Annotated in this window: 47 protein-coding genes and 1 tRNA gene (1 of these 48 cut by a window edge); 23 read left to right on the plus strand and 25 right to left on the minus strand. The window is 72.7% G+C overall.

The genetic code is table 11. From position 1 onward, the window contains the following. Window positions 1-152: 152 nt before the first annotated feature. Window positions 153-1,553 carry an APC family permease gene (locus ACFWE1_RS02470; RefSeq protein ID WP_376931957.1) on the minus strand — a complete coding sequence of 467 codons (1,401 nt, stop codon included), beginning with the start codon at window positions 1,551-1,553 and terminating at the stop codon, window positions 153-155. A gap of 207 nt (window positions 1,554-1,760) precedes the next feature. On the opposite strand from ACFWE1_RS02470, the gene ACFWE1_RS02475 reads away from it, so the two are divergent. Continuing rightward, window positions 1,761-2,300, plus strand: a complete 540-nt coding sequence (locus tag ACFWE1_RS02475; protein WP_376931958.1) for a hypothetical protein — start codon at window positions 1,761-1,763, stop codon at window positions 2,298-2,300. 197 nt (window positions 2,301-2,497) lie between these two features. Here the strand turns inward: ACFWE1_RS02475 and ACFWE1_RS02480 are convergent, their stop codons facing one another. After that, entirely contained in the window at window positions 2,498-3,427 is a 930-nt protein-coding gene (locus ACFWE1_RS02480) for a LysR family transcriptional regulator (protein WP_376931959.1), read from the minus strand. Window positions 3,428-3,504: 77 nt separating this feature from the next. Between ACFWE1_RS02480 and ACFWE1_RS02485 the strand changes: the two genes are divergently transcribed. Further along, complete coding sequence (locus ACFWE1_RS02485) at window positions 3,505-5,241, plus strand: L-aspartate oxidase (protein ID WP_376931960.1); 1,737 nt, start codon at window positions 3,505-3,507, stop codon at window positions 5,239-5,241. Between the two features lie 12 nt (window positions 5,242-5,253). Here the strand turns inward: ACFWE1_RS02485 and ACFWE1_RS02490 are convergent, their stop codons facing one another. Genes ACFWE1_RS02490 through ACFWE1_RS02505 form a run of 4 tightly spaced genes read right to left on the minus strand, consistent with a single transcriptional unit; the run spans window position 5,254 to window position 9,128 of the window. After that, complete coding sequence (locus ACFWE1_RS02490; protein WP_376931961.1) at window positions 5,254-5,685, minus strand: ATP-binding protein; 432 nt, start codon at window positions 5,683-5,685, stop codon at window positions 5,254-5,256. Next, a complete protein-coding gene (locus tag ACFWE1_RS02495) occupies window positions 5,675-5,995 on the minus strand; it encodes an STAS domain-containing protein (protein WP_376931962.1) in 321 nt (106 codons plus the stop codon). Before ACFWE1_RS02495 ends, ACFWE1_RS02490 begins: the two co-directional genes overlap by 11 nt. Window positions 5,996-6,003: 8 nt before the next feature. Beyond that, a complete protein-coding gene (locus ACFWE1_RS02500) occupies window positions 6,004-7,956 on the minus strand; it encodes a glycosyltransferase family 2 protein (protein ID WP_376931963.1) in 1,953 nt (650 codons plus the stop codon). Next, a complete protein-coding gene (locus ACFWE1_RS02505; protein ID WP_376931964.1) occupies window positions 7,956-9,128 on the minus strand; it encodes a PP2C family protein-serine/threonine phosphatase in 1,173 nt (390 codons plus the stop codon). Before ACFWE1_RS02505 ends, ACFWE1_RS02500 begins: the two co-directional genes overlap by 1 nt. Before the next feature lie 107 nt (window positions 9,129-9,235). Between ACFWE1_RS02505 and ACFWE1_RS02510 the strand changes: the two genes are divergently transcribed. From ACFWE1_RS02510 to ACFWE1_RS02530, 5 genes are all read left to right on the plus strand, one after another. Further along, complete coding sequence (locus ACFWE1_RS02510; protein WP_376931965.1) at window positions 9,236-9,781, plus strand: RNA polymerase sigma factor; 546 nt, start codon at window positions 9,236-9,238, stop codon at window positions 9,779-9,781. Next, window positions 9,769-10,713: a hypothetical protein gene (locus tag ACFWE1_RS02515; RefSeq protein ID WP_376931966.1), complete on the plus strand. Its 945-nt coding sequence runs from the start codon at window positions 9,769-9,771 to the stop codon at window positions 10,711-10,713. Before ACFWE1_RS02510 ends, ACFWE1_RS02515 begins: the two co-directional genes overlap by 13 nt. A 40-nt stretch (window positions 10,714-10,753) precedes the next feature. Then, entirely contained in the window at window positions 10,754-11,233 is a 480-nt protein-coding gene (locus ACFWE1_RS02520; RefSeq protein ID WP_376931967.1) for a hypothetical protein, read from the plus strand. A gap of 99 nt (window positions 11,234-11,332) precedes the next feature. Continuing rightward, window positions 11,333-11,953 carry a ClpP family protease gene (locus tag ACFWE1_RS02525; RefSeq protein WP_376931968.1) on the plus strand — a complete coding sequence of 207 codons (621 nt, stop codon included), beginning with the start codon at window positions 11,333-11,335 and terminating at the stop codon, window positions 11,951-11,953. Beyond that, window positions 11,950-12,579 carry a ClpP family protease gene (locus ACFWE1_RS02530; RefSeq protein ID WP_376931969.1) on the plus strand — a complete coding sequence of 210 codons (630 nt, stop codon included), beginning with the start codon at window positions 11,950-11,952 and terminating at the stop codon, window positions 12,577-12,579. The genes ACFWE1_RS02525 and ACFWE1_RS02530 overlap by 4 nt, the downstream gene beginning before the upstream one ends. On the opposite strand, the gene ACFWE1_RS02535 is transcribed toward ACFWE1_RS02530, so the two are convergent. The 3 genes from ACFWE1_RS02535 to ACFWE1_RS02545 form a co-directional block, all read right to left on the minus strand. Then, on the minus strand, window positions 12,561-12,962 hold the full coding sequence (locus tag ACFWE1_RS02535; protein ID WP_376931970.1) for a helix-turn-helix domain-containing protein: 402 nt from the start codon (window positions 12,960-12,962) through the stop codon (window positions 12,561-12,563). The genes ACFWE1_RS02530 and ACFWE1_RS02535 overlap by 19 nt on opposite strands. Before the next feature lie 89 nt (window positions 12,963-13,051). Beyond that, window positions 13,052-13,504, minus strand: coding sequence for a pyridoxamine 5'-phosphate oxidase family protein (locus tag ACFWE1_RS02540; protein WP_376931971.1), 453 nt, complete (start codon window positions 13,502-13,504; stop codon window positions 13,052-13,054). A gap of 152 nt (window positions 13,505-13,656) precedes the next feature. Next, a tRNA-Met gene (locus ACFWE1_RS02545) sits at window positions 13,657-13,733 on the minus strand. Window positions 13,734-14,091: 358 nt separating this feature from the next. On the opposite strand from ACFWE1_RS02545, the gene ACFWE1_RS02550 reads away from it, so the two are divergent. Beyond that, entirely contained in the window at window positions 14,092-15,456 is a 1,365-nt protein-coding gene (locus ACFWE1_RS02550; RefSeq protein WP_376931972.1) for a glycoside hydrolase family 18 protein, read from the plus strand. Between the two features lie 67 nt (window positions 15,457-15,523). Here ACFWE1_RS02550 and ACFWE1_RS02555 read toward each other — a convergent pair whose 3' ends face one another. From ACFWE1_RS02555 to ACFWE1_RS02565, 3 genes are all read right to left on the minus strand, one after another. Next, window positions 15,524-16,375 carry a class I SAM-dependent methyltransferase gene (locus ACFWE1_RS02555; RefSeq protein ID WP_376931973.1) on the minus strand — a complete coding sequence of 284 codons (852 nt, stop codon included), beginning with the start codon at window positions 16,373-16,375 and terminating at the stop codon, window positions 15,524-15,526. Further along, window positions 16,372-19,296: a UPF0182 family protein gene (locus ACFWE1_RS02560; protein WP_376931974.1), complete on the minus strand. Its 2,925-nt coding sequence runs from the start codon at window positions 19,294-19,296 to the stop codon at window positions 16,372-16,374. The genes ACFWE1_RS02555 and ACFWE1_RS02560 overlap by 4 nt, the downstream gene beginning before the upstream one ends. A gap of 132 nt (window positions 19,297-19,428) precedes the next feature. Next, complete coding sequence (locus ACFWE1_RS02565) at window positions 19,429-20,556, minus strand: PDZ domain-containing protein (RefSeq protein WP_376931975.1); 1,128 nt, start codon at window positions 20,554-20,556, stop codon at window positions 19,429-19,431. A 207-nt stretch (window positions 20,557-20,763) separates the two neighbouring features. On the opposite strand from ACFWE1_RS02565, the gene ACFWE1_RS02570 reads away from it, so the two are divergent. After that, window positions 20,764-22,083, plus strand: coding sequence for a zinc-dependent metalloprotease (locus ACFWE1_RS02570; protein WP_376933057.1), 1,320 nt, complete (start codon window positions 20,764-20,766; stop codon window positions 22,081-22,083). Window positions 22,084-22,921: 838 nt separating this feature from the next. Here the strand turns inward: ACFWE1_RS02570 and ACFWE1_RS02575 are convergent. Both ACFWE1_RS02575 and nudC read right to left on the minus strand, forming a co-directional pair. Next, window positions 22,922-24,691 (minus strand): ATP-dependent helicase, encoded by a 1,770-nt coding sequence (locus tag ACFWE1_RS02575; RefSeq protein ID WP_376931976.1) that lies wholly within the window; start codon window positions 24,689-24,691, stop codon window positions 22,922-22,924. After that, a complete protein-coding gene (gene nudC / locus ACFWE1_RS02580; RefSeq protein WP_376931977.1) occupies window positions 24,676-25,629 on the minus strand; it encodes an NAD(+) diphosphatase in 954 nt (317 codons plus the stop codon). The genes ACFWE1_RS02575 and nudC overlap by 16 nt, the downstream gene beginning before the upstream one ends. 87 nt (window positions 25,630-25,716) lie before the next feature. Here nudC and ACFWE1_RS02585 point away from each other — a divergent pair, with 87 nt between their 5' ends. Beyond that, entirely contained in the window at window positions 25,717-27,051 is a 1,335-nt protein-coding gene (locus ACFWE1_RS02585; RefSeq protein WP_376931978.1) for a phosphotransferase, read from the plus strand. Here the strand turns inward: ACFWE1_RS02585 and ACFWE1_RS02590 are convergent. Together ACFWE1_RS02590 and ACFWE1_RS02595 are read right to left on the minus strand one after the other, a co-directional pair. Beyond that, a complete protein-coding gene (locus ACFWE1_RS02590; protein ID WP_376931979.1) occupies window positions 26,940-30,407 on the minus strand; it encodes an ATP-dependent DNA helicase in 3,468 nt (1,155 codons plus the stop codon). The two genes, ACFWE1_RS02585 and ACFWE1_RS02590, sit on opposite strands and share 112 nt — an antisense overlap. Beyond that, the gene (locus ACFWE1_RS02595) at window positions 30,404-33,529 is read right to left on the minus strand and encodes a PD-(D/E)XK nuclease family protein (protein WP_376931980.1); all 3,126 of its coding nucleotides are present in this window, start codon (window positions 33,527-33,529) and stop codon (window positions 30,404-30,406) included. Before ACFWE1_RS02595 ends, ACFWE1_RS02590 begins: the two co-directional genes overlap by 4 nt. Before the next feature lie 92 nt (window positions 33,530-33,621). Here ACFWE1_RS02595 and ACFWE1_RS02600 point away from each other — a divergent pair, with 92 nt between their 5' ends. Then, a complete protein-coding gene (locus ACFWE1_RS02600; RefSeq protein WP_376931981.1) occupies window positions 33,622-33,846 on the plus strand; it encodes a DUF3107 domain-containing protein in 225 nt (74 codons plus the stop codon). Between the two features lies 1 nt (window position 33,847). Then, window positions 33,848-34,156: a hypothetical protein gene (locus tag ACFWE1_RS02605; RefSeq protein WP_376931982.1), complete on the plus strand. Its 309-nt coding sequence runs from the start codon at window positions 33,848-33,850 to the stop codon at window positions 34,154-34,156. 53 nt (window positions 34,157-34,209) lie between these two features. Here ACFWE1_RS02605 and ACFWE1_RS02610 read toward each other — a convergent pair whose 3' ends face one another. Then, window positions 34,210-34,926, minus strand: a complete 717-nt coding sequence (locus tag ACFWE1_RS02610; RefSeq protein ID WP_376931983.1) for a ferritin-like fold-containing protein — start codon at window positions 34,924-34,926, stop codon at window positions 34,210-34,212. Between the two features lie 157 nt (window positions 34,927-35,083). Between ACFWE1_RS02610 and ACFWE1_RS02615 the strand changes: the two genes are divergently transcribed. After that, window positions 35,084-36,583 (plus strand): DEAD/DEAH box helicase, encoded by a 1,500-nt coding sequence (locus tag ACFWE1_RS02615; RefSeq protein WP_376931984.1) that lies wholly within the window; start codon window positions 35,084-35,086, stop codon window positions 36,581-36,583. A gap of 87 nt (window positions 36,584-36,670) precedes the next feature. Here ACFWE1_RS02615 and ACFWE1_RS02620 read toward each other — a convergent pair whose 3' ends face one another. Further along, complete coding sequence (locus ACFWE1_RS02620; protein ID WP_376931985.1) at window positions 36,671-37,540, minus strand: PHP domain-containing protein; 870 nt, start codon at window positions 37,538-37,540, stop codon at window positions 36,671-36,673. 152 nt (window positions 37,541-37,692) lie between these two features. On the opposite strand from ACFWE1_RS02620, the gene ACFWE1_RS02625 reads away from it, so the two are divergent. The 3 genes from ACFWE1_RS02625 (at window position 37,693) to ACFWE1_RS02635 (ending at window position 41,092) form a co-directional block, all read left to right on the plus strand. Further along, a complete protein-coding gene (locus ACFWE1_RS02625; RefSeq protein ID WP_376931986.1) occupies window positions 37,693-38,712 on the plus strand; it encodes an endonuclease/exonuclease/phosphatase family protein in 1,020 nt (339 codons plus the stop codon). Between the two features lie 82 nt (window positions 38,713-38,794). After that, entirely contained in the window at window positions 38,795-40,369 is a 1,575-nt protein-coding gene (locus ACFWE1_RS02630) for an aminopeptidase P family protein (RefSeq protein WP_376931987.1), read from the plus strand. A 111-nt stretch (window positions 40,370-40,480) separates the two neighbouring features. Beyond that, window positions 40,481-41,092, plus strand: coding sequence for a hypothetical protein (locus ACFWE1_RS02635; protein ID WP_376931988.1), 612 nt, complete (start codon window positions 40,481-40,483; stop codon window positions 41,090-41,092). 75 nt (window positions 41,093-41,167) lie between these two features. Here the strand turns inward: ACFWE1_RS02635 and ACFWE1_RS02640 are convergent, their stop codons facing one another. Beyond that, window positions 41,168-42,010 (minus strand): general stress protein, encoded by an 843-nt coding sequence (locus tag ACFWE1_RS02640; protein WP_376931989.1) that lies wholly within the window; start codon window positions 42,008-42,010, stop codon window positions 41,168-41,170. Between the two features lie 337 nt (window positions 42,011-42,347). Between ACFWE1_RS02640 and ACFWE1_RS02645 the strand changes: the two genes are divergently transcribed. From ACFWE1_RS02645 to ACFWE1_RS02655, 3 genes are read left to right on the plus strand one after another with little or no spacing between them, the layout of a single operon-like run. After that, on the plus strand, window positions 42,348-43,679 hold the full coding sequence (locus ACFWE1_RS02645; RefSeq protein ID WP_376931990.1) for a magnesium transporter MgtE N-terminal domain-containing protein: 1,332 nt from the start codon (window positions 42,348-42,350) through the stop codon (window positions 43,677-43,679). Next, window positions 43,666-44,184 carry a DUF1003 domain-containing protein gene (locus tag ACFWE1_RS02650; RefSeq protein ID WP_376931991.1) on the plus strand — a complete coding sequence of 173 codons (519 nt, stop codon included), beginning with the start codon at window positions 43,666-43,668 and terminating at the stop codon, window positions 44,182-44,184. The genes ACFWE1_RS02645 and ACFWE1_RS02650 overlap by 14 nt, the downstream gene beginning before the upstream one ends. After that, the gene (locus ACFWE1_RS02655; RefSeq protein ID WP_376931992.1) at window positions 44,171-45,391 is read left to right on the plus strand and encodes an Mrp/NBP35 family ATP-binding protein; all 1,221 of its coding nucleotides are present in this window, start codon (window positions 44,171-44,173) and stop codon (window positions 45,389-45,391) included. The genes ACFWE1_RS02650 and ACFWE1_RS02655 overlap by 14 nt, the downstream gene beginning before the upstream one ends. A gap of 110 nt (window positions 45,392-45,501) precedes the next feature. Here ACFWE1_RS02655 and ACFWE1_RS02660 read toward each other — a convergent pair whose 3' ends face one another. Together ACFWE1_RS02660 and ACFWE1_RS02665 are read right to left on the minus strand one after the other, a co-directional pair. Further along, window positions 45,502-47,028, minus strand: coding sequence for a pyridoxal phosphate-dependent decarboxylase family protein (locus ACFWE1_RS02660; RefSeq protein ID WP_376931993.1), 1,527 nt, complete (start codon window positions 47,026-47,028; stop codon window positions 45,502-45,504). Beyond that, complete coding sequence (locus tag ACFWE1_RS02665; RefSeq protein ID WP_376931994.1) at window positions 47,025-48,440, minus strand: MFS transporter; 1,416 nt, start codon at window positions 48,438-48,440, stop codon at window positions 47,025-47,027. The genes ACFWE1_RS02660 and ACFWE1_RS02665 overlap by 4 nt, the downstream gene beginning before the upstream one ends. 56 nt (window positions 48,441-48,496) lie before the next feature. Between ACFWE1_RS02665 and ACFWE1_RS02670 the strand changes: the two genes are divergently transcribed. Then, window positions 48,497-50,047: a succinic semialdehyde dehydrogenase gene (locus tag ACFWE1_RS02670; protein WP_376931995.1), complete on the plus strand. Its 1,551-nt coding sequence runs from the start codon at window positions 48,497-48,499 to the stop codon at window positions 50,045-50,047. 57 nt (window positions 50,048-50,104) lie between these two features. On the opposite strand, the gene ACFWE1_RS02675 is transcribed toward ACFWE1_RS02670, so the two are convergent. Next, the gene (locus tag ACFWE1_RS02675; RefSeq protein WP_376931996.1) at window positions 50,105-50,497 is read right to left on the minus strand and encodes a twin-arginine translocase TatA/TatE family subunit; all 393 of its coding nucleotides are present in this window, start codon (window positions 50,495-50,497) and stop codon (window positions 50,105-50,107) included. Window positions 50,498-50,583: 86 nt separating this feature from the next. Here ACFWE1_RS02675 and ACFWE1_RS02680 point away from each other — a divergent pair, with 86 nt between their 5' ends. Beyond that, a complete protein-coding gene (locus ACFWE1_RS02680) occupies window positions 50,584-51,216 on the plus strand; it encodes an O-methyltransferase (RefSeq protein ID WP_376931997.1) in 633 nt (210 codons plus the stop codon). 107 nt (window positions 51,217-51,323) lie between these two features. Here ACFWE1_RS02680 and ACFWE1_RS02685 read toward each other — a convergent pair whose 3' ends face one another. From ACFWE1_RS02685 to dapE, 3 genes are all read right to left on the minus strand, one after another. Then, the gene (locus ACFWE1_RS02685; RefSeq protein ID WP_189084574.1) at window positions 51,324-51,494 is read right to left on the minus strand and encodes a DUF3117 domain-containing protein; all 171 of its coding nucleotides are present in this window, start codon (window positions 51,492-51,494) and stop codon (window positions 51,324-51,326) included. Between the two features lie 95 nt (window positions 51,495-51,589). Beyond that, complete coding sequence (locus ACFWE1_RS02690) at window positions 51,590-52,831, minus strand: hypothetical protein (protein ID WP_376931998.1); 1,242 nt, start codon at window positions 52,829-52,831, stop codon at window positions 51,590-51,592. Window positions 52,832-52,839: 8 nt separating this feature from the next. Next, entirely contained in the window at window positions 52,840-53,940 is a 1,101-nt protein-coding gene (gene dapE, locus ACFWE1_RS02695) for a succinyl-diaminopimelate desuccinylase (protein ID WP_376931999.1), read from the minus strand. 117 nt (window positions 53,941-54,057) lie between these two features. On the opposite strand from dapE, the gene dapD reads away from it, so the two are divergent. Further along, window positions 54,058-55,020, plus strand: a complete 963-nt coding sequence (gene dapD, locus ACFWE1_RS02700) for a 2,3,4,5-tetrahydropyridine-2,6-dicarboxylate N-succinyltransferase (protein ID WP_376932000.1) — start codon at window positions 54,058-54,060, stop codon at window positions 55,018-55,020. A gap of 90 nt (window positions 55,021-55,110) precedes the next feature. Beyond that, window positions 55,111-56,672 carry the 5' portion of a penicillin acylase family protein gene (locus ACFWE1_RS02705; RefSeq protein ID WP_376932001.1) on the plus strand. Its footprint extends 1,006 nt past the window's final position, so the window shows 1,562 of its 2,568 coding nt (coding positions 1-1,562); it begins with the start codon at window positions 55,111-55,113; its stop codon lies beyond the right edge, outside the window.

Below are 56,672 nucleotides of genomic sequence, written 5' to 3' on the forward strand. Positions count from 1 at the left end.
GTTACTTTGTCGGTTTGGGGGCTCCCTCCGTCTCCACAACCGGGAGGGGGAACGGCGGAGGGGAAAGGGGGAGAGGAGAAAAACCCTGAGCGGCCCGGGGTCGGCGACCCCGGGCCCGTCCGCGTCGAGCGGTGCGACCGCCGCTGCGGCGGCTACTCGTCGATGACCTTGTTGAAGCCGGTCACCGGCTGCGCCTCGTCGAACGCCGCGACCTTGCGGCGGAAGCCGCGCGTCAGCACGAGCAGGTAGACGAAGCCGATCACGGCCCAGGCCATGCCGCCGATGAGCGCGTCGGCGTGCAGGTTCGCCCAGAGCACCCCGGTCAGCACCATGCCGATGCCCGGCAGCACGATGAACGTGAAGATGTCCTTCGGCGTGCGGCGCCGGCCCTTGCGGATCGCGAACCAGGCGATCACCGAGACGTTCACGAAGGTGAAGGCGATGAGCGCGCCGAAGTTGATGAACGCGGCGATCAGCTCGAGGGTGAAGGCCGCGGCGAGCAGGCTGATCACGCCGACGAGCACGATGTTGAAGGTCGGCGTGTGGGTCTTCGGGTTGATGTACCCGAAGAAGCGCTTCGGCAGCACGTTGTTGCGGCCCATCACGAGCAGCATGCGCGAGACGGAGGCGTGCGAGGCGAGCCCGGAGGCGAGCGTCGCGGCGAAGCCCGCGGCGGTGAGGATGGCCTGGAACACCGGCCCGCCGACCTGGAGCCCGATCTCGGGGAGGGTGCTGTCCTCGATCGCCTCGACCGGGAACGCGTCCGAGGAGGGGAAGCGGAGCTGGGTGAAGTACGCGGCGACGAGGAAGATCGCCCCGCCGATGATGACCGTCAGCAGGATCGCCTTCGGCATGATCTTCGGCGTCTTCGCCTCTTCGGCGTACATCGTGACCGCGTCGAAGCCGATGAACGAGAAGCAGACGATCGTCGCCCCCATCAGCACCGCGCCGAGGGTCACCCCGTCGTGGAGGAACGGCTGCATCGAGGCGACGGTGCCCTGACCCTCGCCGCGCATCAGCTGCGCGAACACCATCACGACGAAGACGGCCATCACGACGATCGAGAAGACCAGCAGCAGCATGTTCATGTTCGAGGTGCCGCGCATCGTGAGGTAGATCACCGTGGTGACGAGCGCGCAGTAGATCACGACCCAGATCCAGCCCGGGACCTCGGGGAACAGCGCCTCGAGGTAGCTGCGGATGATCAGGCAGTTCACCATCGGCAGCAGCACGTAGTCGATGAGCGAGGTCCAGCCGACCATGAACCCAACGTTGGGGTGAATCGACTCCCGCGCGTAGGTGTACGCGGATCCGGCGCTCGGGATGGCGCCGGCCATCTTGCCGTAGCTGATCGCAGTGAACATCATCACCACGAGCGCCACGAGGTACGCGGCCGGGACGACGTTGTCCGTGTCCCGAGCGACCATGCCGAAGGTGTCGAACACCACGGTCGGGGTCATGTACCCGAGACCGAGGCCGACGATGGCCCACAGTCCGAGGTTCCGCTTGAGGCTGGCGCCCTTGCTCGGGGCGGTCACCGACGTTGAAGCCATGCTCTCTCCTTCATGAGCCGTGCGCGGCACCAGGAGGCGAGAACCAACGGTGTTCGGCGCCGGACAAGCATGCCATAGATGCACGGCCCGGATGCGCACCGTCGAGGACGGACGTGTCGGGTCGTCGCCCCCTGAACTGGGGAGGATTCCTCAGAGCCGGTAGGCCATACTGCTACGAGTGCCTGCAACCGACCCGAGGAGCGGACGATGGAGTTCCATCTGCCTGCCAACCGGTTGCTGCTCCCCTTGATCGGGGCCTCGATGATCGCGACCGCGGCGATCGCCGCGACCATCACACTCTGGGCCACGAGCGAAGCGCGGACCGCCCAGCTCGAGGTGCAGCTGCAGTTGGACCGCGATCGAGCCGACCGGCTCGTCGAGCAGCTCGCCGAGTACGAGGACCAGGATGCCGGGCTGCGGGCCCGCGAGCAGGCGCTCGCCGCCCGGGAGGCCGAAGTGCAGGCACGGGAGCAGGCCGTGGCCGCGGCGGAGGCCGCCCTGCCGGTCACGACGCTCGAGGACGATCGCTGGTACACGGCCGGCACGTCCATGATGCCGGGCATGTACGAGGCGGCGTCGAGCGAGGCGTCGTGCACCTGGTCGATCTCGGTCGCCGACCCCGACGAGCCGGGTGCCGGAGCGCTGATCGAGACCGGGCGCGGCGCGGGCTGGCCGGTGTCGGTCGTCGTCGAAGCCGGGCAGGACTTCGCTTCGACGGGCTGCGTCGGCTGGAGCCGGGTCGGCTGACGCGCTGCTCAGGGGCCGCCTCGACTGCTGATCCACGCTTCGAGTTCGGGTCAGGAAGCGGTGAGCTGCGGTGTTCCGGGCGGCCCCTGCGAGCACACGTTCAGCCTGACGCAGCCACCTCAGGATCAGCTCAAGTCCAGCTCAAGAAGCCGTTCGGATCGACGCAGCACACTCCGCTCGGCGAGCCGACGGCCGGTTCAGGACCCGACCAGGCGCATCGTGTCGCCCGCTCGGGCGGCGAACGCCGTGGCCGTCGCGGCGATCGTGCGCTGCATCACGCCGACGGCGATCGTGGGGGCGACGTCGGCCGGTCGGGCAAGGCTGATCGTCCGCGTGAGCGTCTCGCCGCGCAGTCGGACCGAACGAAGCCCCGGACGGTCGATGAGCACCATCGCCGGCACGATCGCGACGCCGAGCCCGCGCTCGGCGAAGCGCAGCACGGCATCCATCTCGGCCCCCTCGAGCACGACGTCCGGCGCGAGCCCGGCGGCCCGGAAGGCACCGTCGGTCGCGCTGCGCAGATCGTAGCTCGAGCTGAACACGATCTGCGGCAGTGCGGCGAGCTCCGCGAGCGAGATGCGCTCCCCCGCGATCACGGGCGGCGCGGCGGCGGAGGAGACCACGACGAGTTCCTCTTCCACCAGGGGAACGACCGAGAAGCGGTCGGCCGCCGTGGCGTCGGAGGTCGTGATGAGCGCGAGGTCGAGTTCTCCGCCGGCCAGCTCGTCGAGCAGGCGCCGGGAGCCCTGCTCCGACAGGTGCAGCTCGATCGCGGGGTGAGCCGTGTGGAAGACGCTGAGCACCTCGGCGACGAGGCTGATGCACAGCGTGGGCGTCGCGCCGAGCCGCACCCGCCCGCGCTCGAGCCCGGCGAGCTCGGCGAGCTCCCGCCGCACCGACTCGGCGTCGGCGAGCATGCGCCGGGCCAGCGGCAGCAGGGACTCGCCGGCGACGGTGAGCGTCGCCCCCGTACGTGCACGGTGGAAGAGCTCGGCGCCGAGATCCTGCTCCAGTGCCGCGATCTGCCGGCTGAGCGAGGGCTGCGCGAGATGGAGCTCCGCCGCGGCCCGCGTGAAGTTGCCGAGGCGCGCGACCGCCACGAAGCCGCGCAACTGCTCGAGATTCACATCGATAGCCTATCCGCATCGCCGTGACTCCTTAAATGCATTGGAGTAATCAAAGAACTCGACCTAGCCTCGGGCCCATGCACACCTCAGAACGGCAGATCTCCACCAGCGTGCTCGTCATCGGCACCGGCGGCTCCGGCCTCCGCGCGGCCATCGAGCTCGCCGAAGCCGGCGTCGACGTGCTCGCGCTCGGCAAGCGACCCAAGTCGGACGCGCACACCTCGCTTGCGGCCGGCGGCATCAACGCCGCGCTCGCGACCATGGACGCCGAGGACAGCTGGCAGCAGCACGCCGCCGACACCCTCAAGGAGAGCTACCTGCTCGCCGACCCGCACACCGTCGAGACCGTCACCAAGCACGCCGCCCAGGGCATCGACGATCTCGAACGCTACGGCATGCCCTTCGCCCGCGAAGCGGACGGCCGGATCTCCCAGCGCTTCTTCGGTGCCCACACCTACCGTCGCACGGCCTTCGCCGGCGACTACACGGGACTCGAGATCCAGCGCACGCTCATCAACCGCGCCGTCCAGCTCGACATTCCGGTCCTCGACACCGTCTACGTGACCCGGATCCTCGTGAACGACGACGGCGCGGTCTTCGGCGCCTACGGCTTCGACCTCGAGACCGGCACCCGCTTCCTCATCCACGCCGACGCCGTCATCCTCGCCGCCGGTGGGCACAACCGGATCTGGCGGCGCACCTCCTCGCGTCGTGACGAGAACACGGGCGACTCGTTCCGTCTCGCCGTCGAGGCCGGCGGACGGATCCGCGACCCCGAGCTCGTGCAGTTCCACCCCTCCGGCATCCTCGAGCCGGAGAGCGCGGCCGGCACCCTCGTCTCGGAGGCGGCCCGCGGGGAGGGCGGCATCCTGCGCAACGGACTCGGCGAGCGCTTCATGCCGAAGTACGACCCCGAGCGCGCCGAGCTCTCCACCCGCGACCGGGTCGCGCTCGCCTGCTACACGGAGATCGCGGAGGGCCGCGGCACCTCGAACGGCGGCGTCTGGCTCGACGTCTCGCACCTCCCCCGCGAGACGATCATGACCCGACTCCCCCGCGTCTACCAGACGATGCTCGAGCTGCAGATGCTCGACATCACGAAAGAGCCGATCGAGATCGCCCCGACCGCGCACTACTCGATGGGCGGCGTCTGGGTGCGTTCGGAGGACCACTCCACGGACGTGCCGGGCCTCTACGCGATCGGCGAGGCGGCGAGCGGCCTGCACGGTGCGAACCGGCTCGGCGGGAACTCGCTCATCGAGCTGCTCGTGTACGGCCGGATCGTCGGCCAGGCCGCCGCGGCGTACTCCGCCGGACTGCCCGTGCAGTCCCGCTCCGCGGAGGCGGTCGCGATCGCGCGCGCGGAGATCGCCGCGCTGCTCGACGCCGACGGGCCCGAGAACGTGCGGGCGCTGCAGCGCGCCATCCGCGACACCATGACCGAGCACGCGGGCGTCGTCCGCTCCGAGGAGGGCCTGCGTGCCGGGCTCGCGGAGCTCGACGCGATCGAGTCCCGGATCGCGCAGGTCGGCGTGCACCCCGACATCGCCGGCTTCCAGGACCTCGCGCACGCCTTCGACCTGAAGTCCGCGGCCCTCGCCGCCCGCGCCACGTTGGAGGCGGCGCTCGAGCGGCGGGAGACCCGCGGCTGCCACAACCGCAGCGACTATCCGGAGCTCGACCCGGCCCTGCAGGTGAACCTGGTCTGGTCGCCCTCGACCGGCGTCGTGCGCGAGGCGATCCCGGAGATCCCCGCGGAGATCGCCGAGCTCATGGGCGGGGAGATCTCGCTGGCCGGCAAGCTCGTCGAATAGCGGCGGCGCGACTCAGCCGCGGCGCCGCCGGAGGCGGAGCGTCCAGCGGTTGCCGCCGCCCTCGCGCTCCTCGTGGGAGAAGCCGTTCAGCACGGCGAGCGCGAGGGCGAGGCCCCGGCCGGATTCCGCGTCCTCGGCGGGCATCGAGACGGCCGCGAGATCGACGGCCGCGACCGTCGCGCGGTCCTCGACGGTCACGAGGACGGCGTCCGGGCTCGCCGAGAGCGTGAGATCGACCGCGACCCCCTCCGCGTCCCCGACGGGGCGAGCGTGGGCGACGACGTTCGCGAGCACCTCGCCGAGTGCGAGGTCGAGGCGGGCGAGCTCGTCGTCGGCGAGCCGTTCCTCGGCCGCGAAGGCGGCGAGCTCGCGCGCCGCCCGCTCGAGCATCGCCGGATCGGCCCGGGCGGCGATCCGGCGAGACCTCGGCGGCTCACTCGGCATCGAACGCGGTCTCCGCCGAAGGATGGTTGCGCAGCACGCGGTCGAGGTTCGTCAACCGGAGCACGGTGCGCACCTGCTCCGGCGCCGCCGCGATGCGCAGATCGCCTCCGGCGAGCCTGGTCGCCTTCAGCGCGCCGATCAACGACCCGAGGCCGGACGAGTCGATGAACTCCGTCGCCGCGAGATCCACGACGACTCGCGGCGTGCCCTGGCCCACGAGGTCGTCGACCGCGTGTCGGAGCTGCGGCGCCGACACCATCGTGAGGCGTCCGGTGGGGCGGATGACGGCGAAGCCGTCGTGGGCGGTCACGGTCACGTTCATTCGGTCTCCAGTTCTCGGGACGTCTGCAGGCCCGGGCCGCGATACCGCGCCACCCGGATGATGATCGAGAGCACGACGAGGTCGTAGACGACCCAGGCCGTGTTGACGAGGGTGCCGGTCCCGTCCGCGGTGCCGACGGCCAGCCGGGCGAGACCGATGACGAGCGCGATCGCGAGGACCACGATCGCGGTGAGCTGCGGCCAGACGGCGGTCCACGGCGAGCGGGCGTCGCGCGAGCCGTCCTTCGCCGTGACGACGAAGGCGAGCGGGCGCCGGAACACGACGTTCGCGACCGCGCTCGTGCACGCCTGGATCCAGACCGGGAAGAGCGCCAGGGCGTACTGCTGCCCGCGCCAGGTCCGCACGCCTCTGGAGACGACGAAGAACAGCGCCTGGTTCAGCACGAAGTAGGGCAGGAAGCGCGCGAAGAAGTCCACGCTCCACGCGGTGACGGGCATCACGCCGAAGACGAGGTACACGACCGGGGCGGCGAGGTACACGAGCGCGGCGAAGCCCGAGAGATAGCTCCACATCGTCGCGAAGTACATCAGCCGCTGGCCGACCCGGAGCCCGCGCTTGACGAGCGGGTTGTCCCGCAGCATGACCTGCAGGGTGCCCTGCGCCCAGCGCAGGCGCTGCTGGAGCATGGTGCGGAGGTCCTCCGGGGCGAGCCCCCTGGCGAGAATCTCGTGGTGGTAGACGCTCCGCCAGCCGAGCGCGTGGAGCTGCATCGCCGTCGCCATGTCCTCGGTGACCGAGATCGTCGCCATCGGCATGAGCGGCTGCGCCTCCTGGGGCCGGTCGATGCGCACCGCGGCGAGCACGGCGCGCACCGAGTCGATCGCGCCGAGCGGGGTCCAGTCCCGAGCCGCGAGGCGGTCGAGGGCGACGTCGTCGATGACGATGCCCTGCAGCTCGGCGTCGGCCTCGATCGGCAGGGTGGCGAGCACAGCGAGGTCCCGCTGGAGCGCCTCGGCATCCCGGTCGACCAGGCGCCGGGACGCCCGGTCGAGCGCCGTCTCGACCCGGTACGTCGCCTCGGCGACGGGCTCGCCCTCGGCGAGCGCGCGTCGCGCGGCCGACACGGCCGTGTGCAGCTCGCGCAGCGTCTCCCTCGTCGCGTCGTCGTGCTCCCGGCCGCGCAGGCTCTTGGCGAGCAGGGCCTCGGCGGCCCGCAGCGCACGCTGCGTCGAACGCTCGACATCGCGCACGTAGCCGACGACGCCGAGCTGCATGAGCGCCTCTCTGCGCAGCACCGCGTTGGAACCGCAGAAGAACGCGGCGTTCCAGCCGTCCTTGCCCTGCTGGATCGGCCCGTAGAACAGCGGCGCCTGGCTGCCGAGGGGATCGGCCTCGTCCACGTTCACGAACCACTGAGGCGTCTGCACGAGGGCGACCTGCGGATCGTCGGCGAAGTAGCCGAGCGTGCGGTGCAGGATGAGCGGATCCGGGATCTGATCGGCGTCCAGGATGAGCAGGAACTCGCCCTCGGTGGCGAAGAGCGCGTTGTTGAGGTTGCCGGCCTTCGCGTGCCTGGGCTTGCCGTCCCACTCGCTCGACCGGGCGAGGTAGCCGATCCCCTCTGCGGCCGCGGCGGCCTCGAACTCGGGCCGGGCGCCGTCGTCGAGGATCCACGTCGTGTGCGGGTACGCGATCGATTTCGCCGCGCGCGCCGTCGCGAGCACGAGCTCGAGCGGCTCGTCGTAACTCGTGATGAACACGTCGACCGTCCCCGTGGGGGCGGCGACCGGCCCCGGCCGCTCCTTCAACCGCCACACGGTGAGCGCGAAGAAGGCGGTGTCGATGAGGCTGTACGTCTCGGCCACGACGAGCGGCACCGCGATCCACCAGGCGGACCAGTTCACCGAGTCGAGCCACCGCCAGACGACGTAGTTCGTGCCGAGCACGATCGACAGCACGGCCAGCCCCCGGGTCAGCACGAGGCGCATCAGTCGCCTCCGTGCCGGCGGATGATCACGGCCGTGATGTCGTCGGGGACCGGCCGCGAGCCGGCGATGCCGCGCAGCACGTCGAGCGCGCCCTCGGCGTCCGTCGTCCGGGCGACGGCGAGGATCTGCTGCATCGGTGTCGGGCCGAGCAGATCGAGCAGCCCGTCGCTACAGCAGAGCACGGCATCTCCGCGGCCGAGCTCGACGCGGGACTCCGCGACGGCGCCTCCGAAGGACATGCCGAGCGGCAGTCCGTCGGAGGCGAGGTGCTCCCAACTGCCGTCCGCTCTGAGCACTCCGACGAGGTTGTGCCCGGCATCGATGTAGCTGAGCCGGCCCGTCTCGGCCTCGAGCTCCGCGTGGAAGGCGGTCACGAACGAGGCGGACGGCCCGGCCAGGTCCTCGTCGAGGAGGCGCGTGGTCATCTCGGCCGACTCGGCGAGGGAGCGATCGGCGGCCACCCGCAGGGCGGCGCGCACCTCAGCGGCGATGATCGCCGCACCGAGCCCCTTGCCCATGACGTCGGCCACGGTGAAGCGGATGCCGCCGGGCACCGGGTACCAGTCGTAGAAGTCGCCCCCGAGATACCCGGCAGGGATGCAGAGCGCCGCCATCTCGTAGCCGTCGAGCGCCGGCGTGCGCCGTGGCAGGAGGCCCCGTTGCACGATCGAGGCGCGATCGAGCTCGTCGTCGTGCGAGATCTCGGACTGCACCCAGCCGGCCAGGTCGCGCAGCAGCGCCGCCTCCCGTTCGGAGAGCCGGCGCGGCTCGGTGTCGATGATGCAGAGCGTGCCGACCTGTTCGCCGCCGGGCGCCTGCAGCGGATGCCCCGCGTAGAAGCGCAGGTGCGGGTCGCCGATGACGAACGGGTTCGCGGCGAACCGGTCGTCGAGCGCGGCGTCCTCGACGATGAGCGTGCCGGGCTGACGGATGGTGGCATCGCAGAACGCCTGTTCGCGCGGCGCCTCGTGACCGGGGAGCCCGATAAAGGACTTGCGCCACTGGCGGTCGCGGTCGATGAAGCTGACGCTCACCATCGGCACCCCGAAGAGCTCCTGCGCGAGCCGCGTGACCCGGTCGAAGCGCTCCTCGCGGGGCGTGTCCAGAATCCCCAGCCGGTCGAGCGCCCGTTGGCGCGCGTCGTCGTCGAACACCCCGATCTGATCCCCCATGGCCCCACCATATCGATCAGTGCGCCTCAGGGCGGCCGTCCTCGCGCGCGAACCGGTTCCCAGGTGCCGGTAACGAAACACGTCCGGCCGGAAACAGGGATGATGTGATGGTGTCCCGTTCCCGAGCTCAGCGCCCCGCCGACGGCGAGCGCGAGTTCGAGGAGCTCTTCCGCACCTATCACGCGGTGATCGTCGCTGCGGCGTTCAACCGATTGAGCGACCGGACCGATGCCGAGGATGCCGCGGCTGAGGTCTTCGCACTGGCGTGGCGGCGCCGCGATGACGCATCGCAGGTGTTCACCCTCGCCTGGCTCTACGCGACGCTGCGCAATGTCGTCGGCAACACCTATCGCGGCCGCACCCGCCGCCAGCGACGCGCCGAGCGCGTGGAGCTGGAGCTCGAGGGCGCGCCCGAGCTCGCCTCCGAGGAGGTGCTCGAGGTGCGCCTCGCGGTCAATCGGCTCGACGAGGCCGACCGCGAGGTGATCTGGATGGCGTACTGGGAGGACCTCAGCCGCGAGGAGATGGCCGAGATCCTCGGCTGCTCCGCGGCCACGCTCCGAGTCCGCCTGCACCGCGCACGACGACGTCTCGAGCAGCTGCTCGCCCTCGATCCGGCATCGACGGTGAAGGAGGACGCATGGACGAGCTGACCCGCAGACTGGATGCCGCGCGCCCGGCGCTGCCGCGTCGCGACGCCCCTCTCTCGGCCACGGCCGAGACCCTGATGCTGGAGATCACGCACCCCGCCCGGCCGGGCTTCCGGCGACCGCTGTACTTCTCAGTGGCCGCCGCCGTGGTCGTCTTCCTCGCGGCGACCATCGGGATCGTGGCCCTCGGCAAGCCGAGCACGAGCTACGCCGCGGTCACCCCGCCGCTGCTCGACCCCACCCCCGTCGACGGCGCACCGAAGGATCTGCTGATGCAGCTGAGCGAGAACATCGCGCCGCCAGGCGCGAACGGAACCCTGCAGTTCCAGTCCTGGTCGCTGGCGCTCGTGATCGGCGACGGCGGGGGGATCGAGCAGTCGAGCATGGAACCGGAGGTGCGAACGGTCGAGCATCGGGACGACGGCTCCCGCATCGAGGTCCGGCGCGGCCAGCCCTACGACTCCGACGGCGCACCGGTCGAGGTCGACGGCTACGACGTCGGCTCGCTGATCTGGGAAGAGGAGTTCGCAGCCGGCGAGTACCCCTTCGTGTTCGGCATCCCGCCCGTCGATCCCGCCGCGTTCGGGGCGTTCCTCGAGCAGCCGCTAGGTCGCACCGGGCTCACGACGGGCGAGTACGTGCTGCAGCTCGGCAACGCACTGAGCGAGCGGCGCTTCGAGCCGGAGCAGCTTCGCGCAGCGATGCAGTTCCTCGCGACCCGGGGCGACCTTCGGGTGGAGGGCGCGGTCGAAGACCGGCTCGGACGCCCCGGCATCTCCTTCACGACGGACAGTCGTGCTCCCGGCGAGTACGCTGAGCGAATCGTCATCTCCGACGAGGGTCTCGGCATCCTCTCCATCGAGACCACCTACATCGGGCACGACCGCACGGATATCCCGAGTCCCGCGGTCATCAACTACACCGCCTGGGAGTAGTCGAGCCCGCTTCGACCTCGGGAACGAAAGGACCCGAGCAGTGAAGCTCCCCCGCATCGCCATCGCCGCCCTCCTCGCCGCCGCCGCCGTCCTGGCGCCCGTCTCCGCCGCGACCGCCGCCACCGCGGACTCCGGCTCCGACGGCCTCCAGCAGCGGATCGACGCGGTGCTCGCCGAGTTCCCCGGCGGCGTGCAGACCGGCCCCGACGAGGTCAGCTGGCAGGACGGCGCCGTCGTGCTGAACCTCGAGCCCGAGGGCCAGCTCGCCGCCCGCTCGGTCGGCTCCTGCGCGACCGGAGCGCACTGCGTCTACAGCGGTGTCGGCCTCTCGGGCTCGAAGCTCACCTTCTCGACCTGCTCGACCCAGTCGGTCGCGCCGCTCGGCGCCCCGGTGGCCTCGATGGCGAACGCCCGCTCGGTCGTGGTGCGCGCGTACAACAACGTCGGCGTGGTGGGCTCCGTCTCCGCCAACAGCTGGGCGAGCACGAGCTCCTGGGGCGTGACGAAGGTCGGCTGCTGAGCTCGGCCGCGGCGCCGCTCACCGCAGCGCTGCCCTGCGCAGCTCTGCTGTGAGCGGCATCGCGGGCGGTGGCGGCCCGCGGGCGCGCACGCTGGAGGCATGAGCGAAGCCACTCCCACCATCCAGCCGATCGACGCCGAGCTGACCGCTCGGCTGTTCCACGAACGCATCATCGTGCTCGGCGACGAACTCGACCAGCAGGGCGGCAACCGGCTCTGCGCGCAGCTCATCGCCCTCGCCGGCGACGATCCGCGCCGAGACATCCGCTTCTGGATCAACTCGCCCGGCGGCTCGGTCTCGGCGATGCTCGCCATCGCCGACCTCATGCGCTCGATCCCGAACGACGTCGCCACGATCGCGTACGGCATCGCGGCGAGCGCCGGACAGTTCCTGCTGACCGCCGGCACCCCGGGCAAGCGCTTCGCACTGCCGCACACCCGGATCCTCATGCACCAGGGGTCGGCCGGCATCGGCGGCACGGCGGTGGACATCGAGCTGCAGGCCGACGATCTGCGGCACATGCGCGACACGGTGCTCGGCATCACGGCGGCCAACACCGGGCAGCCGATCGAGCGGATCGCCGAGGACTCGCTCCGCGACCGCTGGTACACGGCCGAGCAGGCCGTCGACTACGGATTCATCGACCGCGTCGTCGACGGCTTCGACGAGATGTTCCCGCGGGCCGAACGGCCCCTGACCGGACTGCAGGTGACGGCATGACGAGCTACACGATCCCCTACGTCGTCGAGCGGCGCGGCAGCACCGAGCGCTCCCTCGACGTCTACAGCCGGCTGCTCTCGGAGCGCATCGTCTATCTCGGCACCGAGATCGACGACGGCGTCGCGAACGTGCTCATCGCGCAGTTCCTGCACCTCGCCTCGGAGTCCAGCGAGACCCCGATCAGCCTGTATCTGAACTCTCCCGGCGGCTCGCCGGGCGCGGCGCTGGCCGTCTACGACACGATGCAGCACATCCGGCCCGACGTCGCGACGACCTGCGTCGGCCAGGCCGCCGGTCCCGCCGCGGTGCTGCTCGCGGGTGGCGCGAAGGGGCAGCGCGCGATCCTGCCGCACGGCCGCGTCGTGCTGCACCAGCCCTCCTCGCAGGGCCGCGGCACGATCCCCGACCTTATTTTGCACGCCGACGAAGTGGTGCGCGTGCGCGCCGAGCTCGAGGCGGCCCTCGCCGCCGACACCGGGCGCGACGTGGCGGCGCTGCGCCGCGACACCGACCGCGACCTCATCCTGCCGGCGGACGCCGCGGTCGAGTACGGCCTCGCCGATCGGGTGCTGAGCGCGCGCCTCGCGGCCGAGACCGGGGCGCCCGACTACGCCGCGAGCAGGTAGACGCCGCCCTGCGGCGGGGCGAGCTCCGTGCCGCCGCGGGGCGTCGACGAGGTCGAACGCGCGAGCTCGACGCGCTCGCGACGTTCCGCCTCGCGCCGTTCGGCCGTGCGCCGGGCCTCGAGGCCGGCCCCCACTCGCCGCACGACGTCGTGGAGCTCGAGCCCGAGGGCCTCGGTGACGGCGCCCAGGATCTCGCTCGAGGGCTCCTTGCGGCCGCGCTCGATCTCGGAGAGGTACTGCGGCGAGACGCCGGCCTCGGCGGCGACCTCGGTGAGGATGCGGTCCTGGTCGAGCCGTTCGGTTCGGAGGACCTCGCCGAGCGCCTCGCGCCAGAGCGGCTTCGGCCGGCGACGGATCGGCTGGAATTCGACGAGCTCACCCATGCCCCGAGGCTACGCACTGCGGCAGCCGAGCGATACGCCGATCCGCTGAGAGCAGAACGGTCGGTCCGTCGCTCACGACCCCCCGCGGTTCACGTCGGCGAGCCGGTCCCCTCGCGCGCGGCGGTCACCGCCGCCGGCAGCGTGAACGCACGGCCCTGGATGTCCCGCGGTGTGACCCGCACCCACCGGTCCTTCCGGCCCGGGGCCCAGGTGACGAGGCCGAGCCGCTCCGCCTCCTCGATCTCCCGTTCCCGCTCGACGCGGGTGGCGCGCCCCTTCATCACGATGCTGAAGACCTCGTCGCCGTCGATGCCGTCGACCTGGAACAGCACGTCCTGGTTCACGGTCAGGGCGAGCAGCTTCGTGCCCGGTGCCGTCCGGAAGACGACGCTGAAGCGATCCACTCCGTGGTTCACCGGGAAGAGGTCCATCTCGCCGCCGGCGTAGGTTCCCAGGCGGCCGTACGGGGCTTCCGCGACGCGCTGCCAGCACTCGGCGGAGGGCATCTCCCGCATGGGTGGGCGTTCGTCTGCATCCGTCACGGTCGGCTCCTCCCCCGAAGCGGTCCGGTGCGGCCTGTCTACTCCGGCCGGGATGCGACGTCAAGGCGGGCACGGGCGGCGCACTCGAGGATGCCGGGGCTCGTGCGGGCAAAAAAATCGAGGCCCGGAATCTGACGATTCCGGGCCTCGTTTGGTTGCGGGGGCAGGATTTGAACCTACGACCTCTGGGTTATGAGCCCAGCGAGCTACCGAACTGCTCCACCCCGCGGCACAAGAGATAACACTAGCACGGGTTTCGGAGGCCGTCCAATCGAGCGCGTCGCGGGGGCGGCGGACGTTCCGCGCGGAGCCCGAGCGACGGGCGCCCCACGGCTCTCGGAGACGAGCGGACCGCCTCGGGGCTCAGCCGCGAACGGTGCAGCATGTGCACACTTCGGGGGACAATACTGTGGACGCGCGACAGCCGATCACAGAGTTCACGCGAGGCATCCACCATCGTTTGTCAGGACTCTTTCCAAACCCGAGCGGCCTTGCTAGCTTCCTGCGGAACGTCGCCCCGCACCGCCGCAACCACGGCAAGAGGGTGACGGACCACGCCAGCGCCCGTTCCGATCGATGAGGATCCCATGACACGACGCAGACTGCTCCGCCCGCTCGCCGCCCTCGGCGCCGCCCTCGGCGCCGCCACCGCGATGGTCGCGGTCGCCGCGGCCTCACCGGCCGCCGCCAAGCCGCACCACCAGCCGACCGGGCCGGAGGAGATCAACGGCTACCGCGCGGTCGGCTACCTGATGGCCGACTCCCCCGTGACCCGGGACGTGCAGATCAAGGACCTGTTCACCACCGGCGCGATCGAGGACGTCACCCACCTGAACTACGCCTTCGGCAACGTCACCGCGAACCTGAAGTGCGAGATCACGAACGTGCCCGGCGAGGGCGACGCCTACAACGACTACCTGCGCCTCGTCGGGCCGCAGGACTCCGTCGACGGCAAGAACGACAAGACCAACAAGCACCAGCGCCTCGCCGGCAACTTCAACCAGCTCCGCAAGCTCAAGGAGCGCAGCCCCGACACGAAGGTGCTCATCTCGCTCGGCGGCTGGACCTGGTCCGACCACTTCTCGGAGGCCGCCGCGACCCCCGAGCGGCGCACCGCGCTCGTCTCCTCCTGCATCGACGTGTACCTGAAGGGCAACCTGCCCAAGGTGGGCACCTTCGGGGGCCCGGGCGCGGCGGCGGGCATCTTCGACGGCATCGACCTCGACTGGGAGTGGCCGGTGAACGGCGGCGAGACGAGCAACGCCTCCCCCGCCGACCGCGAGAACTTCCTCGCGCTGATTGAGGAGTTCCGCGCCCAGCTCGACGCCTACGGCGAGCAGACCGGTGAGGACTACCTGCTCACCGCCTTCGCCCCGGCGGGCGGCTACAACACGAACGCTGGCGGCTGGACCGACCCGCGGCTCTTCGAGGTCGTCGACTGGCTCAACATCCAGGGCTACGACTACGCGGGCGGATGGACCGGCAACACCGGGCACCAGGGCAACCTGCACCCCGACGGAACGAACAACTGGGGGCTCGCCCTCGACAACGCCGTCGGCCTCTACACCGCGGCCGGTGCCGACCCCGCACAGCTGAACATCGGCCTCGCCGCGTACGGGCAGGGCTGGAGCGGCGTCACGGTCGGCGACCGCGCCTGCTGGACCCCCGACCCGGCGGTGACGGCGATCGGCACGAAGCCGTACTACGAGATCCGCTCGCTCGGCCGCGGCTACTTCGACCCCGCGATCGGCGCCTCCTGGCGCTACGACGCGAAGCGTGGCGAATGGTGGAGCCTCGACGACGCGAACTCCGTCCGCGCGAAGGCGGCCTGGCTCGCCGAGCAGGGCCTCGGCGGCGCGATGTGGTGGGATCTCTCGGGCGACTACCGGAACGAGCTCGGCGGGGCGCTGGGCGACGCGCTGCGGGATGCCGAAGAGGGCCCGCTCGACTGACGCCGTACGCACGGAGGGGTCGTGACGAGGTCGCGGCCCCTCCAGCCGTGCCGCCCCGGCGGCCGGGTCACGGCGCCAGCGCGACGAGCTCCATGCTGAGCGGCGCCCACCGGGTGCCCGGCCAGCCGTAGAGGCCGTGCCCCTGCGGCACTGTCGCCGGGAAGATGCGCCACGGCACCTGGTAGAGCTCGGCGAACTCCTCGACCGTGAGCCCGGCATCGCGGAGACCGCCGAGCACCTCGCTCAGCGGATGCATCCACTCCCAGGTGCGCGTGTGCTGCAGGCGCGCCTCGGGATCGGCGTAGTCCTCGCCGCTGTCGACGACGTCGGGCTCGCCGCCCGCGTAGGCGTAGCGCAGGCTCGGCAGACCGTCCGGGCCGTCGTCGCCGTCGAGCATGTAGGCGGCAGGATGCCCGTCGGCGAAGTAGAGCCGGCCGCCGGGCTTCAAATACCAGGCGACGATGCGCGCCCACTCCGCCACGTCGGGCAGCCACCCGATCGTGCCCCACGTCGTGAAGACGAGGTCGAACGACTCGGGCTCGGGCAGCATGTGCCGGGCGTCGTAGACGTTCGCCTCGATGAAGCGGGCGCGTTCGGCGAGACCGAGCTCGACGGCCATCCGCCTGGCCTCCTCGACCGCCGGCTGCGAGAAGTCGATGCCGACCACCGTCGCCCCGAGCTGCGCGAGCGACAGCGAATCTGAGCCGAAGTGGCACTGCAGGTGCAGCACGCGCACGCCCTCGAGCCCGTCGGGGAACAGCCGGTCGATGCCGGCGGCCGCGATGGGGTCGAGCAGGCTGCCGCCCGCGCGCAGGGCGCTCCGATCGTAGAACTCGGACGCGACGTGCACGGGCACGCGCTCGTCCCAGTTCGCCCGATTCTGTTCGAGCCACTCCCCCGCGCGCGGGTCGACGGTCACTGCGCGGCCGACTTCTCGGACTCCGCCAGCGCGACCATCTTCGAGACCAGGTCGGCCAGCTTCGCATCCGCCGCGCCGTAGGCCGTCCAGTCGCCGGCGGCGAGGGCCGCCTGCTTGTCGGAGATGGCCTGCTTCGCCTGGTTCAGGAGCGACTGCATCTCGCTGCTCGGCGCGGTCGGCGTCGTGCCGTCGCCGGGATCGGTGCTCGGCTCGTCGGGGTTGCCGCCCTCCTGGCCGGTGCCGGGCTCGACCTGCTCGTCACCGGCCGAGGCACCCGAGTCGCCGCCGAACAGCACGTTCAGCGCCTGATCGAGGGTGTCCTGGAAGGCGATCTGATCGCCGAAGGCGACGAGCACCTTCTGCAGGAGCGGGTAGCTCGTGCCACCCGTCGACTTGACGTACACCGGCTGGACGTAGAGCAGGCCGCCGCCCACCGGCACCGTGAGCAGGTTGCCGTTGATCACGTCGGACTGGCCCTGCTTCAGCAGGTTCAGCGACTGGGAGACGGTCGGGTCGGAGTTGAACTTCGCCTGCACCTGACCCGGGCCCGGCACGTTGTCGTCCTCGGGCAGCGTCAGCAGCCGCAGCTTGCCGTAGCCCTCCGCGCGTTCGCCGTCGCTCGAGCCCGCATCGGAATCGACCGCGAGATAGCCGCGCAGCACGTTGCGACTGTTCTCGCCGCGCGCGTCCGGGATGAACGTCGAGTACAGCGAGTACGCGGGCGAGTCCTGGCCCGGCATCTGCATCGTCAGGTAGTACGGCGGCTGCAGTGCGTTGCTCTGCGCCGAGGCCGTCGGCTCCTTCGGCGTCGTCCAGGCGTCCTCACGCGAGTAGAACGGGTCGGCGTCGGTGACGTGGTAGCGACCGAGCACAGCGCGCTGCACCTTGAACAGGTCGGACGGGTAGCGCACGTGGCTCATGAGCTCGCCCGACATCTTGCTGATCGGCTCGAGCGTCAACGGGAAGATCTTCTGCCAGGTCTGCAGGATCGGGTCGGACTCGTCCCACGCGTACAGCGTGACCTTGCCGTCGTACGCGTCGACGGTCGCCTTCACCGAATTGCGGATGTAGTTGATCTCGTCGAACGCGAGCGACGGCGCCGCGCCCTCGCTGTCGGCGATCGCCTCGCTGAGGCTGACCTTGTTCGAGTACGGGTACTGATCGGTCATCGTGTAGCCGTCGACGATCCAGACCAGCCGGCCGTCCACCACCGAGGGGTAGGTGTCGGAGTCGAGCTCCAGGTAGGGGGCGACCTTCTTCACCCGGTCGATCGGGTCGCGGTCGTACAGGATCTGCGACTCCTCGTTCACCGCGTCGGAGAGGAAGATCTGCTCCGACTGGAACTTCAGCGCGTAGATGAGCTTGGTGAACGCGTTGTCGAGCTTCGGCCCGCCGTCGCCGGTGAACGTGGTCTCGGTGCGCTCCGAGCCCTCGGTGCCCGAGGGGTAGTCGAGCTCGACGGCCTTCGCCCCCTTCGGCGCGCCGACGATCGAGTAGTTCGGCGAGTGCTCGCCGAAGTACACGCGCGGCTCGAACTCGCCCAGCGAGCCGGTCTGCGGGATGCCGGACTGGATGAACACCGGCTGCCCGTCGGAGGAGCGCTGGTTGCCCGCGGCCGCCACGAGGCCGTAGCCGTGGGTGTAGACGATGTGCGTGTTGTACCAGGTGGCCGCGTCGCTCAGGCCCTCGAGGTTGAGGTCGCGCACCGCGACGATCGCGTCCTGCGACTTGCCGTCGATCTCGTAGCGGTCGACGTCGAGGCTCTGCGGGAACTGGTAGTACTGGCGGAACTGCTCGAGCTGGCCGAAGGCCTGGCTGATCTGCTGCGGGTCCATCAGGCGGATCGAGGCCGTGGTCTCGGCGTCCGCGCGGAGCGCACCGGGCTCGGCGTCGGTCTTGGCCGCATACGGGATCTCCTCGACCGTGTCGACGCCGTAGGCGTCGCGGGTGAGGTCGATGTTGCGCTGCAGGTAGGGCGCCTCGGCGGTGCGCGCGTTCGGCTCGACCTGGAAGCGCTGCACCACCCACGGGTAGATCGAGCCGATGATAAGGCTCGAGACGAGCAGCAGCACGGTGCCGACGAGCGGCAGTCGCCAGCGGCCCATGATCGCCGTGACGAAGAACAGGATGGCGACGCCGATGGCGATCGCGGCGAGGATCCACTGCCCGGGGATGACGGCGTTGACGTCGGTATAGCTCGCACCGGTGAACAGCGAGCCCTGCTCGGTCACGGTGCCGTACTGGTCGAGCCAGATGCTGATGCCCTGCAGCAGCAGGTAGAGGCCCGCGGTGATCGCGATCTGCACGCGCGCCGACTTCGAGATGACGACCTCGCGACCGGAGATGCGGATGGCGCCGTAGAGGTAGTTCGTCGCGATGACGAGCAGCCCCGACAGGAGCACGACGGCCGAGGCGAACCCGACGATCGAGCGGTAGAAGGGCAGCTCGAAGACGTAGAAGCCGACGTCGAGGCCGAACTGCGGGTCGGTCGTGCCGAACGGGGTGCGGTTCAGCCACGCGAGCGCGGCGTCCCAGCGCGAGGCGGTCGAGACGCCCGCGAACACGCCGAGGACGACGGGGATGCCGTACATCGCGAGGCGGCGGAGCGGCTCGAAGACCTCCTGGTAGCGGTCGAGCTGCGCGTTGAGCTTCGCGTACACCGGGCGGGTGCGGTACGCGATGAAGATCGAGGCCCAGACCGGCAGCGCCATCGCGGCGAAGCCGATGAGGAAGAGCGCGATGCGGGCGATCCACTCGGTGGCGAGCACGTCGAAGAAGCCGAGCTGGCGGAACCAGAGGATGTCGGCGTAGACCCCGGCGAAGAGGAAGAAGCCGACCAACAGCACGGCGACCACCCCGATCGTGATCGCGATGGGCGCCCTGCGGCGCGACGGACGGGGGTCTTGCGTCTCTGCTGACACTCTGGCCTCTATGGTTCGGTCGGAACGGAGTCGGTCGGAATGGATCGAACACCTATCCTAGGCGGCCCAGTCTTGGAGCTTGCCCGGAACGGGGCGGCCGCCCGCCCCCACGATCAGGGGGTCCGGCTCGCGTCAGCCCGCGGTGCAGCTCGCGTACTCGCCGTCGACCTCGCCGTCGGCGACGTCCTCGACGATCGTCCGCGCCTGGTCGAGCGTCTCGACGGAGAACACGGTGAGCCCGTCGGGCACGTTGCCGACGACCTCGTTGCAGTTCGAGGCGGGGGCCAGGAACCAGCTCGAACCCGCGTCGAGCGCGCCCCACATCTTCTGGCGGATGCCGCCGATCGGCCCGACCACGCCGGCGGAGTCGATCGTGCCGGTGCCGGCGATGCTCTCGCCGCCGGTGAGATCGCCCGGCGTCAGGGTGTCGACGATGCCGAGCGCGAACATCATGCCCGCGCTCGGGCCGCCGACGTCGTCGAGCTGGATCTCGACGTCGAAGGGGAACTCGTAGACCATGCGCACCCCGATGCCGAGGATCGCGGTGCCGTCGCTGTCGACGGGCGTGAGCTCGACGGCCCGCTCGGCGCCGCCGCGGCTGACGACCAGGGCGGCGGGCGACTCGGTGCCGTGCGCCTGCACGGCGTCGCGCAGCTCGGCGATCGAGTGAACCGGCCGGCCGTCGACCGATTCGATGACGTCGCCCTCCTCCAGCACGCCGGCCGCGGGAGTGCCCTCGGCGGAGCCGGTGACGGTGACCTCGCGCGGGAAGTCGTAGCCGAGCTCGACGAGCGCCGCGGCGATCGCGTCCTGCTGGGAGTCGACCATCGCCGCCTGGTTCCGCTGGTCGCGATCGGTCTCGCTGACGCCGGGCGGGAAGATCGCCTCCACCGGCACGACCGACTTGGTGCGGTCGAACCAGGAGCCCAGCACCTCCAGCCAGTTCGGCGTGCGCCCGGGCTTGCCGACGACGGAGACGGTGAGCAGGTTGAGCTCGCCGTCCGTCGGGTAGCTCTGCTCGTCGGGCACGGCGATGAGCGGACGCTCCTCCCCGTCGTGCTCCTGCGAGCCGAGCGTGTTGTAGACCGGTCCCGGCTGCTCGATGACGTAGGGCGAGGGCAGCAGGGCGAAGACGACGCCGATGACGAGGGCGGTGCTCACCGCGGCCCAGCCGATGCGCTCCCGCAGCGTGCGACGGCCGACGGAAGGGTCGTGACGCCAGCGGGGGTCGGCCTGGGGCTCGTCCTCGAAGAGGCTCACGCGGTCATCCTTCCAGGGGTCTGCGTTGGCGCAGCTCGGGCGCTGTTCGCGAAGGGCGGACACCCGGAACGCCCAGCCTAGGCCATTTCCCAGTCACGTCACCGTGCGCCCGCGTTAGCGTGGAATCCGACGCGACTGGAGGTGGCGCACGTGGCCGATCGAGGCGAAGACCCGAGCGAGCAGAACCCCGAAGAGGAGTTCCGCGAGATGCTCCGCGAGCTGCTCTCCGGCTCGGGCGGCATCGACCCGTCCAAGCTGGCCGGCGCCGCCGGCCTGCCCAACGACCCCGCGAGCATCGCCGCGCTCTTCTCGCAGCTGCAGCAGGCGATGAACCACGCCGACGACGGCATCGACTGGTCGGTCGCGCTCAAGCAGGGCGAGCAGCACGCGGCGAACGGCCAGCGTCAACTCGACGACGCCGAGCGCGCCCGCTTCGACCAGGCCTTCCAGGTCGCCGCGCTCTGGCTCGACGAGACCGTCGACGTGACCGCGCTGCCCTCGCCGCCCGAGCTGCTGACCCGGCGCGCCTGGGTCGCGGCGACGATGCCGGTGTGGACGCAGCTCGCCGAGCCCGTCGCGCTCTCCATCTCCGACGCGCTGACGCGGGTCATGAGCGAGCAGGCGCCCGAAGAGATGCGGCAGATGGTGCAGGGCGCCAGCCGCATGATGCGCAGCATCGGCGGCGCGCTCTTCGCCATGCAGCTGGGCCAGGTCGTGGGGCAGCTCTCGGCCGAGGTGGTCTCGGGCGGCGACATCGGCATCCCGATCATCGAGGACGGCCGCGCCGCGGTGCTGCCGCAGAACGTGGCCGCGTTCGGCGACGGCCTCGACGTCGACTCGAGCGAGGTCGAGCTCTACCTGGCGGTGCGCGAGCTCGCGCATGCGCGGCTGTTCCGGCACGCGAAGTGGCTGCGCCTGCACTTCATCACGGCGATCACCTCCTTCGCCCGCGGCATCGACATCGACACCGGACGGCTCGAGGAGCTCGCCGAGAGCTTCGACCCCTCGAACACCGAGGCGCTGCGCGACGCGGTCGTGAGCGGCGCCCTCATCCGCCCGAAGAGCGAGGCGCAGCAGGCCGCGCTCGCCCTCATCGAGACGATGCTCGCCCTCGTCGAGGGCTGGGTCGACGTCGTCACGGCGGAGGCGACCACCCGCTTGCCGAAGTCGGTGGCGATCGCCGAGACGATCCGCAGGCGGCGGGCGTCCGGCGGCCCGGCGGAGTCGGCGCTCGCGACGCTCGTCGGCCTCGAGCTGCGCCCGCGACGGTTGCGCGAGGCGGCGGCGATGTGGCGGGCGGTGACCGATGCCGTCGGCGTCGAGCAGCGCGACGCGATGTGGTCGCACCCCGATCTGCTGCCGACGGCCGCCGATCTCGACGACCCGGCGGCGCTCGTCGCCCGGTTGACGGGAGCCACGCCGGTCGACGCCGAGGACGCGGAGTTCGACGAGGCGCTCGAGCAGCTCCTCCGCGGCGAGACCCCCGCCGGCCCCGGCGAGGACGGCGAGGAGCCTCCCAAGGCCTGAGCCGATCCGGTCGGCGTCGCGCGAGCGCGGGACGCCGACCCGACCGCGGCCTGTGGATGGCCCGGGCCGTGCTGGACGCGCGTGCGCCAGGCTCTCGGCATGACCCTCCGACTCGACCCGGCGCTGCCGCTCGTCTGGCGCTCGCCGAACGAGCTGCAACTCGGCGCGAGCCGCCCCGTCCTGGTGCTGCGCGATCCCGGCGAGCTCGAGAGCTCGGTGCTCGCCCTGCTCCGGCGCGGGGCGGGTCGCGACGCCCTGCACGCGATCGTCTCGACGCTCGGCCTCCCGTCCGCACGGCTCGACGCGCTGCTCGAGCTGCTCTCCCCCGCGCTGCTCGACACCGCGCTGCTCGACACCGCGCCGGGCGCCCGGACGGGCGGGGTCGCGGGCACCGCCGATCCCCCGATCGTCGCGATCGACGACGCCGAGCCGCGGCTCGCCCGCGCCGTCGCCGCCGCTCTGGGCGCGATCGGCCTGCGCCCCGTGCTGGCGGCCCACGGGCCGGAGCGGCCGGCCGCGGTCGTGCTCGCCGCCGCGTGGGTCGTCCCGCCGGCCGCGCATCTGCGGTGGCTCCGCCGCGACGTGCCGCACCTGCCCGTGGTGCACGAGGGCGAGGCCGTCACGGTCGGCCCGCTCGTCGTGCCCGGAACCGGTGCCTGCGTGCGCTGCATCGAGCTGCACCGCCGCGACCTCGATCCGGCTTGGCCTGCGATCGCCGCGCAGCTGGCGATGCATCCGGCCGCGCCGCTGCCCGCCGGCGCCCTGGGGGTCGCCGCCGCGCACGCCGCCGCGACCCTCGACGGCTACCTCGACCGCAACACCGTCGCGGCCGCGTCGCTCAGCGTGCCCGTCTCGGGGGCTCCGCCGCGGAGCTCGCTCCACCCGGTGCACCCGGAGTGCGGGTGTCGAGCTCCCGGAGGAACCGCGACGGCTCCCGCTCTCCCCGCCCCGCCTGGCCGCGACGGGCCCAGCTCAGCGCGAGCCGCCGACGGGCTCGGGTGAGGCCGACGTAGAGCAGCCGACGTTCCTCGTCGATCGCCTCGAGCCCCTTCGCGTAGGCGATCGGCAGCAGCCCCTCGCTCAAGCCGACGAGATGCACCTCGTCCCACTCGAGGCCCTTGGCCGAGTGCAGGGTCGCGAGCGTCACGGCCTGCACCGCCGGCTCGTGGTGCGACTCCGCCCGTGCGCGGAGCTCGTCGGCGAACTGCCGCAGCGTCGTGCCGGGCGGCTGCTCGTCGACGAGGCCGGCGATGGCGTTCAGCGCCTCCCAGCGTGCGCGCACGGCACCGGGGCCCTCCGGCGCGTGCGCCGACCAGCCGAGCGAGCGCAGCACGTCGCTCACCGACTTGAAGAGCGGCTCGTCGCTCGGCACGAGCGCCTGCGCGCGCAGGGCGTGCACCGCCTTCAGCACGTCGGGCTGGTCGAAGAAGCGCTGGGCGCCGCGCACCCGATACGGCACGCCGACCTCGTCGAGCGCGTGCTCGTACATCGCGGACTGGGAGTTCACCCGCAGCAGCACGGCGATCTCCGCGGCGGGAACCCCTGCGTCGATGGAGTCCCGCACCCGGCTCGCGACGTCGCGCGCCTCGGCGAGATCGTCGGCGAACTCCAGGATCTGCGGTTCGGCCGCGGGGCCGTTCGCCCGAGCGCCGGTGGCCGCGGCCTCGAGGCGCAGCGCGCCCGAGCGCCCGCGCATCAGGCGGTTCGCGGCGCCCACGATCGGCTCCGTCGAGCGGTAGTTCCGTTCGAGCCGCACGACCGTGGCGTCGTCGTAGCGCCGCTCGAAGCCCAGCAGGAACTCCGAGCTCGCGCCGGCGAAGGAGTAGATGGTCTGGCTCGCGTCGCCGACGACGCAGAGCTCCTTGCGGTCGCCGAGCCAGAGCTCGAGCAGCCGCTGCTGGGCCGGCGACACGTCCTGGTACTCGTCGACCACGAAGTGCCGGTAACTCTCGCGCACGTGCATCGCGACGGAGGGCTCCGACTCGATCATGCCGGCGGTGGCGAGCAGCACGTCCTCGAAGTCCATCGAGCGACGCTCGTCCTTCACCCGCTCGTACTCCAGCATGAGCGCGAGCTGCTGCTCGGCGCTCAGCGCCCCGGCCGGGCCCCGGCTCGCGAGGCGGGTCTCATAGGCGGCCATGCCGAGGCCGGAGACCTTGCGCCACTCGATCTCGGCCGCGACGTCGCGGAGGGTCGCGGTGTCGACCCGGACCTTCAGCCGTTCGGCGGCGTGCCCGAGCAGCCGGCCCTTGTACTCGAGCACCCGGGGCGCCGGGCCGCCGCCCGTGACGAGCGGCCAGAAGTGGTTCAGCTGCGCGAGCGCCGCGGCGTGGAACGTGCGCACCTGCACTCGCCCGGCGCCGAGCGCGTGCAAGCGGCCGCGGATCTCGGCGGCCGCGCGCGCGGTGAAGGTCAGCGCCATCACGCGGGCCGGGTCGTACGCCCCCGAGGCCACGCCGTAGGCGATGCGGTGCGTGATCGCCCTGGTCTTGCCGGTGCCCGCCCCGGCGAGCACGCAGACCGGCCCGATGAGCGCTTCAGCGACGACCCGCTGCTCCTCGTCGAGCGCATCGAGCAGCTCGTCCTCGGCGCTCACGAGCTCGGCCACGGCACATCCGTGGGCAGCGGCCCGCCGTACCAGTCCTGCAGCAGCCACCCGGCGATGGAGGTGCCGGTCGGCAGGTAGAGCTCCTCGCCCGCCGAGGCGATGTCCTCGCGGGAGAACCAGCGGAGCTCGAGGATCTCCTCGCCGTCCGGCCGCGCGATGGCCGGGTCGGCATCGACGGCGAGCCTGGCCCGGAAGCCGAGCATGAGGCTCGCGGGCAACGGCCACGGCTGGGACGCGACGTACTCGACGCGATCGACCGGGATGCCGGCCTCCTCGGCGATCTCGCGGACGACCGCGTGCTCGAGCGGCTCGCCCGGCTCGACGAAGCCGGCGAGCAGCGAGAACCGGCGCTGCTCCCACAGCGCGTTGGAGCCGAGCAACACGCGGTCGTCGTCGTCGGTGACGAGCACGATCACGGCGGGGTCGGTGCGCGGGAAGAGCTGCCGCTCCTCGGCGACGCAGCGGCGCACCCAGCCGGAGTCGGTCACCTCGGTGGGGCTGCCGCAGCGCGGGCAGAAGGGGTGCGCCTCGTGCCAGGACGCGAGCGCGATCGCCTCGACCGCGAGCGCCTGCCCTCGATCGTCGAGGAGGCCGGCGGCACGGCGCAGTTGCGCCCATCGAGCCTCCTCGGCCTCGATCGCGGCGGCCGCCGCCTCGTCGTAGACCCGGAGTTCGACGGGCGCCGTGCGGCCGCCGAGCTCGACGCGGCCGAGGAAGCAGCGGAGCGTCTCTGCGGGCAGGCCAACCGGAGCGACGAGACCGAGCTCCGGAGCCGAGCCGTCGCGCTGCTCCGCGAGCAGCAGGCGCCGGTCGTGGACGGGCAGCACGAGCGCCGAGGCATCCGCGTCGAACCGCGCCTCGCGCTGCGGATCGGCTCTCGCCGCGGCGTCGCGATCGATCGCCGCGCGGGCCAGGGGCGGGAGGCTCGGTTGGGGCATGACCACCTTTCGCATGGCGCTCGCGGACTCGTCGGCAAGGTGTGGCGGTCGCCCGGTCACAGGCGTCGGCTGCTTAAGCTGTGTGCCATGGCCAGACCCCCACTCACTCTAGCCGCGTTGGCGACGGCGGCGGTCCCCGGCCTCGAGGTCCGCGCGGTCCGAGTGCACACCCGCAACTCCGGCGGTTCGTACGATGCCGTCCGGCTCCGCACGAGCGACGACCGCGAGCTGCTCATCCGCGTGCCGCGCGACCAGAGCGCCGAGACCGAGCAGTCCGCCGACCTCCTCGCCCTGCACGCGCTCACCGAGGGGGTGCGTGCGATGCTGCCGTTCGAGCTCGCCGAGTACGTCGGCCAGGCCCCCATCGACGGCACCCGCGGGGTCGTGACCACCTTCGTGCCCGGGCTCGGCCGCTCGGCCGACGAGCTCACCGGCTCCGACGCGATCGCCGAGTCCGTGGGCCTCGCCATCGCGGCCGTGCACAACCTGCCGACCGGCTTCGTCGGTGAGGCCGGCCTGCCCCGCCGCACCCCCGCCGAGGTGCGCGACGAGGTGGTCTCGCTCGTCGGGCGCGCGACCGACACCGGCCACCTGCCGGCGGCGCTGCTCCGCCGCTGGGAGGAGGCGACCGACGACGAGTCGCTCTGGCGCTTCCAGCCCACGGTCGTGAACGGGCAGCTCAGCGCGGACTCCTTCCTCTCGCTCGAGGACACCGTGACCGGCATCGTCGGCTGGTCGGAGCTCGGCCAGGGCGACCCGGCCGTCGACCTGCACTGGCTGCTCACGGCTCGCGGCGGCTCCGCCGAGCGGGCGCTCGAGACGTACCTGCTCGCCCGGGAGGGCGGTGCGGACCCGCACATCCCGCAGCGCGCCCTGCTGTACGGCGAGCTGGAGCTCGCCCGCTGGCTCCTGCACGGCGTCGAGCAGCGCGACGAGGCGACCATCGCCGATGCCGTCGGCATGCTCGACGCGCTCGTCGAGAGCGTGCACGACCGCTCGAGCGAGCCGCTCTCCCCGGAGACGGGTCCGATCCTGACCGTCGGCGACGTCGAGCGCATGCTCGACCGCACCCCGCAGCTCGACGCGCAGCGCGAGCCCGCGGGCGCCATGCTGACGGACAGCTACGACTTCTCGGCGCTCCGCCGTCCTGCGGCGGATGCGGAGACGGATGCCTCGATGACGGCGCCCATCCCGCTCGACCTCAGCGACTGGGGCGACGCGGCGCCGGCCTCGGAGCCGGATGCGGCGGACGCGGACCCGGATGCGGACGCGGACCCGGACCCTGATGCTCGGGCTGGAATCGAGCCGGCTCAGCGGGGCAGCACGGCCGCCGACGCCGCGGACGGCGAGGCCTCGTCGTTCACCGACTCCGCCGAGCGCAGCGCCGACGACCAGGCGCGCCGCAACTCCGCTTCGTCGTAGAGCCGTTCGGGCCGGATCTGGCGGTCGTCCTCGACGTAGTAGAAGACGGCGTCGATCTGCTCGGGCGGTACCCCGGCCCACTTCGCGTACGCGAGTCGGTAGAGCGCGAGCTGCGTCTGCCGGAGTTCGAGCTCGCGGTCCCCCTGAGGAGCACGACCCGTCTTCCAGTCGACGACCTGATGACGGAGCCCCTGGCGGCCGAGCTCGCTCTCGGGATCGATCTCGTAGACCGCGTCGAGCTTGCAGACGAACACGTGCTCGTCGAGCGGCAGGTGCAGCTCGAGCTCGACCGCGCTCGGCCGCCGCTGGCCCCACTCGGAGGCCTCGAACGTGGCCTGCAGTGCGGCGAACCGCGCGGCCGAGCCATCGATGAGCGCGGCACCCGGGGATGCGGGCGCCGAGTCGCCGCTGGACGCCGTCTCGGGCCCGGACTCCGACCAGGCGAAGAGCTCGTCGCCGGCGGCGCCCTCGGTCCAGTCGAGGGCGTTCGCCTCGAGCTCACCGGTCGAACGATGCTCGACCCAGCGGTGGAAGAGGGTACCGAGCCGGGTGGCGCGGTACGGCCGCTGCGGCATCGGCCGGCGCAGCTGCTCGGCGACGGCGGCCGCGTCGTCGACGTAGTCCTTGAAGCGCGACGCCGGCACGCGGGCCGGGATCTCGGGGGGCGCGTGCCCGGCCATCCGCCGCCGCCGCTCCTCGAGCAGGAGCCGGAGCTGCTCGCCGAGGCGCTGACCGATGCCCGCCCCGCTCGGCCCTTCGGCCGCGGCCCGCACGGCGTCGGCGGCACGCACGACGCCGAGCCGGCGGCGGCCGAGCGGGTCGAGGGGCCAACTCACCCGCTCCTCGCCGACGGCGCGGGGGTTCTCGTCGGACTCCGGGCGGTCGGGCAGCGCGGACGCGGGCAGGAGCCCGTGCGCGACGAGCTCGCGGAGGAACACGCTCGGCTGCCGGGGCTGCTTCTGCGAGGCCCACCACGAGCCGGTGAGCAGCAACTCGTCGCGCGTGCGGGTGAGACCGACGTACGCGAGCCGGCGCTCCTCCTCGGCATGGCGTTGCCGGTTCTCCTCGGCGAAGCCGGCGACGGCCTCGTCGAACTCGAGCTGGCTCTGCACGCCCCGCCACATCAGTTCGGGCAGCTCGTCGCGGTCGCCGCGGAACTCGTTCGGCAGCTCCCCGAACGCGAGCCAGCCCTTCGCCGAGCGCGGCTTGCCCGGCAGTTCGTCGGTCACGAGCCGCGGGATCGCGACGACGTCCCACTCGAGCCCCTTCGAGCCGTGGATGGAGAGCACCTGCACGGCGCCCGGCTCCGGCTCGTCCTGGCGCGGGGCGAGCCGGTCGCGCTGCTCGGCCTCGGTGAGCCAGCCGAGGAAGGCCCCGAGATTCGGGTGCTCCGCGACGTCGACGAAGCCGGCGAGCAGTTCGTCGAAGGCTTCGAGGCTCGGCGCACCGAGCGGCTGCTCGGCGTTCGCGGCCACTTCGATATCGAGGAGCAGCTCGTGCTGCACGAGGCTGACGAAGTCGACGAGGCCGAGCCCCGCGCGCCGGCGCAGGGACTGGAGCTGCGCGCCGGCGCGACGCATGCGGGCGAGCCCCTCGGCCGTGAACGCGACGAGCGCACGGTGGTCGTCGGGCGCGGAGAGCAGGAAGTCGAGCGCGTCGACGATCGACGGGGACTCCTCGGCCGCGATCGAGGCCCGCAGACCCGCGCGCACGCCGTCGTCGAGCCGCCGCATCGCCTGGTCGCGGTCGACGAGCCAGCGCGCGAGACCCGCGAGGGCGGAGAGGTCGGCGGGGCCGATCGCCCAGCGGGCGCCGCCGAGCACGCGCACGAGTTCCGCCCCGGCGGTCGGGTCGTGCAGCACGCGCAGGGTGCTCACGAGATCGGCGATGACGGGCTGGTCGAGGAGCCCGGCCACGCCGAGGACGTGGACGGGAACGCCGTGCCGTCGCAGCGCGGCGGTGAACACGTCGACGTTCGCGAAGGTGCGGCAGAGCAGGGCCCCCGTGCGCGTGGCCGCCGGTGCGCTGCGGCGCTCCGGCGTCGCACCGGACTGCGAAGACGAGCCGGGCTCGGCGTGCCCGAGGCGCTCGGCGAACCACCGGGCGATGTGCTCGGCCTCCTCGTCGATGGTCTCGGCCCAGGCGCAGTCGAGCACTCCGTCGCCGGCGAACGGCGAGGCCGCGAGCGGGGCCTTGTCGATGCCGCCGTCGAGCGGCTCGATGATCGCGTTCGCGGCGTCGAGCACGATGCGCGGATTGCGCCAGCTCGTCGAGAGGTCGTAGACGACGGCGTCGCTCGCGCCCGGGCGCCCGGGCTCGACGCTCGCGTCGTGCCGTGACTCGCCGCGGTCGTCGGCCGGCGGCTCGGTTCGTTCGGCCGCGAAGTCGCCGCCGAAGCGGGCGAGGTTGGCGGCGCTCGCACCGCGCCAGCCGTAGATCGACTGGTCCGGGTCGCCGACCGCCATCACCGAGTGCCCGCGGAACAGCGCGGCGAGCAGCCGGGTCTGCACGACGCTCGTGTCCTGATATTCGTCGAGCAGCACGGTGCGGAACCGTTCGCGGTGGGCGACCGCCACCTCGGGGTGCGCCGTGCAGATCTCGAGGGCGAGCGAGACCTGGTCGGAGAACTCGACGTAGCCGCGGGCCCGCTTCGCCTCGGCGTACGCTTCGGCGAGCTCGAGCAGCGGCGGCAGCGCGTCCACCGCTCCGAGCGCGGCCACGAACGAGTCGTACGGGGTGCGCTTGCGCGGCGCCCCGATCGGCAGGTCGGCCATGCCGAGGAACTCGCGCGCCATCGCCCGCACGTCGCGGGCGTCGGCGACGTTCTCGCCGAGGGCCCGGCTCAGCCCGAGCACGGCGCCGGTCACCTTGTCGAGGGAGGCGTCGAGCTCGACGAGCCGAGGGTCGGCGGCGGCCGCGACGATCGAGCGGGCCAGCTGCCAGGCGGATGCCTCGCCCAGTACCGCGGCGTCGGGCTCACGACCGATCAGCAGCGCGTGCTCGCGGTAGATGGCGCTCGCGAAGGCGTTGTACGTCGACACCGTCGCCGCCTCGAGCGGGTCGAGCTCGAGCTCGGCGATGCCCTCGGCCACGAGCTGTCCGATGCGGGCGCGGATGCGCTCGGCGAGCTCGCCCGCAGCCTTGCGGGTGAAGGTGAGCCCGAGGACCTCCGGCACCTGCACGTGGCCGTTCGCGAGGAGCCACACGACCCGGTTCGCCATGGTCTCGGTCTTGCCGCTGCCCGCGCCCGCGACGACGAGCGAGCGGCCCCGCGGATCGGCCTCGATGACCGCCCGCTGCTCCTCGGTCGGCGGGTGCAGACCGAGCCGGGTCGCGATCTCTGCGGCGCCGATCATGCGGACACCGCCGGGACGAGGTGCACCCGGTAGTGCCAGGCGCCGAAGCGCGACCGGGGCCCGATCTCGACGGGCGACTCGAAACTCGCACCGCTCATGATCGCGGCGACCGCGTCGAGGCGCTCGCGGAACGCCTGCTCGTCGGCGTCGTCGAAGGGCTGCTGCGCCCGCTCGGTGTAGGCGGCGCCGCGCAGCGGGCGGGCGAGGTAGACGAGCTTCGCTCCGCCCAGCCTGCCGAGGTTCGGCACCTGCCCGTGCCGGGCCGCGAGCTGGTAGGCGGCGAGCTGCGGGTGAGCCGCAGTCTCGGCGGCGGTCGGCGGCGTGCGCCCCGTCTTCAGGTCGACGATCACGGTCGTGCCGTCGGGCGAGGCCTCGACGCGGTCGATCGTGCCGCTGAGGCGCACGCGGCCGAGCTCGAGCGTGAAGCGGCCCTCGGCGCCGAGCAGCACCTTCGCGTCGTCGGCGAACTGACCGAGGTAGTCGGCGGCGCCCTCGACCATGCGCCTCGCGCCGCGCCGTTCGCGTTCGGCCACCCAGCCGGCCTCGAAGCGCAGCGCCTCGAGCCGTGCCTCGACCCCGGACCAGAGCGTCTCCAGCTCGGTCTCGCCGCTCGCCCCCGCCTCCTCGACGACGGCGTGCACGATCGTGCCGATCGAGGCCGCAAGCCCCGAGGGCGGCGAGGCGACCCGGTCGATGAACCAGCCGAGCGGGGACTCCTCCGCACGATCGATCTGCGACGGCGAGACCGGTACCCGAGCCTCGGGATCGGCGTCGAGGTCGACGATCGGGGCCGTGCTGGACGGCGCGCGCAGCCCGTACCACTCTTCTGGATGTGCCCCGGGCACACCGGCCTCGGCAAGCAGCGCGAGCGCCGCAGGGGCCTCACCGCCCGGGTCGGCGACCGCTTCGCGGCGGAGCGCGCCGACGAGTCCGCGGAGGTGCAACGGCCGTCGTCGCGGCGACAGCCGCTCCTCCGCGTAGCCGAGGAGCATCGAGGGCTGCTCGTCGTCGTTGGCCGTGCAGCTCAGCACGAGCTGCCGCGTCGCCCGGCTCGCGGCGAGGGCGAACAGGCGCAGCTCGTCGCTGCGCACCGCCGCCCGGGCATCGGCCGTCGAATCCGGGGCGGGCAGCGGCGCCCCCGCGCGGGCCGCCGCCGCGACGGCGGGCAGCAGCGCCGCGTGCAGCAGCGTGCCGCGCGGTCGGAGGTTCGGCCACACGCCCTCCTGGAGCCCGGCGATCACGACGACCTCGAAGTCACGGCCGATGAGCGCCGGCGCGGTGCCGACGAACACCGACTCGGCGGCGCGCTGCGGGGCGAGCGAGTCCTCGGGCAGCTCGCTCGAGAACTGCTCGTCGACGAAGCGCACCGCAGGGGCGCCCGGCGTGCGTTCGACGAAACGCTGCGCGGCGGAGAAGAGTGCGACGACGGCGTCGAGCGCGCGGTTCGCCTCTTCGGCCAGCACCCCGGTGCCGGCGGCCTGCGCCCCCCATTCCTCGGCCAGGCCGCTGCGGTCCCAGAGCGACCAGAGGATCTCCTCGATCGTCGATCCGGTGCCGACCCGGGTGCGCGCCGCCGCGAGCAGACGCGCTAGTCGGGCGGCACGACGGCCCGCCGCGGCGTCGACCGTCTCGAAGCCGCCGGGCGCGGAGAGCGCGTCGACGAGCAGCTCGTCGCCCGTGCGGTCGCCCCCTGCGGCCAGTTCCTCGTGCCGGAGCGCGAGGCGCAGCCGACGGAGCCCGACCGGGTCGAGCCGGCCGAGCGGGCCAGTGAGCAGCTCGACGGCGAGCTCGGGCGTCAACGGCTCGCGCTCGAGCACGAGCGAGGCGGCGCGCAGCAGGGCGGCGGCCGCGGGCGCGTCGCGCAGGGCGGTGCGCACGAGCGCTCCGGCGGTCGGCACGTCGGCCAGGGCGAGCCCGCGTTCGAACGACGGCGCGTCGGCGCCGGAGCGCAGCACCACCGCCATCTGCGACCACGGCACCCCGTCGAGCAGGTGGCGTTCGCGCAGCAGAGCCGCGATCTGCTGGCACTCCCCCGCGTGCGACGCCGCCTCGATGCCGAGCACCGGCGCGAGCGGCTCGTGCGCGGGCGCCGCGTCGGCCGGGACGCTCGCGGCCCGGTGCCCCCCGCCGAGCGCCGCGCCGATGTGGCCGGTGACCGAGGCGACGAGCCGACGCAGCTCGGGACGGCCCCGGTGCACCGTCGGCAGCTCGATGCGGTCGGCGGGGGCGCCGAGCAGCGTGGAGAGCGTGCCGAGCAGCTCGGGCCGGCCACCGCGGAATCCGTTGCTCGCCACATCGGGGTCGCCGAGGGCGACGACGTGCGTGCCGCGCGCCGCGAAGGCGGCGAGCAGTTCGGCCGTGGCCGCCGTGGCCTCTTGTGCGTCGTCGACCACGATGAGCCGCAGCCGCGCCAGCGTGCCGAGCGCCGCGGCCGCCCGCTCGTCATGGATGCTGCGCTGCACGATCGCGGCGGCGAAGGCCGCGAGCTCCGCGGAGTCGAACTGGCCGCCGCGCAACTGCTCCTTCACCTCGGTGTACTCGTCGAGGAATTGGCCGGCGGCGACCCACTCGGGCCGGCCGCTCGCATGCCCCAGACGAGTGAGCGCGGCGCCGTCGACGTGCTCCTCGACCGCACGCATCAGGAGGTCGCGCAGCTCGGTGCGGAAGCCGCGGAGCGCGCGCACCCGCGTCTCGAACGGCCACTCCGGGCCGCCGCCGTCGGCCTCGGCGGCTTCGAGCAGTTCGGCGATGATCTGGTCCTGCTCGGCGCCGGTGAGCAGCGTCACCGGCTCGCCGGTGTAGGCGCGCACGAGCTGGAACGCGAGAGAGTTCGCGGTGCGCGCCAGCGGGCCCCGGGTGGTCGCACCGAGCCGGACCGCGATGCGGTCGCGCATGCGGCTCGCCGTGGTGCGCGTCGCGGCGAGCGCGAGCACCTCGTCGGCCCCGTACCCGCCCTCGATCCGGCGGGCCACGAGCTCGATCGCGAGGCTCGTCTTTCCCGAGCCGGGGGCGCCGAACACCGCGGCCGACCGATCGGTGCCGAGGTGCTCGAGCTCGAGCCCCGCGAAAGTGTCGTCGGTGAAGAGCGCTGGCTGCTCGACGAGGGCTTCGGGGCGGGGCATGCGGCCACGCTAACCCGTTCCGCCGACAGTGAACGCGAAGCACCGCCGAGGCCGGGTGACATAGGGTGAGAGCACGACGAGAAAGGCGCACAGTGGACGTTCGCATCGGCATCCAGAACTCCCCCCGTGAACTCGGTTTCGAGGCCGCGCAGACCGCGGCAGAGGTCGAGCAGGCCGTCACCGCGGCCCTCTCCGGGCAGTCGCCTTCGCTGCGCCTCAGCGACGAGAAGGGCACGGTCTACGTGATCCCGGCCGCTGCGCTGGCCTACGTCGAGATCGGCTCCGAGGAGTCGCGTCGCGTCGGCTTCGTCGCCTGACATGGAGCTCCTGTTCGTCGCCCTGGGCGGCGCGATCCTCGGCCTCGCGGCCCGGTATTCGCTGCCCGGGCGGGCGACGCACGGTGTCGCGCTGATCCCCGCGATCGGCACCGCCGTCGCGGCCGTCGTGTGGGTCGGCCTCACCTGGCTCGGCTGGCCGTGGGACGGCGGCTGGATCTGGGTGGTCTCGCTCGCCGGGGCCGGCGCGGTCTCGGCGCTCACCGCCCTCCTGATCGGGCCGAGCCGCGAGCGTCACGACGCCGAGCTGTTCGAGCGGCTGGCCCGCCCGGGCGCCGGCGCCAAGGCCTGACACCGAGGCATCCGCCCGCTGCGCCTCGCGCGGCCGCTCGGACGGAACGGCCGTCAGGCGGTCAGGCCGAGCGCGTCCATGCGACGGGTGTGCTCGGCGATGAGCTCGGTGAAGACCGGCTCGACGTCCTCGCCGTGGCGCGCCTCCGGCTCCGCCGCCTCGAGCGCCTTCCTGGCGACGAGGAGCGTATCGCCGACGAGGCTGCGCCCCCAGAGCGCGAGACGGTCGGCGAGGCCCGGTTCGTCGGCGATCGCCTGCGTGAGCAGGCGCTCGAGCACCGCGGCGCCCTGGCGCTCGGCGAGGATGCCGCGGACTCGACGGCCGAGCTCCGCCGGGAGCCCGTCGGACAGGCGCAGGAAGAAGTCGTCGAGCATGCCCGAGGTGAGGTGGATGCCGAGCAGCAGCTCGTGCCAGTCCGCCCCGCTCGTGAGCTGCCGGAAGTGATCGGTCGCCGTCTGGAACATCGCGAGGTACTCGGCGGGTTCGGCGTCGGCGCGGCGCAGCTCCTCGACGAGCGCGTGGTGCTTCGCGAGCGCTTCGCCGGAGGCCACCGACAGCCCCTCCTTCGCCACGAGGTCGGGCGAGGTCGCGACCGCCTTGGCGAGCGACTCGAAGAAGGCGAGCTGCAGCGACGCCGCCTGGCCGAGGTACGGCAGCGGATCGGGCACCAACTCCGTGAAGTCGACCCGGGCGAACTCGGTCGCGGCGACCCGCGGACGCAGTCGGGGCGCCTCAGCGCGCGGCCTGCGCCGCTTCAACCAGAAGACCACGTGCGACAGCTTATCTGCAGCGTGCGCGGCCTTTCAGCGAGCCTCCGTTAGTCTTAATGGGCTCGCGGGCATCGGACCCGCGGCCGTGCGCCTGTGGACGAATGCAGGGCGCACCCCATCATTCGCACCGCGAACGCACACGACAAGGCAGAACCTCTTGACTACTTTCACCGAGCTCGGCATCGCGTCGGACATCGTCGACGCCCTCGCCGGGAAGGGCATCGTCGATGCCTTCCCCATCCAGGAGCAGACCATCCCCCTCGCTCTCTCGGGCCAGGACATCATCGGTCAGGCGAAGACCGGCACCGGCAAGACCTTCGGCTTCGGCCTCCCGCTCATCCAGCGCCTCGGCGACGACCCCGAGCCCGGCGTCAAGGCGCTCGTCGTCGTGCCGACGCGCGAGCTCGCGGTGCAGGTCACGGAAGACCTCGAGCTCGCCACCTCCAAGCGCCCGACGAAGATCGTCTCGATCTACGGCGGCAAGGCCTACGAGGGGCAGATCGAGCAGATCAAGGCGGGCGCGCAGATCGTCGTCGGCACACCCGGCCGCCTCCTCGACCTCGCGAGCCAGCGCCTCCTGAACCTGAGCGAGGTGCAGGAGATCGTCCTCGACGAGGCCGACAAGATGCTCGACCTCGGCTTCCTGGCCGACATCGAGAAGATCTTCTCGAAGGTCCCGGCGGTGCGGCACACCATGCTGTTCTCCGCGACGATGCCCGGCCCGATCGTCGCCCTCGCGCGCCGCTTCATGTCGAAGCCGATCCACATCCGCGCGAACGATCCCGACGAGGGCCTCACCCAGGCCAACATCAAGCACCTCGTCTACCGGGCGCACTCGCTCGACAAGGACGAGGTGATCTCGCGCATCCTGCAGGCCGAGGGCCGCGGCAAGACCGTGATCTTCACGCGCACCAAGCGCGCGGCGGCCAAGCTCGTCGAGGAGCTGAACGACCGCGGCTTCAACGCCGCGGCTGTGCACGGCGACCTGAACCAGGACCAGCGCGAGCGCGCGATGGCCGCGTTCAAGGCCGGCAAGAAGGACGTGCTGATCGCGACCGACGTCGCCGCCCGCGGCATCGACGTCGACGACGTGACGCACGTCATCAACCACACCATCCCCGACGACGACAAGACCTACCTGCACCGCGCCGGCCGCACCGGCCGTGCCGGCAAGACCGGCATCGCGGTCACCTTCGTCGACTGGGACGACCTGCACAAGTGGGCGCTCATCAACCGGGCGCTCGAGTTCGGGCAGCCGGAGCCGACCGAGACCTACTCGTCGAGCCCGCACCTCTACACCGACCTCGACATCCCCGCCGGCACGAAGGGCCGGCTGAAGCCCGCCGCCCCCGCGGCGCCGGCGAACCGTTCGGCGACCGCCGGCCGCTCGGAGGGCGACGCCGAGCGCGCGCCCCGCAGCCGCAACCGCCGTCGCACCCGCGGCGGCGCGCCGGTCGCCGGCGGGACGGCGAGCGCCGAGTCGACCGAGGCACCGGCCGGAGATGGCGCCGAGCGCGAGGTCGGCGCCGGCACGCACGACGGCAAGGGCAAGGAGCACCACGACGGCAACGCCGCCCCGCGTCGCCGTCGCCGCCGCCGCGGCGGCAGCTCGAGCGGCGGCTCGGCCGGCGCGAGCCAGGCGGCTCCGCAGGCCTGACGCCCCCCTGCATCCGGAACGCCGGTCGCCCTCGGGCGGCCGGCGTTCCGCGGTTCCGGGGCGGGTCGGCCGAGCCGGGCGGACGGCCTAGGGCAGGACCGGGTTGCTGCCCCGGCCCTCCGCGACCAGCCGGGCGACGACCTCCGGCGCGGTGCGCTGCTCACCGAGGCGGTTCGGCTTGCCGTCGCCGTGGTAGTCGCTCGAACCGGTGATGGCGAGATCGAAGCGCGCCGCGAGCTCGCGCAGCCGCGGCAGTGCGGACGGCTCGTTCTCGGGGTGGTCGACCTCGAGGCCGAAGAGACCGGCCTCGACGAGCTGGGCGAGCCGCCCGGGCGCGATCACCGCGTCCGAGCCGCGCGTGCCGGGGTGTGCGAGCACCGGGACTCCCCCGGCCTCGCGGATGAGGCGGATGCCGCTGATCGGGTCGGGCGCGTAGTGCGGCTCGGCGTAGCCGGAGCGGGGGTGCAGGATGCCGGCGAACGCCGCCGAGCGGTCCGGCGCGTGCCCTCGGGCGACGAGGGCGTCGGCGATGTGCGGCCGGCCGATGGTGGCGCCCTCCGCGGAGTGCGCGAGCACGTCGTCCCAGGTGAGCGGGTAGTCGCGGGAGATGCGGCGCACGATCTGCTCGGCGCGGCTCAGTCGCGACTCGCGGATGCGGCGGGTCTCCGCCACGAGCGCCGGGTCCTCGGGGTCGATGAGATAGCCGAGCATGTGCACGCTGTGGTAGCCCTCGCGCGTAGAGAGCTCCATGCCGGGGATGAGCGCCACGCCGCTCGCGGGCACCGCGGCCGCGGCCTCGGCCCAGCCCGCGGTCGAGTCGTGGTCGGTCAGCGCGATGGCCTGGAGACCGGCGGCGGCCGCCTCGACGAGCAGCTGCGCGGGCGCGCCGGTGCCGTCCGACACCGTCGAGTGCACGTGCAGATCGGCCTCGAGGGCGACGGCGGGGGCTTCGGCCATCCCTCCATGCTATGCCCGCGGGGAGCTGCGGCCGCCCGCCCGGCGCTCCGGCGAGGCATCCCTCCTCCTCCACAGGCTCGCCTCAGCCGACTCCCAGTGATCGCACGGCGGATGCCCCGGCGTCGCCGTGGGCGGCGGCCTAGGTTGGAGGGATGCTGCTCCGTCTGCTCGGCTGGCTCGTCGTGCTCGCCTCCGCCGTCATCGGCGCCGTGCTCGTCTGGCCCCAGGGCCTGGGTCTGCAGGATCAGTGGATCGCCGCGCACGTGGTCGCCCTCCGCGGCGCGGGCGTGCTCGTGGGCGTCGTCGCGGCCGTCGTGTTCGTGCTCGTCGCCCTCGGCCGCCGCCTGCGCCGCTTCGCCGTCGCGATGCTCACGGTGAGCCTGTTGTTCGCCGGCGGCAACGCGGCGGTGCTCGCGGTCCGCGGCATCGGCGGCTCGGATGCCTCGTCGACCGACGCGGTCACAGTGCTGGCGTGGAACACGCTCGGCGAAGAGCCAGACGCCGCGGTCGTCGCCGAGCTCGCGCTCGAGCGCGGCGCCGACATCGTCGTGCTGCCCGAGACCACCGAGCCGTTCGGCGAAGAGGTCGCGCTCGCGATGCGCGACGGCGGCAGCCCGATGTGGGTGCACTGGCAGGCGTTCGACGACATCGCCAAGGCGCGCTCCACGACGCTCCTCGTGTCGAGCGCGCTCGGCGAGTACACGGTCGTCAGCCCCGACTGGCCCGGTCCACCTGACAACACCAACACGGTGCCCTCGCTCGTCGCGGAGCCGGTTGACGGCGACGGCCCGCGGATCGTGGCCGTGCACGCGGTCGCGCCGATCCGCTGGGAGCTGCGCAACTGGCGCAGCGACCTCGGCTGGATCGCCGAGCAGTGCGCCGGCGACAACGTGATCATGGCGGGCGACTTCAACGCCACGCTCGATCACTTCGCGGGTCTCGGCAGCGAGGGCGGCGACCTCGGCCGCTGCTCCGACGCCGCGAACGCCGCGGGGGCCGCCGGCGTCGGCACCTGGCCCACCGACGTGCCCGCGCTGCTCGGCAGCCCCATCGACCACGTCTTGGCGACGCCGGACTGGACGGTCGAGTCGTTCCGCGTCGTCGACTCGCTCGACGCCTCCGGCAGCGACCACCGGCCCGTCGTGGCCTCCCTCGTCCGCACCGGCGGCTGAGCCCGCCCGCTCGCGGAACCGTCCTCCTGACGCACGGGCCGCTCCCGGCCGCCGTCCACGTTCCGGGTGCGAGAATGGGGGCATGGCCACGAGCGATACTTCGACGACGACCGCGCCCGAGGGCGCGAGCGAGCACAGCGACGAGCAGAGCGGACGCAACGCGAACCGCTCGACGACCCCCGGTTCCGAGGGCTTCAAGAACTTCATCGGCAGCGGCTGGGCCGAGCGCGACGAGGCGCTCCCCGCTGCACGCCGCCAGGCGCCGTACGCGGCCGAGCGTCGCGCCGCCATCTCCGCGCAGTTCCCGGGCCAGCGTCTGGTGGTGCCCGCGGGCGACATGAAGCAGCGCGCGAACGACACCGACTACCCGTTCCGCGCCCACTCGGCGTTCGCGCACCTCACCGGCTGGGGCTCCGACAGCGAGCCCGGTGCCGTGCTCGTGCTCGAGCCGAACGCCGCAGGCGGGCACGACGCCACCGTCTATTTCCGCGAGCGCGCCGGGCGCGACTCCGAGGAGTTCTACGCCAACCCGGCGATCGGCGAGTTCTGGATCGGCGCCCGCCCCTCAGTCGCGCACGTCGCCGCCGAGCTCGCGATCGAGGCCGCCGACCTGGCGGGCTTCGACGCCGTCGTCGACGCGACCGACACGGCCACCCTCGTCGTCCGCGAGGCCGATCCGGCGGTCACCGAGCGCATCGACCACGCCCGCATCCGCTTCGCCGCCGAGCGCGCGCTCAGCGAGAATGCGCAGGACGCCCCCTTCTCCCTCGAGGTCGGCGGCGAGCACGAGCCCGACGCCGACTTCGCGCGCGCCCTGAGCGAGCTGCGACTCACGAAGGACGAGTACGAGCTCGCCGAGCTCCGCGCGGCCGTCGACGCCACCCAGCGCGGCTTCACCGAGGTGCTGCAGGAGCTCCCCCGCATCACGAGCGAGGTGCGCGGCGAGCGGGTCATCGAAGGCGTGTTCGCCACCCGCGCCCGCCTCGAGGGCAACGACGTCGGCTACGGGTCGATCGCGGCGGCCGGTCCGCACGCGACGATCCTGCACTGGACCCGCAACGACGGCCCGGTCGTCCCGGGCGACCTCGTGCTCCTCGACGCCGGCGTCGAGATGGACAGCTACTACACGGCCGACATCACCCGTACCTTCCCGGTGAACGGGCAGTTCAGCGACGTGCAGCGCCAGGTCTACGAGGCGGTGCTCGAGGCCGCCGACGCCGCCTTCGCGATCGTCCGGCCCGGGATCGTCTTCCGCGAGGTGCACGCCGCCGCGATGGCCGTCATCGCCCGCAAGACGGCCGAGTGGGGCTTCCTGCCCGTCTCGGCCGAGGAGTCGCTGCAGCCCGAGAACCAGTTCCACCGCCGCTACATGGTGCACGGCACGAGCCACCACCTCGGCCTCGACGTGCACGACTGCGCGCAGGCGCGGCGCGAGCTCTACCTCGACGGCGAGCTGCGGGAGGGCATGGTGTTCACCATCGAGCCCGGCCTGTACTTCCAGCCCGACGACCTGACGGTGCCCGAGGAGTTCCGCGGCATCGGCGTGCGCATCGAGGACGACATCGTCGTCACCGCCGACGGTGCCGTGAACCTCTCGGCCGCCATCCCCCGCACGGTCGCCGAGGTCGAGGCCTGGGTCCAGGGCGCGCGCGGCTGAGGCCGTGAGGCCGGGACGGCGAATGTCCCGGCCTCTGCGCCGCCCGAGCGCTCGCGCGACTCGGGGCGGACACCGAGGTCCGATCACGCGGTCCACTGCTAGATTCCGGCCATGACACCTTCGCCCGTGCGGCCGCTCACCACGCTCGCGACCGCCGTCCTCGCCGTGCTCGTGCTCAGCGGGTGCGTGCCCGAAGCGCACGGCGCAGCGTCCGCTCCTCCGAGTGCGACGGTCGACGCGGCGGACCGCGGTGCGCCTCCGACGCCGGCCGCGGAATCCGCACCTCCGACGATCGTCAGCACCACCGATGTGGATCCGACGGATTTCACGAGCGAGGTGGTCGCCGGCTACGTGTTCAGCGCGGGCGACGCCGACTGCCAGATTCAGCCGGGCGGCTCCGGGACCGACCCGTCGTTCGGCTGCGCGATCGGCACCGGCCAGCACTGGGCGTGGGAAGACACCGAGTTCGCGGACGAGTGCGCCGCGCGAACCGAGTTCGGATGCCGGAACGGGCTCGTCGTGCGCGGAACGGCGTCGCCCGAGCCGCGGCTGAACACGGACGCGGACTTCGGCGGGTACCACCCGGAGGTCGAGCTCGCCCCGACTGAGCGGATCGTCGTCGACTCAGTCGCCTGCGAGCGCGACGGTGCTGGAGTGCGATGCGGCAACAGCGAGTCGGGGCACGGTTTCACGTTGTCGGCCACGAGCATCAACGCCTGGTGAGGCGACCTCCGCGCCAGAGATGACGCGACGCAGGGACGCTCGGGGGGCCTGACTCGCCGTCGCTCGGGCTCGCGGTCAGTCGCGCGGGCGCTCGGCGTCGCCGCTCGGCGGCTCCGCCGCGGTTTCGGCGGGAGCGGATGCCTCGGCGGCCGCAGCCTCGCGCGCGGCCCGCTCGGCTGCCGCGCGCTGCTCCGCCGCCCGGGCCGCGGCTTCGCGGGCCTTCGCGCGCCGCTCGGCGTCGAGCGCTTCGCCATAGGTCAGCGGGCGGCCTTCCTCGCCGGACCCGTCGGCCGGGGCGGCCGGAGCCGCCGGGGCATCCGGTGCTGTCGAGGCATCCGCGACCGGCGCGGCGCTGCTGCCGGACCGGGCCGCGTCCTCGCGCGACGACCAGCCGGTCGACCAGCCGCCCGCCTGCGCTGCCGCCGCCGGCGCATCGACGCCGAGCACGTTTCGCGCGCGGTCGACGTGCTGCGGCTCGGCGATGATCGCGTACCGCGTGGCCAGCACCTGCATCACCGAGGTGAAGTCCCGGCGCCGACGATTGATCGAGTAGGAGACGAGACCGAAGACCATGCCGAAGCCGGCGCCGATGAGCACCGCGGCGCCCAGGATGCCGAGGGTCGGCCCGCTCGGCGCGAAGATGAAGAACAGCAGCCCGAGGAAGAGCCCGAACCAGGCACCGGACAGCGCGCCGCCGCCCGCGACCCGGCCCCAGGTGAGCTTGCCGGTGATGCGCTCGACGCTCGTGAGATCGGTGCCGACGATCGCGAGCTCCTTCACCGGGAACTCGGCCTTTGCGAGCCGGTCGACAGCGGCCTGCGCCTCGGCGTAGGTCTCGTAGCTCGCGACCGTCTCCCCCTTGGGCAGGGTCGGGAACGCTTGGGCCAGACGGCCGCCGAACGGCGAAGAGCTGCTCATGGCGTCATTGTCCCACGCGCACCTCTGCTGAGCCGGAGAATCGTGCCCGGAACGCGCGCGCCAGGAGCGAACACGCCCCTGGTTCGCTGAGCCCGTCGAAGCGACTGGTCCGCTGAGCCCGTCGAAGCGAGTGGTCCGCTGAGCTCGTCGAAGCGACTGGTCCGCTGAGCCCGTCGAAGCGGCCCCTCGACAAGCTCGGGGAACTACCGCACCCCTCGACAAGCTCGGGGAACCACCGACCCCACGACGGCCTCGGGGAACCACCGTTCCCTCGACGGGCTCGGGGAACCGCGGGAACCGAGGCCCCCACCCAGGGGCGGGGACTAGGTTGGTATCCGTGAGCGCCACGAGAGTCTTCGTCGCCCGACTTGCCGGGTGCGCCGTCTTCGACCCCGCCGGCGATCGGGTCGGCCGCGTGCGCGATGTCCTCGTCGTCTACCGCAAATCGGACCCGCCGCGGGTCGTGGGGCTCATCGTCGAGGTGCCGGGCAAGCGCCGGGTCTTCCTCTCGATCGGGCGCGTCACCTCCATCGGCGGCGGCCAGGTCATCACGACCGGGCTCATCAACCTCCGCCGCTTCGAGCAGCGGGGCGGCGAAGTGCGCGTCATCGCCGAGATGCTCGGCCGCAAGGTCGCCTTCAACGACGGCAGTGGGCAGGCCACCATCGAGGACGTCGCGATCGAGGAGCGCGAGCCCGGCGAGTGGGAGGTCGACCAGCTCTTCGTTCGCCGGCCGAAGGCGAGCGCCTCGCCGTTCGCGAAGGGGCAGTCCGCCTACGTCACGTGGCGCGAGGTACGCGAGGCCAACGCGCCCGGCGAGGCCCAGTCCGCCGAGCAGCTCATCGCCACCTACTCCGAGCTGAAGCCCGCCGATCTCGCGAACACGCTGCTCGACCTGCCGCCCCAGCGCCGCCAGGAGGTGGCCGAGGAGCTGCCCGACGAGCGCTTGGCCGACGTGCTCGAGGAGATGCCCGAATCCGAGCAGGTCACGATCCTCGCGGGCCTCGGCGACGACCGCGCCGCCGACGTGCTCGACCGCATGCAGCCCGACGATGCCGCAGACCTCATCGCCCAGCTCCCCGAGGAGCGCGGCGAGCACCTGCTCGAGCTCATGGAGCCGGAGGAGGCGGAGGACGTCCGCCTCCTGCTGTCCTACGGGCCCGACACCGCGGGCGGTCTGATGACCACCGAGCCCATCATCGTCTCGGCCGACGCGACCGTCGCGGAGGGCCTCGCGCTCATCCGCCGGCACGACCTGCCGCCCGCGCTCGGTGCCGCCGTCTGCGTCACGCTGCCGCCGTACGAGGCGCCGACGGGGCGCTTCCTCGGCATCGTGCACTTCCAGCGCATGCTTCGCTACCCGCCGCACGAGCGGCTCGGCTCGCTCATCGACCAGGGCCTCGAACCCGTCCGCGCCGACACCTCAGCCGCGGAGGTCAGCCGCATCCTCGCGAGCTACGACCTCGTGTCCGTGCCGGTCGTCGACGAGAAGCACCGACTCGTCGGGGTGGTGACCATCGATGACGTGCTCGACTATCTGCTTCCGGACGACTGGCGAAGTCATCCCGAAGAGGACGAGCTCTCTCGCCGGGCGACCGCCCGTGCGCAGCTGACCACGGGGAGCATCCCCATCCCGCACGGAAGGAGGGCAGGCGATGGCACGCGCTGACGACGACCGGCGATTCGAGACCCCGAAGGGCATGCTGCGATCGTCGCCCTTCCGCCTGTCGGGCGACCGCGATCGCTTCGGCCGATTCACCGAGTGGGTGGCGCGGGCGATGGGCACGCCGTGGTTCCTGCTCGGCCTCACGGTGTTCTGCGTCGCCTGGCTGATGTGGAACAGCTACGCGCCCGAGGAATGGCGCTTCGACTCGCAGGCCTTCGGCTTCACAGTGCTGACGCTCATCCTGTCGCTGCAGGCGAGCTACGCCGCACCGCTGATCCTGCTTGCGCAGAACCGCCAGGACGACCGCGACCGCGTGCAGATCCAGCAGGACCGTCAGCGCGCCGAGCGCAACCTCGCCGACACGGAGTACCTCGCCCGTGAGGTCGTCGCGCTCCGCCTCGCGGTGAAGGAGCTCGCCTCGAAGGAGTTCATCCGCCAGGAGCTCCGCCAGATCCTCGACGAGCTCGACCGCCGCGATGAGGAGGAGGCGGAGCATGCCGCATCCTGACGACCCCTTGGACGCCGCAGTGTCCGCGGCCGGGGCCGGGATGCCTCCCGCCGAGCTCGAGCGTCGCGTCTCCGCCGCGCTCGGCGGCGTCACTGACCCGGAGATCCGCCGGCCGCTGCCCGAGCTCGACATGATCGAATCGGTGACGGCCGACGCCTCCGGCCGGGTCCGCGTCGTCGTCCGGCTCACGATCGTGGGCTGCCCGGCATCCGACCGCATCGAGCGCGACGTGCGGGCCGCCGCTGAGTCGGTCGCCGGCGAGGGCAACGCCGACGTCGAACTCACGGTCATGACCCCCGCGCAGCGGAACGCGCTCACCGAGCGGCTGCGCGCCGGTCGCCCGCGGGGCAACCCGTTCGGGCCGGGCACGCTCACCCGGGTGATCGCGATCACGAGCGGCAAGGGCGGCGTCGGCAAGTCGACCATCACGGCGAATCTGGCCGTCGCCCTCGCCGCGCGGGGCCTCGCGGTGGGACTCGTCGACGCCGACGTGCACGGGTTCTCCATCCCCGCGCTCCTCGGCCTCGTCGACGCCGAGGGCACCCCCGCCAAGCCGACGCGGGTCGACGAGATGATCCTGCCGCCCGTGGCGCACGGCGTGAAGACGATCTCGATCGGCATGTTCATCGAGCCGACGGAGCCCGGCCAGCGGGCGTCCTCGGTCGCCGTGGCCTGGCGCGGGCCGATGCTGCACCGCACGCTCTCGCAGTTCCTCACCGACGTGTACTTCGGCGATCTCGACGTGCTCCTCGTGGACCTGCCGCCGGGAACCGGCGACATCGCCATCTCGCTCGGCCAGCTGCTGCCGAATGCCGAGGTCGTCGTCGTGACGACCCCGCAGCCGGCCGCGGCCGACGTCGCCGAGCGCTCGGGGGTCGTCGCCAGGCAGACCGGGCAGCGCCTGATCGGGGTGGTCGAGAACATGGCCGGCCTCGCCGGCCCGGACGGCACGGTGCTGGAGCTGTTCGGCTCCGGCGGCGGTGCCGAGGTGGCCCGGCGACTCTCCGAGGGACAGGACGCCCCCGTGCCGTTGCTCGCGAGCGTGCCGCTCTCGGTGGCGCTCCGCGAGGGCGGCGATGCGGGCGATCCGGTCGTGCACGCCGCCCCCGACGACCCCGCCGCACGCGCGATCGAGCAGCTCGCGGGCGAGCTCGCCGCCCGCCCGCGCAATCTCGCCGGCCGGCGGCTCGACGTCTCGCTCCGCTAGCGGGCTCCAATCCACGAGTTGCCCGACTTTCATGAAAGTCGGGCAACTCACGAGGATTCGACTTGCCCGACTTTCATGAAAGTCGGGCAAGTCGAGAAACAGGGTCAGGGTCAGGATGCCTCGACGGGCTCGACCGCGCGCGCCAGGAGCTCGACGAGCAAGCGCTCCGTGAGCGGCCGCGGCAGCACCTCGACAAGGGCGAGCACCGGCGCGAGTCGCGTCGCAAGCGGCTCCTCGCCGCCGAGCAGCCCCAGCGAGCCGAGCAACCCGGCCGCCTGGTCCGAGCCCAGTTCGATCGGCCCGGCCCCGCCCGCGCCGCCGTCGGCGCCGGGCAGGAGCGCTGCGGCGAGCTCGGGCCGGGCGGCCAGGAGCTCGCCGAGCACGGCGGCACCGTCGATCGGCGGGAGTCCGCGCACCGCGTCGGCCGCGCCGACGAGCGCCGGCAGCAGCTCGGGCAGCACCCGCTCGGTCACCGGGGTGACGGTGAGGTGCGCGGTGCGGGGCAGCGCCGCTCCCCCGGGCTGCGCGAAACCGGGCTGGAGTTGCAGCTGCCAGCCCGCGGCGAGCGCGGCGTCGGCCCAGCGGTGCGGGTCGACCCGCAGCCCGGGCTCGGCGTCGAGGTCGGACTCGACCGCGAGCAGCGGCCCGCTCGGCTCGCCGACGATGCGCAGCCCGGGGATGCCGTGCACCGCATCGATGATCGCCGCCGTCGCCCGGGCCGCCTCGGCGGTCAGCTCGGTGAATCCCGCGCGCCCGAGGGTCTGCGTGATCGCCCAGGCCGCGGCGAGCGGACCGGCCGGCTTCGAGCCGGCGAGGGTCGGGTTCACGACCGGATAGCCGGGCCATCCCGTCGTCGCGAAGTACTGGTGCCGCTGCCGGTCTCGACCGCGGGTGAGCAGCACCGAGACACCCTTCGGCGCGTAGCCGTACTTGTGCAGGTCGGCGGAGAGGCTCGTGACGCCGGGGACGCGGAAGTCCCACGCGGGAAGGGGCTCGGGCCAGAAGGCGAGCGCGAAGCCGCCGATGCAGGCGTCGACGTGCAGGGCGACGCCCGCGGCCTCGGCGAGTGCGGCGATCTCGGCGACGGGGTCGAGCGAGGCGAAAGGGTACGAGGGGGCGCTGACGACGGCGAGCGCGACGTCGGGCGCGAGCCGCTCGGCGAAGGCGGCGGGGTCGGGGCGCCCGTCGTAGGCGCTCACGGGGACGAGCTCGAGGTCGAGGTCGAACAGCTCGGCGGCCTTGTGGAACGCGGCGTGCACCGTCGACGGGGCGACGAGGCGGGGCCGCCCGGTGCCGCCTCGCGCCCGCCAGACGTCGCGGGCGGTCTTCACCGCGAGCAGGCAGCTCTCGGTGCCACCGGAGGTGGCCGAGCCGACGACGTCGGCGTCGCCGTGGAAGGCCTCGCGGGCGAAGCCGACGAGCTCGCGCTCCATGACCGCGACGGAGGTGAAGGTGGTGGGGTCGAGCCCGTTGACCGGTTGCACGAGCCGGGCGGCGCCCGCCGCGAGCTCGTCGAGCTCGGCCCGGCCGGAGTCGTACACGTACGAGAGCACCCGCCCGCCGTGGGTCGGCGCGTCGCCCTCCCGGAGCACGGCGAGGCGCCCGAGCACCGCGGCGGGATCCTGCTGGTAGCTCATGCGGTGGTCCTCTCCTCGCCGGCGAGCGCCGCGCCCGCGTCGTCGTCGATGTCCTCGCGCCGGAGCCGATAGCCGCGCAGCGAGACGAGGCTCGCCGCGACAAGCACGGCGGGCACGATGCTGAAGGCGATCGCGATGCCGGCGACGGCGGAGTCCGGCTGCTGGACGGTGACGCCGGCGGTCGACTCCAGGTAGCCGGTGAGCGCGAGCACGATCGTGAGCACGGTCGCGCCGAGCGCCATGCCCGCGGTCTCGCCCGCGGTCCAGACGCCGCCGAAGCTGCCGGCGCGGTCGAGGCCGCTCCGCCGGGCATCGTGCGAGATGACGTCCGGCAGCATCGCCATAGGCAGCGACTGCATGCCGGCGTACGCGGCGCCGGCGACGGCGACGGGCGCGTAGACCCAGGCGCCGGGCGCCCAGACGAGGGCGACCATGCTCGTCGCGGCGAGCGCGAAGAGCACGCTCGCCGCGACGAAGCCGCGCTCCTTGCCGATGCGCTTCGCGACGAGCTGCCAGAGCGGGGTCACGAGCACGGCGGGGGCGATGAGGGAGACGAAGAGGAGCGTGACGGCCTGTTCGTCGCGGAGCACCCAGGTGGCGACGAACTGGGCGCCGGCGAGCATCAGCCCGGTGGCGAGACCCTGCAGCACGAACGCGCCGAGGAGGGCGCGGAACGGGGCGCTGCGCCGGAGCGCCGCGAAGCCCTCACGGTAGCCGGCGAGCGCGCCGCCTGCGGAGCCGCCCGCCGCAGGCTCGGGCGCCGGGGCGCCCGCCGCGGGAAGACCGGCCCGCCGCGGCGCGATCGTCGTCGCGACGAGCATGCCCGCGCCGATCGCGAGCCCGGCGACGACGGCCATCACGAGGTAGCCGAGGTGCTCGTCGCCGAAGGCCCCGCGGAGCTCTGGTCCGCCCGCGCCGAAGAGCAGGATCGCGACGGTCAGCACGACGACGCGCCAGGTCAGGAGCCTCGTGCGCTCGTCGTAGCCGCGGGTGAGCTCGGCGGGCAGGGCGATGTACGGCACCTGGAAGAGGCTGAAGCACGTCGCGGTCGCGAGGAACGCGAGAAAGACCCAGAGCCCGGATGCCACGGGGCCGAGGCCCGGCACGACCGCGAAGGTCAGCGCGAAGCCGATCGGCAGCCCGATCGCGCCGATCAGCATGCCGCGCCGCCTGCTGCCGCTCGTGGCGAGCGCGCGGTCGCTGCGCCCGCCGATCCAGGGATCGATGACGACGTCCCACACCTTGGCGGCGGTGACGACGGCGCCGGCCGCGAGCGCGGCCACGCCGAGGGTGTCGGTCAGGTAGTAGACGAGGACGAGTCCTGGCAGCGTCGCGAAGCCGCCGGTGCCGATCGAACCGATCGCGTAGCGGGTGACGACACCGCGCGACAGCGTTCGCTCCGGTGCGGGCATGGAGGCAGCCTAGGGCATCCGGGCTCGAAGTGGGACAGTTGACCTAGACTGTGCGCATGCCAGCGCAGACGGCCTTCGACGCCCTGTACGCGAGCCTCGACGACGATGTGGTCGCCTCGGGCTCCGTCACCCGCCCCGTGCCCACCCCGACCACCGGCGAGACGCTCCACGAGCTGCCGCAGTCGAGCGCCGACGACGTGCGCGACGCGATCTCGCGCGCGCGGCTCGCTCAGCTCGCGTGGGCCCGAGCGGGCTTCGCGCACCGCCGTCGCGTGCTCCTCCGCGCGCACGAGCTGCTGCTCGAGCGGCGGGAGCTGCTGCTCGACCTCATCCAGCTCGAGAGCGGCAAGACGCGCGGTCAGGGCTTCGAGGAGATCTTCCAGGCGGCGTCGGTGACCCGCTACAACGCGCTCGCCGCGCAGCGGGTGCTGCGCGGGCGGCGCCGGCGCAGCGGCATCCCGACGGTCGCGACGACCCGGGTGCGCTACCGCTCGAAGGGCGTCGTCGGCGTCATCACCCCCTGGAACTACGCGCTGAGCCTCGCCGCGATGGACGTCGTGCCGGCGCTCGCGGCGGGGTGCGCCGTCGTGCAGAAGGCCGACGACCAAGGGGCCCTGTCCATCCTGGCGCTCCGTCGCGCCTTCATCGAGGCCGGCGTGCCGGAGGCGCTCTGGGCCATCGTCGCGGGCCCGGCCGGCGAGGTCGGCGAAGCGCTGACCGATGAGGTCGACTACGTCTGCTTTACCGGGTCCACCGCCACCGGCCGCAAGATCGCGGAGAAGGCCGGGCGCCGGCTCGTCGGGGCCTCGCTCGAGCTGGGCGGCAAGAACCCGCTGATCGTGCTCGACGACGTCGACCCGGAGCGGGCGGCGGCGAACGCGGCCCACGCCTGCTTCTCGGCGATGGGTCAGCTGTGCGTCTCGATCGAGCGCATCTACGTGCACCGGGCGGTCGCCGGCCCGTTCCAGAAGGCGCTCGTCGCCGAACTGGCCGCCGCGAAGCTCGGCTCCGCGCTCGACTTCGACGCCGACTTCGGCTCGCTCGCCTCCGCGGCCCAGCTCGAGCGCGTCACCGCCCACCTCGACGACGCGGTCGCGAAGGGCGCCACCGTCCTGGTCGGCGGCACGCCGCGCCCCGACGTCGGCCCGTGGTTCTTCTCGCCGACGGTGCTGACCGGCGTCACCCCCGAGATGCGCGTGTACGCCGAGGAGACCTTCGGCGCCATCGCCACGCTCTACCTCGTCGACAGCGAAGAGGAGGCCGTGCAGGCCGCCAACGCGAGCGAGTACGGGCTGAACGCTGCGATCTTCACCGGCTCCGTCGCGCGCGGTCAGCGCGTCGCCGAGCGGCTCGAGGCCGGCAGCGTGAACATCAACGAGGGCTACCGCGGCACCTTCGCCTCGGTCGACGCGCCGATGGGCGGGCAGAAGCAATCCGGCGTCGGCCGCCGCAACGGTCCCGAGGGCCTGCTGCGCTTCGTGGAGCCGGTCACGATCTCGGCGACGACGGGACTGCTGCAGCTCCCCCGCTGGGCGAGCGAGTACCGCGAGCAGGCCCCGCTGCTGCTCCTGCTGGCCCGTGGACTGGCGGCGCTGCGTCGCCGCTGACGGACGGATGGCCCGGCGCCACGCCCAGCGCCGGGAGCCGCACGGCCTGCGCCCGGCTCAGGTGGCTTCGGAGTCGAACGGCGCCGTCTCCTCGGCGCCGAGGGCCTCGCGCTTGCGCTTGCGCTGCAGGTAGGCGGAGTTCTCGTTGACCGAGGCGCGCGCGACGACCGGCTTCGGCGTCTCCTCGGCGAAGGGGTCGACGTCGCTCAGCGCCTCGCGGATGATGCGGCGCGGGTCGTACTGGCGCGGGTCGAGCTTCTTCCAGTCGACGTCGTCGAAGTCCGGGCCCATCTCCTCGCGCATGCGGTCCTTCGCGCCGCTCGCGAGGTCGCGGAGCGAGCGGACGAGCCGGCCGAGCTGCGCCGCGTAGTGCGGCAGCCGCTCGGGACCGAGCAGGAAGACGGCGATCACCCCGATGATGAGGAGTTTCTCGAACGTCAGACCGAACACCCATACAGGATAGTCGGCGGCGAGGCGTCCTGGCGCACCCCGCCGCCACCCCTATCCTTGGGGGTTGAGAGAGCGGGAGACCGGAAGTGTCCGAACACGACCTGAACTGGAAGTACGCCGACAACGCCGTCGTCGAGAGCGACGCGATCGCCCGCGCGCGGCAGCAGTCCCTCGAGCTCGGCATCGACCCGGTCTCGCCTGCGGTCGGCGCGCAGCTCGCCCTGCTCGCCGCCGCGAGCCGCGCCGAGTCGATCATCGAACTCGGCACCGGCGTGGGCGTCTCCGGGCTGTGGATGCTGCGGCACGCCCGCGGCGCCATGCTCACCTCGATCGACACCGAGACCGAGTACCAGCAGCACGCGCGCCAGCACTTCGCCGACGCCGGCGTGCAGGCCGCCCGCATCCGGTTGATCACGGGGCGCGCGGGCGAGGTGCTCCCCCGCATGAACGAGAGCTCCTACGACCTCGTCTTCGTCGACGCCGATGCCGCCTCGGCCATCGAGTACGTCGAGCACGGCCTCCGCCTCGCCCGGCCGGGCGGCAGCGTCGTGGTGGCGCACGCGCTCTGGCGCGGTCGGGTGGCCGACCCCGCGAAGCGGGACGAGACGGCGAGCGCGTTCCGTTCGCTCATCACGGAGCTCGAGGCATCCGCCGCCGTCGCGACGGCCATTTCGCCGGTCGGCGACGGCCTGCTGCAGATCGTCCGACTCGGCTCCTGACCCCGCCGCCCGGTCGCCCCGACGCCGAGAGGCCCGAGCGCTGCTGCGCTCGGGCCTCTTTCGTGGCGCTGAGCCGTGGGCGTCATCGGCACCCGGCTCGACGCGTCTCAGACGTTGACTACGCCCCCGAGCACGTCGTACAGCTCTTTCGCCTCGGCGTCGTTGACCGACACCACGAGACGTCCCCCGCCCTCGAGCGGCACACGCACGATGATGAGTCGCCCCTCTTTCACAGCCTCCATCGGCCCGTCTCCGGTGCGTGGCTTCATAGCCGCCATTGAGTTACCCCTTTCGTGGCTGAGCTTCCATTATCTGCCATGTCAGGAGTCCTTCGGAAATCCCGGGCGAGTTGTGTGAAGAATTCACTCGCGCGTCAGGGTGGACTCCAGTCATACGAGGACACCGCCCAGCAGAAGTGCAGCCACACCCACTGCAGGGCGAGGAACAGCACGACGAGGCTCCAGCGGTACCACCGGGCGCGCGGCACGGCGATCGCACCCAGGAGCGGGAACATCGGCATCAGGATGCGGAACGTGCTCGACTGCGGGAAGAACACCGCGAGCAGGTAGAGGCCGTAGGAAGCGAGCCAGAGCCGGATGTCGAGACCGAGCCGGCGCACGGCCGGCAGCAGCAGGACGAGGGCGAACGCCGCGATCACCACGACCACGACGAGCATCCCGAGCCACGCCGGCAGCCCCACGAAGTCCGCCCACCACGCGCCGCCCTGGAACCACGCGGTGAAGGGCACGAGCTCCTGGTGCCCGAGGTAGCCGGCCCGCCAGGCGAGCTCCGTCTCCGTGTAGCCGGACACTTCGCCGGTGACGGCCCAGACGACGCCCGGCCATGCGAAGCCCACGACCGCGGCGAAGAGGCCCACCGCGATGACGAGCGCCTGCTCGCGCACGGGGAACGGGTCGTCGCGCCGCCGCCACCAGCGCACGAGGAAGTGCAGCCCGAGCGTCAGGGCGAAGGCCAGGGCTCCCGGGCGGGTGAACGCCCACACGGCGAGCACCGGGACGAGCCAGCCGTAGCGGCGTTCCACGAGCAGGAGCAGCGCCACGGCGAGCAGGAGCGCCCCGAGAGACTCGGCGTAACCGAACTGCATGATCGGCGAGACCGGCGCCACGGCGAACAGCACGACCGCGAACATCGCCCGGTCGGGCTCGAGGAAGCGCGAGAGCAGCCGATGCAGCAAGAGCGCGGCACCGAGCCCCGCCGCGAAGGGGACGAGCACCGACGCGACGTTCCACGGGACGCCGAGGAAGGTGACGCCGCGGACGAGCGCGGGGAACACCGGGAGGAAGGCCCAGGCGTTCTCGGCGACGTGCCCGCTCTCGTCGATCGGCAGTTCGCTCGGGTAGCCGCCCGTCGCGATGATCTGGTACCAGCGGGCGTCCCAGAGGTTCGAGAAGGCGAAGAGGTCGGGCTTCGCGCCCGTCCACGCGTTCGCGAGCTGCCCGTCGGCGAAGATCAGCACGAATACCGTCGTCACCGTGCGGGCGCCGAACCAGATCAGCGCGACCCGCCCCCACCACGGCAGCAGCCGCCAGCGCACCCGCGGCGACCACCGCGAGACCCTGACCGTCTCTGGCGACGGAACGGCCGGCACCGGCATCGGCGGCCTCAGCCCGCGGCGGTGAGCCAGGCGCGCAGCGCCCGCTCGCAGTCGACGATCTGGGCCACCGCGACGCGCTCGTCGTCGGCGTGCGCCTTGAGCGGGTCACCAGGCCCGAAGTTCACCGCCGGGATGCCCATCGCGCTGAAGCGGGCGACGTCGGTCCAGCCGTACTTCGGGCGGGCCTCGGCGCCGACGGCGCGCACGAACTCCTGCGCCAGCGGGTCGTCGAGCCCGGGGCGCGCCCCGTCCGCCGCATCCACCACGGCGACCTCGAAGCCCGCGAAGAAGGCGGTGACGAACTCGGCCGCCTCGGCCGCCGACTTCGACGGCGCGAAGCGGTAGTTCACCTCGAGCACCGCCTCGTCGGGGATGACGTTGCCCGCGATGCCGCCGCGCACGATCACGGCGTTGAGCCCCTCGCGGTAGGCGAGCCCGTCGACCTCGACCGTCTCGGCCTCGTACGCGGCGAGCTTCGCGAGCGCCGGCGCGAGCTTGTGGATCGCATTGTCGCCGACCCAGCTGCGGGCAGAGTGCGCGCGCAGGCCGCTCGTGCGGACCTCGGCGCGCAGCGTGCCGTTGCAGCCGCCCTCGACCTGGCCGTTCGAGGGCTCGCCGAGGATCGCGAAGTCGCCCGCGAGCAGTTCGGGGGCGGTGCGGGCGATCCGGCCGAGGCCGTTGAGCGCGGACGAGACCTCCTCGTGGTCGTACCAGACCCAGGTGACGTCGACGGCGGGCTCGGCGAGCTCGGCGGCGAGCTTCAGCTGCACGGCGACGCCCGCCTTCATGTCGACCGTCCCGCGGCCCCAGAGATACTCGGTGCCGTTCTCGTCGGTCTCGAAGCGGGTCGGCACGTTGCCGTTGATCGGCACGGTGTCGAGGTGGCCGGCGATGACCACCCGGCGGTCCCGGTCGAGCTTCGTGCGCGCGACGACCGCGTCGCCGTCGCGGACGAGCTCGAGGTGCGCGGCGCCCGCGAGCGCCTGCATGACGAGGTCGGCCAGGCGTCCCTCGTCGCCGGAGACGCTCGGGACGTCGCAGATCGCCCGCGTGATCGTCACGACGTCCGCGGCGAGATCGAGGGCGGGGGTGGCGTGTGCGTCCGGCATCCCCCGAGTCTATGCGGCGGGTCCGGTCCGGTCGGACCGGGCCAGGGGACGGGCCGAGCGGGGCGCCGGGCGGACCGCGGGCGTCACATCGCTGCGGCGGTCGATACGCTGGAAGGCATGTCCGCGAACGCCGCCGCCCCCGCCTCCGACCGCCGCGCCTGGGCCGACGGCCTCGCCACGATCGCCGCCGACGGCACGGTGCTCGACGCCTGGTTCCCCTCCCCCACCCTCGGCGGCATCCCCGCCGGCCGCGAGCGCTGGATCCTGCCCGCCGAGATCGAGGCGCTCACCGGCGCCGACGAGCGGCGCGCCGTCAGCATCGAGGCGGTCACCGTCGAGATCGAGCTCGACGCGGCCCCCGCGGGCACCGCCGACGCCTACCTCCGGCTGCACCTGCTCTCGCACCTCCTGGTGCGCCCGAACGGCCTGAACCTCGACGGCATCTTCGGGCACCTGCCCGCCGTCGTCTGGACGAACGCGGGCCCCGTCCACCCGGCCGACTTCGACCGGCTCCGTCCCGCGCTGCAGCGGCACGGCATCCACGCCACCGGCCTCGACAAGTTCCCGCGCCTGCTCGACTACGTCACCCCCGAGCGGGTGCGCATCGCCGACGCCTCCCGGGTGCGCCTCGGCGCGCACCTCGCTCCGGGCACGACGGTGATGCACGAGGGCTTCGTGAACTTCAACGCCGGCACCCTCGGCGCCTCCATGGTCGAGGGCCGCATCTCGCAGGGCGTGGTCGTCGGCGACGGCAGCGACATCGGCGGCGGCGCCTCGATCATGGGCACGCTGTCGGGCGGCGGCACGCAGCGCGTCGAGATCGGCGAGCGAGCGCTGCTCGGCGCGAACTCGGGCATCGGCATCTCGATCGGCGACGACTCGGTCGTCGAGGCCGGTCTCTACGTGACGGCCGGCACGAAGGTCGCGATCGTGGGCGACGGCGAGGAGCGCACCGTGAAGGCGGTGGAGCTCTCCGGTCAGCCCGGCCTGCTGTTCCGGCGCAACTCGGTGAACGGCCGGGTGGAGGTGCTGTCCCGCTCGGGCAGCGGCGTCGTGCTGAACGACGCGCTGCACGCCTGACGGCCGCGCCGGCGGCCGCAACGCGGCCGTCCGGTACAGTGAGTGCCCAGGCCGCCGCGTGGCGGCCGCCGTCATGCGCGTCACGAGGGAGTGGCATTGGGCACGGATGCACCGCGGACCCGTCGTTCGGGTCTGCTGAAGTTCCTCGTCGGGCTGCTCGTCACCGTGCTCGTCCTCGCGGGCGCCGCCTGGGGGTTCGGCTGGTGGACGGTGCAGCGCTCCTTCCCGCAGACGAGCGGCACCGTCGACGTGCCCGGGCTCGAAGCCGAGGTCACCGTCGAACGCGACGACGCCGGCCTGCCGACCATCGTCGCCACGAGCGACCACGACCTCTTCCTCGCCCAGGGCTACGTGCACGCGCAGGACCGCTTCTGGGAGATGGACTTCCGCCGCCACGTCACCGCCGGCCGGCTCGCCGAACTCTTCGGCGCCTCGCAGGTGCCGACCGACACCTTCATCCGCACCCTGAACTGGCGGGGCATCGCCGAGCAGGAGTACGAGCTCCTCGACGAGGCCACCCGAGCGATCTACGACGCCTACGCCGACGGGGTGAACGCCTATCTCGCCGAACGCGCCGGCGCGGACCTCTCACTCGAGTACGCGGTGCTCGGCCTGCAGAACCCCGGCTACTCGCCCGAACCGTGGACGGCCGTCGACTCGATCGCGTGGCTCAAGGCGATGGCGTGGGACCTCCGCAGCAACCTGGAGGACGAGATCGACCGGGCGCTGCTCGCCACCGAGCTCCCGCCCGAGGAGGTGGCGCGGCTGCATCCCGGCTACCCCTTCACTTCGATGCCGACCATCCTCGGCGGTCCGGCGGCGTCCGCAGCCCCCGCCTCGGCCGGCGCGGCGTCGCCGATCGACGAAGGCGGCGCGGATGCCTCGGCCGGATCCGCGGATGCCGCCGCTTCGCTCCGCGAGCTCCGCGCAGCGCTCGACGGCCTGCCCGAGCTGTTCGGCCCGGCCGGCGGCGACCTCGGTTCCAACTCGTGGGTGGTCTCGGGGGCGCACACCGAATCCGGGCTGCCGCTGCTCGCGAACGACCCGCACCTCGGCCCCGCGATGCCGTCGATCTGGTACCAGATGGGGCTGCGCTGCGCGGAGCGCACCGAGCAGTGCGCGTACGACGTCGCCGGGTACACCTTCTCGGGGCTTCCGGGCGTCGTCATCGGCCACAACGACCGGGTGGCCTGGGGCTTCACGAACCTCGGCCCCGACGTCGCCGACCTGTTCCTGGAGCGCGTCGAGGGCGACGAGTACGAGCTGGACGGTGTGCGCCGTCCGCTGCAGCTGCGCGAGGAGACGATCGCGGTCGCGGGCGGCGACCCCGTCACCGTCACGGTCCGAGCCACCGGCCGCGGCCCGCTCGTGACCGGCATCGGCGAGAGCTTCGAGCGCATCGCCGCGGCCGCCGACGAGACCGATCCGGGTGAGGGCGCCATCGAACTCTCGCTCGCCTGGACCGCGCTCACGGCGGGAACGACGCCCCAGGCGATCTTCGCGCTGAACCGCGCGCAGAATTGGGACGACTTCCGCACGGCCGCGTCGCTGTTCGACGTGCCGAGCCAGAACCTCGTCTATGCGGACGTCGACGGCAACATCGGCTACCAGGCGCCCGGCGACATCCCGATCCGCAGCGTCGGCGACGGCAC

It is taken from the genome of Agromyces sp. NPDC060279 (assembly GCF_042726785.1).
Classification (GTDB): domain Bacteria; phylum Actinomycetota; class Actinomycetes; order Actinomycetales; family Microbacteriaceae; genus Agromyces.

What these genes read in the sequence shown, in the direction of transcription:
- ACFWE1_RS02470 (WP_376931957.1), bottom strand. Translation starts at nt 1,553, where the DNA reads ATGGCTTCAACGTCGGTGACCGCCCCGAGCAAGGGCGCCAGCCTCAAG.
- ACFWE1_RS02475 (WP_376931958.1), top strand. Translation starts at nt 1,761, where the DNA reads ATGGAGTTCCATCTGCCTGCCAACCGGTTGCTGCTCCCCTTGATCGGG.
- ACFWE1_RS02485 (WP_376931960.1), top strand. Translation starts at nt 3,505, where the DNA reads ATGCACACCTCAGAACGGCAGATCTCCACCAGCGTGCTCGTCATCGGC.
- ACFWE1_RS02490 (WP_376931961.1), bottom strand. Translation starts at nt 5,685, where the DNA reads ATGCCGAGTGAGCCGCCGAGGTCTCGCCGGATCGCCGCCCGGGCCGAT.
- ACFWE1_RS02500 (WP_376931963.1), bottom strand. Translation starts at nt 7,956, where the DNA reads ATGCGCCTCGTGCTGACCCGGGGGCTGGCCGTGCTGTCGATCGTGCTC.
- ACFWE1_RS02505 (WP_376931964.1), bottom strand. Translation starts at nt 9,128, where the DNA reads ATGGGGGATCAGATCGGGGTGTTCGACGACGACGCGCGCCAACGGGCG.
- ACFWE1_RS02510 (WP_376931965.1), top strand. Translation starts at nt 9,236, where the DNA reads ATGGTGTCCCGTTCCCGAGCTCAGCGCCCCGCCGACGGCGAGCGCGAG.
- ACFWE1_RS02515 (WP_376931966.1), top strand. Translation starts at nt 9,769, where the DNA reads ATGGACGAGCTGACCCGCAGACTGGATGCCGCGCGCCCGGCGCTGCCG.
- ACFWE1_RS02525 (WP_376931968.1), top strand. Translation starts at nt 11,333, where the DNA reads ATGAGCGAAGCCACTCCCACCATCCAGCCGATCGACGCCGAGCTGACC.
- ACFWE1_RS02530 (WP_376931969.1), top strand. Translation starts at nt 11,950, where the DNA reads ATGACGAGCTACACGATCCCCTACGTCGTCGAGCGGCGCGGCAGCACC.
- ACFWE1_RS02535 (WP_376931970.1), bottom strand. Translation starts at nt 12,962, where the DNA reads ATGGGTGAGCTCGTCGAATTCCAGCCGATCCGTCGCCGGCCGAAGCCG.
- ACFWE1_RS02550 (WP_376931972.1), top strand. Translation starts at nt 14,092, where the DNA reads ATGACACGACGCAGACTGCTCCGCCCGCTCGCCGCCCTCGGCGCCGCC.
- ACFWE1_RS02570 (WP_376933057.1), top strand. Translation starts at nt 20,764, where the DNA reads ATGCTCCGCGAGCTGCTCTCCGGCTCGGGCGGCATCGACCCGTCCAAG.
- nudC (WP_376931977.1), bottom strand. Translation starts at nt 25,629, where the DNA reads ATGCCCCAACCGAGCCTCCCGCCCCTGGCCCGCGCGGCGATCGATCGC.
- ACFWE1_RS02585 (WP_376931978.1), top strand. Translation starts at nt 25,717, where the DNA reads ATGGCCAGACCCCCACTCACTCTAGCCGCGTTGGCGACGGCGGCGGTC.
- ACFWE1_RS02590 (WP_376931979.1), bottom strand. Translation starts at nt 30,407, where the DNA reads ATGATCGGCGCCGCAGAGATCGCGACCCGGCTCGGTCTGCACCCGCCG.
- ACFWE1_RS02595 (WP_376931980.1), bottom strand. Translation starts at nt 33,529, where the DNA reads ATGCCCCGCCCCGAAGCCCTCGTCGAGCAGCCAGCGCTCTTCACCGAC.
- ACFWE1_RS02605 (WP_376931982.1), top strand. Translation starts at nt 33,848, where the DNA reads ATGGAGCTCCTGTTCGTCGCCCTGGGCGGCGCGATCCTCGGCCTCGCG.
- ACFWE1_RS02620 (WP_376931985.1), bottom strand. Translation starts at nt 37,540, where the DNA reads ATGGCCGAAGCCCCCGCCGTCGCCCTCGAGGCCGATCTGCACGTGCAC.
- ACFWE1_RS02625 (WP_376931986.1), top strand. Translation starts at nt 37,693, where the DNA reads ATGCTGCTCCGTCTGCTCGGCTGGCTCGTCGTGCTCGCCTCCGCCGTC.
- ACFWE1_RS02630 (WP_376931987.1), top strand. Translation starts at nt 38,795, where the DNA reads ATGGCCACGAGCGATACTTCGACGACGACCGCGCCCGAGGGCGCGAGC.
- ACFWE1_RS02635 (WP_376931988.1), top strand. Translation starts at nt 40,481, where the DNA reads ATGACACCTTCGCCCGTGCGGCCGCTCACCACGCTCGCGACCGCCGTC.
- ACFWE1_RS02640 (WP_376931989.1), bottom strand. Translation starts at nt 42,010, where the DNA reads ATGAGCAGCTCTTCGCCGTTCGGCGGCCGTCTGGCCCAAGCGTTCCCG.
- ACFWE1_RS02650 (WP_376931991.1), top strand. Translation starts at nt 43,666, where the DNA reads ATGGCACGCGCTGACGACGACCGGCGATTCGAGACCCCGAAGGGCATG.
- ACFWE1_RS02655 (WP_376931992.1), top strand. Translation starts at nt 44,171, where the DNA reads ATGCCGCATCCTGACGACCCCTTGGACGCCGCAGTGTCCGCGGCCGGG.
- ACFWE1_RS02660 (WP_376931993.1), bottom strand. Translation starts at nt 47,028, where the DNA reads ATGAGCTACCAGCAGGATCCCGCCGCGGTGCTCGGGCGCCTCGCCGTG.
- ACFWE1_RS02665 (WP_376931994.1), bottom strand. Translation starts at nt 48,440, where the DNA reads ATGCCCGCACCGGAGCGAACGCTGTCGCGCGGTGTCGTCACCCGCTAC.
- ACFWE1_RS02670 (WP_376931995.1), top strand. Translation starts at nt 48,497, where the DNA reads ATGCCAGCGCAGACGGCCTTCGACGCCCTGTACGCGAGCCTCGACGAC.
- ACFWE1_RS02685 (WP_189084574.1), bottom strand. Translation starts at nt 51,494, where the DNA reads ATGGCGGCTATGAAGCCACGCACCGGAGACGGGCCGATGGAGGCTGTG.
- ACFWE1_RS02690 (WP_376931998.1), bottom strand. Translation starts at nt 52,831, where the DNA reads ATGCCGGTGCCGGCCGTTCCGTCGCCAGAGACGGTCAGGGTCTCGCGG.
- dapE (WP_376931999.1), bottom strand. Translation starts at nt 53,940, where the DNA reads ATGCCGGACGCACACGCCACCCCCGCCCTCGATCTCGCCGCGGACGTC.
- dapD (WP_376932000.1), top strand. Translation starts at nt 54,058, where the DNA reads ATGTCCGCGAACGCCGCCGCCCCCGCCTCCGACCGCCGCGCCTGGGCC.